Origin of the sequence: Cellulomonas fimi (assembly GCF_028527925.1) — a bacterium.
GTDB lineage: Bacteria > Actinomycetota > Actinomycetes > Actinomycetales > Cellulomonadaceae > Cellulomonas > Cellulomonas fimi_C.
The window spans coordinates 1-43,414 of record NZ_JAPESW010000031.1 but is presented as its reverse complement, the minus strand read 5'-3'; the positions used below and the strand labels follow the sequence as shown (position 1 = coordinate 43,414).

The window sequence follows — 43,414 nt, the reverse complement described above, 5'->3', positions numbered from 1 at the left end:
GGCGGTGAGGTTCCCGGACGGCACCTCGGGCAGGACGATCTTGTCCTCGTCGAACGTCTTCGCGGAGCGCGTCGGCAGGGCACCGCCGCCCGCGCCGGCCTGTTCTCCGGCTTCCGCGGCCGTGGCGACCTCGCGACCGGCACGCCCGCGTCGGGCATCGCGATCCCCGGTCTCGCGTCCGACGACGACCGTCCCGCCGACCCGGTGCGCGCGCCGTGGATGTCGCTGGGAGCGCACTCGGCGCAGCCCGAGCCCCTCGTCGTCCCGCAGCTCGCCGACGACGAGGACGAGTGGTCGCCGACCCCGGCCGAGCAGGTCGAGGACCACGCGCAGACCGACGACGTGGCCGTCGAGGCGGCTGCCGAGACGCACGAGCCCGCCTGGGCACCGGCGCCCGCGGCCGAGGTGGAGGAGCCCGTGTGGGCGCCTGCGGCCGAGGTCGAGGAGCCGGCATGGGCCCCGACGCCTGCGGCCGAGGTGGACGCCCCGGCGTGGTCGCCGACGCCTGCTGGTGAGGTGGAGGAGCCCGCGTGGGCGCCGACGCCTGCTGCTGAGGTGGAGGAGCCGGCGTGGTCGCCGACGCCTGCTGCTGAGGTGGAGGAGCCGGCGTGGTCGCCGACGCCCGCTGCTGAAGTCGAGGAGCCCGCGTGGGCGCCGACGCCCGCGGCCGAGGTCGACGCCCCGGCGTGGTCGCCGACGCCCGCCGCCGAGGTGGAGGAGCCCGTGTGGGCGCCGACGCCTGCGGCCGAGGTCGAGGAGCCGGCGTGGTCGGCGACCCCCGCCGCCGAGGCCGACACCGCCTGGGCGCCGACGTTCGCGGAGCCCGATGCGGCACCCGCCGCCGACGCTCCCGCCGAGCAGGGGTGGAGCGCCCCCGAGGTGCCCGCCGCCGCGTCGGGCCTGCCGACGCGCTCCGCCGCAGCGGCCGCGCCCGCCGCCGCGTGGGCCGCACCCGTCGAGGAGGCGCCGGCCGCGGCCGCCGCCCCCGCCACCGACGCCCCGGTGTGGACGTCGCGCCTGCAGGGCTTCACGTCCTACAGCGGGTACGCCGGCTGGGCCGGACGCTCCGCGACGCCGCAGACCGACGTCCCGTTCGAGAAGGCTCTCGACGAGGCGCGCGCCTGGCACACCGGTGCGGTCCCGGTCGTCCCCGAGCCCACCGCAGCCCCGGCGGCGCCCGCCGCGCCGCAGGAGCCCGCGGCCGAGGCCGACGCGTGGCCGACGCCCGCGTGGGAGGCACCCGCGTGGGAGCCGCCGACGTGGCAGGCGCCCGCCTGGGAGGCCGGCGAGACGGCGGCCGAGGCGACCGCCGAGCCCGTCGCGCCGGTCGTCGAGCCCGAGCCCGTCGCCGCGCCGACGTTCCAGCCCGTGCAGCTGGTGCCGGACGAGGAGCCGGAGCCCGCGTGGCAGGCGCCCGTCGCCGACCAGCCCGCCGAGCAGCAGCCCGCGTGGGAGGCGCCCGCCGCCGAGCAGGCGTGGCAGGCCCCCGCCGCTGAGCAGCAGCCCGCGTGGCAGCCGCCCACCGAGCAGGCGTGGCAGGCCGCACCGGTCGCCGAGCAGCAGCCGGCGTGGCAGCCGCCCGCCCCCGAGCAGCAGCCCGCGTGGCAGCAGCCGGTCGCGGAGGCCCCGGCGGCGCCGGTCGCCGAGCAGCCCGCGTGGCACGGTGCGACGCCGGCGTTCGCCCCGGTCGAGCAGCCCGCGCCGTCGGCCGCCCCGGCAGCCGCGCCGAGCGCCGGCTTCACCGAGCTGGTCCAGGGTGGCGAGCAGGACAAGCCCAAGCGTCGCTGGGGCCTGTTCGGTCGTCGCAAGGGTGAGGACGGCGCCGAGACGGCGTCCGCGCCGACGCCCGTGGCGCCCGCGCCGGCACCCGTCGCCGAGCAGGCCGCACCGCCGCGCACGTCCGCCTGGAACGCCGAGCAGCCGCCCGCGCCCGCCGCCACGCCCTCGTGGGCAGCGGCGACGTGGACCGCCCCGGCCGCCCCGGCGCCCGCGCCGGCCCCGGCTCCGGTGCCCGCCGCCGCCGCGACCGAGCAGCGCCCCGCCGCCGGCTGGACGCCGCCCGAGTGGGCCCCGCGCCCGCCCGCGGCTGCCGCACCGACCGCGACCGTGCCGCACCCGTCGCTCCCGCCGTCGGTCGCGCCCCGCATCGGGACGCTCGACGACGAGGTCGCCGCGATGCTCGCGATGCGGTCCGACATCCAGGAGCAGGCTCTGTCCGAGCTCAGCCAGCTGTCGGCCTACCGGCCCGCCTCGATGGGCATGACCGGTGAGACCCTGCAGCGGCGTGTTCCTTCAGCTGTGCCGTCGGCCGTCCCGGCCGCGGACGAGGGCAAGCCCGTCCAGCGCGACGCGGACCAGCTCCGCTCCCGCCTGTCGAGCTTCCAGTCCGGGACCAGCCGTGGCCGTCGCGCCGCGGACGGCCCCTCCGGCCCCAACGGCCAGGCCTCATGACGGCCTACGAATCCCGACCAGCCGTCTCCGCCCAGGTGACGTCTCACCCCGCAGTCGTCACCGACTGCACCAGCAAGGAGGAAGTGTGACCGCGCTCAGCACCGAGGCAGCCAACTTCGGCTGGCTCCTGGACAACTTCGTCCGGACCGTGCCCGGCACTCGCCACACGCTCGTGGTGTCGGCGGACGGTCTGCTCATGGCGATGTCGGAGCAGCTCGACCGCACCAGCGGCGACCAGCTCGCGGCGATCGTCTCCGGCATGTCGAGCCTGACCCGTGGCGCGTCGCGCCAGCTGCGTGCGGGGGAGGTGCGTCAGGCGATCATCGAGATGGACAACCTGTTCCTGTTCCTCATGAGCGTCTCGAACGGTTCCGTCCTCGCCGTGGTCGCCGAGTCGAGCTGCGACGTCGGCCTCATCGGCTACGAGATGGCGATGCTCGTCTCGCGCACCGAGGCGACCCTGACCCCGCAGCTCATCTCCGAGATGCGCGGCCAGCTCCCCGTCGACGGCGCGACCCGCGCCCCCGTGGCCTGACCCGAACGGAGACGGCTCGAACATGAGTGAGCACATCGAGTACGAGGCCAGGACGGTGCGGCCCTACGCCGTCACCGGTGGCCGCGTGCGCTCGGCGCGCTCCGACCTGCCTCTCGAGGCACTGGTCGAGGTGATGCCGGGCGCCGTGACGAGCGCGGGGCTGCCGCCCGAGAAGCGGGCGATCCTGCAGCACGCCGCGCACACCTACATCTCCGTCGCGGAGCTGTCCGCTCTGCTCCACCTTCCTCTCGGGGTGGTCCGGATCCTCGTGTCCGACCTCTCCGACCAGCAGTACGTGCGCGTGCACACCTCTCAGCCGGTCGAGGTCAACACCGGTGAGTCCCCCGCCCTGTCCCTGAGCGTGCTGGAGAGTGTTCTCAATGGCATTTCCGCCCTCTGACGCCGCCGTCGCCGCTCCGGCGGGGACCGCGGGGTCTGTCGCACCCACCGTCGTCAAGATCGTCGTCGCGGGCGGCTTCGCCGTCGGCAAGACGACCTTCATCGGGTCCATCTCGGACATCGAGCCCCTCAACACCGAGGCCGCGATGACCGAGCACTCCGTCGGCGTCGACGACGCCGGTGGCGTGTCGGACCGCAAGACCACCACGACCGTCGCCATGGACTTCGGCCGCATCGCGCTGCCGGGCCAGCTGTGGCTCTACCTGTTCGGCACGCCGGGCCAGGACCGCTTCCTCTTCATGTGGGACGACCTGGTCCGCGGCGCGATCGGTGCGGTCGTCCTGGTGGACACGGACCGTCTCGACCAGTGCTTCCCGGCGGTCGACTACTTCGAGAGCCGTGGCATCCCGTTCGTCGTGGGTGTCAACTGCTTCGACGGCGTCGCCAAGCACCAGCTCGACGACGTCCGTGAGGCCCTCGCCATCCCGGCGCACGTGCCCGTGCTCTACACGGACGCCCGCTCGCGTGCCGCCACCAAGCAGGCGCTCATCTCCCTCGTGCAGCTCGCGATGGAGCGTCTGCGCAACCGGTGAGCCGTCCCGCACCCCTCGACGGCCGGTCCCCGCACGGGGGCCGGCCGTCGGCGCGTGCGGACGCGTCGAGGATCCCGACGGGGGCGGGGGTCCCAGGCGCGGTGCGGGATCATGGAGGGGTGCCGCCGGTCGTCCCCCCGCCGCCACCCGAGCGCCGTCCGGAGCTCGGGCGCGGGGTGCTGCTCGACGGGCCGGTCCGCGACCGCGGGCCCGACGCAGTCGTCCGCGTCTCCGCCCTGCCGCAGCAGCGCACGCCGGCCGGCGACGGGACCACGCACCGCCCCGTGCCGTGGGCACCGACCGCGACACCGACGCCCGTCCGGGGCGTCCCGCACCCGTTCGGTCCGGTGCGGCCGCGGGTCGACCCACCCGCCGACGAGCCACCGCCCGACGAGCCGGGTGCGGACGAGCCGTCCGCCGACGACCCCGCTGCCGACGAGCCGGGTGCGGACGAGCCGTCGGCCGACGACCCGGCTGCGGACCAGCCGTCCGTCGACGACCCGACCTCCGACGAGCCCGGCGCCGACGACCCGACCGCCGTCGAGCCGGCCGCGGAACGGCCGACCCCCGCCGACGCTGCCCCGGCCGACCGGGCGCGGGCTGTCCCCTCCGCGCCGCCCGACCCGGTGCCCTGGTCGCTGGTCGCCCGCCGTGAGCGTCCGCGGGTGTACGTCGACGGCTCGGCGCTCAGCCGGTACCTCGTCGGCGCGCCGTCACGTGACCCATGGCTCGCGTGGGTCGCGGACCACGAGGACCGGCTCGTCACGACGTTCCTGGGTGTGAGCGAGCTGCGCCGCGTCGCACGCCCCCGCGGGGTCGAGGCGCACGGCGTGGCGCACGACGTGACCGGGCGCGTCGAGGTCGTGCGGTTCTCGGACCAGTCGCTGCACGCCGCCGCGCGGGTGGCGAACGTGCTGCCGTCTTTCGTCGCGCTGCACGTCGGCGCGGCGGTCGCGCACCCGCAGGTCGGGGCGGTCGCGACGTACGACGTCCAGCTCGCGCAGGTCGCGGCGCTGCACGGGTTGGGCGTCGTGAGCCCGGGCTGGCCGGCCGGCTGGTGGGAGCGGGCGCGGCCGCCCGCATGACGTCGGTCCCGGAGCGGATCCGGGCCCTCGGCAGGTACCGCTGTGGGAGACTCGACCGTGCGCGCGGGCATCGAGCAGAGGGACCCGGCCGCACCGGGAGGGCTGTCTGAGCGGCCGAAAGAGACGGTCTTGAAAACCGTTGGGGCGGGACACCCCCGTCCTCGTGGGTTCGAATCCCACGCCCTCCGCCGCCGCGAAGGCCGAGACCCGAGGTCGCTCGGCGCCGTACGGAAGGGCGATCATCGTCGTCGTTCGCGTGTCGAGTGCGACCGCGTGAGACGTCGACCCAGCCGGACCGACGAGTGTCCGATGAGCGGTACGACCTCGGTGGGCGTGGTCGTCCCCGACGACCCGAGCTGCAAGCCATGACGTTCCCGACGCCGGACGACCCCGGTCTGGCCCCTGTCTGGGAGAACTACGTGGTGGCCCAGGTCGTCCAGGCGTCGCTCGGCGTGATCCCGGAGCACGCGCTCGCCGTGGCCGTCGCGGTCGACGGCCTCCAGGTCGAGCTGAGGTTCTGGCTGTCGGAGCTCACCCAGGCCGACCGGGAGGACGTCGACGACATCGTCGACGAGCTCTCGGTGCTGGTCGGTGACGCTGTGGAGATCGGGACCGTTGTCCACATCACGCCCGACTTCATCATGCCGACGCCGGTTCCGGGAGTGCAGTGGACCTTCCTCGAGCGGCGCTGACCACGTGACCGAGTTCGTCGAGCTCCGGCTGAGACGCCATCGTGGGTGGCGGGGACGCGTGGGTCGACGAGGACGAGCTGCGTGCGGTGGCGGTCGCCGAGCACGGGACGGCGGGTGCGACCTGCCCCGTCTGCGGGACGTGGCGGTGGATGCCGCTCGACTTCGACGAGCTGCCGCCGCTGCGGATCGAGCCGCCCCTGGGTGACGTCGACATCGCCGCCAGTCCCGAGTGGTTCGGCGACGGCTGGAGTGCGTTCCGCCAGATCCTGGTCCGGCGCGAGCTGGCGGAGATCATCGCGCAGGTCAGCCCGCGCGACTTCCGCGTCCGTCCGGTGACCTGATCGCGAGCGCCTGCCAGCACCCCGGCGGCGCCGCCGAGTCCGGTGTCGACCTCGACGCGGCCGCGGAGTCAGGTCGGGTCACCCGCGGTGGGCGAGGGGCCGTGCGCGCGCCCGGCCTACCGTCGACGGATGACGGAGGACCGGGCGACAGGTCGGACGGCGGAGCGGTCGACGGCGACCCGCGCGTCGGCGGAGCGGACGGAGAGGGCTGCGGCGGGGCGCGCGGCGCGCAAGCGGGTCCCGCGGTCGAGGCTGGCGGACGTCGCGGGACGCGACGGGCGGCCGGGCGCGCTGGACCTGCTGGAGGCCCAGGCGACGACGCGGCTGCCCGACCTGGTGCCGGTGCGGTACGGGCGGATGGCGGAGTCGCCGTTCGCGTACCTGCGGGGGTCGGCGGTCGTCATGGCGGCGGATCTGGGCGCGTCGGCGGACACGGGCCTGCGGGTGCAGCTGTGCGGTGACGCGCACGTCGCGAACTTCGGCACGTACGGGTCGCCCGAGCGGAACCTCGTGTTCGACCTGAACGACTTCGACGAGACCCACCCGGGACCGTTCGAGTGGGACCTGAAGCGACTGCTCGCGAGCCTCGAGGTGGTCGCGCGCGCGCTCGACGTCGGGCGGCGGCGCCGCCGGGAGATCGTCGTGGGGGCGGCGCGCGCGTACCGGGAGGCGGTGCGCGACTTCGCGGCGCAGTCGGCGCTGGCCGTCTGGTACGCGCGGATCGACCTGGGCGACCTGGTGGACGCGGTGCCGCAGGACGAGCGGATGGTCCGGCGGGCGCGCGCGGCGCTCGACAAGGCGCGACGGCGTGACCACCTGCAGGCGGCGGCGCGGCTGACGCGGGTCGAGGGCGACGAGCGGAGGTTCGTCGCGGACCCGCCGCTGGTGTCGACGCTGGAGGACGTGCTGCCGGCGGACGCCGTGCCGGTCTTCCGTCGGGGGATCGCGGACCTGCTGGTCGACTACCGGGCGTCGCTCGCACCGGACCGGCGCCGCCTCGCGGAGCGGTACCGGGTCGTCGACATCGCCCGGAAGGTCGTCGGCGTGGGCAGCGTCGGGACGCGCGCGTTCGTCGTGCTGCTGCAGGGCGTCGACGCGGACGACGTGCTCGTGCTGCAGGCGAAGGAGGCGCAGGCGTCGGTGCTCGAGCCGTACACGGGTGGCGACGGGTACGCCATGCAGGGGCAGCGGGTGGTCGAGGGCCAGCGGCTCATGCAGGCCGTCAGCGACGTGATGCTCGGGTGGCAGCGGTCGGCGGGGCCGGACGGCGTCGCGCGCGACTACTACGTCCGGCAGCTGCGCGACTGGAAGGGCGGGCTCGACCTGACGGGCGCGCGCCCGGCGGGGCTCGCGGTCTACGCGCGGTTGTGCGCGTGGACGCTCGCGCGGGCGCACGCGAGGTCGGGCGACGCGATCGCGATCGGCGCGTACCTGGGTGGGTCGTCGGCCGCGGACGAGGCGCTCGCGGACTTCGCGGCGGCGTACGCGGACCGCACGGAGTCGGACCACGCGGACCTGGAGGAGGCGGTCGACGACGGTCGCCTGCCGGTGGTGCGCGGCGTCTGACGGTCGTCGTCGGAACCCTTGCGGTGCGGCGGCCCGGCGCGTAATGTACAACCACATGGTTGTAGGAATGGACACCGATCACGTCGACCGGGTGTTCGCCGCGCTCGCCGACCGCACGCGCCGCGACATCGTCCGGCGCGTCCTGCACGAGCAGGAGTCGGTGTCCGCGCTGGCCCGGCGGTACGACATGAGCTTCGCCGCCGTCCAGAAGCACGTCGCCGTGCTCGAGCGCGCCGCGCTCGTCACCAAGACCACGCAGGGCCGCGAGCGGCTCGTGCGCGGCAACGTCGAGGCGATCCGGGCCGCCGCCCGGCTGCTCGACGCCTACGAGGAGATCTGGCGCGGACGCATCGACCGCATCCACGCCCTGCTGGACGAAGGAGAGGACGCATGACCGTCGTCGAGACCCACAAGGACCCGCAGGCCCTGACCCTGACCATCAAGGCCGAGTTCACGGCCACGCCCGACAAGGTGTGGCAGGTCTGGGCCGACCCGCGCAAGCTCGAGCGGTGGTGGGGCCCGCCGACGTGGCCCGCCACGTTCACGTCGCACGACTTCGTGCCCGGCGGCCGCGCGCAGTACTACATGACCGGCCCCGAGGGCGAGAAGGCCCACGGCTGGTGGGAGTTCGTCACGATCGACGCGCCGACCGGCCTCGAGTTCGACGACGGGTTCGCCGACCAGTCCGGCGCGCCCCAGGACGACGGCCTCGTCACGCGCGCCGTCGTGAAGCTCGACGGTGCGTTCCCCGGCACGCTCATGACGATCACGTCGACGTTCCCGTCGGCGCAGGCCATGGAGCAGCTCGTCAGCATGGGCATGGAGGAGGGCATCGTCGGGGCGCTCGGCCAGGTCGACGCGATCCTCGCCGAGGACTGACCCGCGGCGGGTGCCGTCCGGCGCGCGCGACCGCCGGACGGCACCCACGATGGGGCGATGAGCGACGCGACCGGAACCCGCAGCCCCGACCGCCCGACCGACGACCACCTGCCGCCCCCGGGCGTCAGCGACGAGGTCGTCGAGGCCGTGGGCGGCGTGACCGCCGCGTTCGAGGTCATCGAGCACGCGCGCGGCATGCTCTACGCCTTCCACCGCCTGGTCGGCCGCGCCGACGCCGAGCTCGCCGAGGCGCTCGACCGGCTCGCCGAGGCGGGCCACCCCGACGTCGCCGACGAGCTGCGCGCCGAGGTCGTCGGGCGCAACGTGCTCGACGGCCGGTGGACGTTCCAGATCGTCGAGGAGTTCGACGACGGGTACTACCGGACGTTCGCGGACGCCGAGCGGCGCACGCGCGAGCGGCTCATGGACGGCCGGCGCCACGTCTACGAGGCACAGCTCAAGGAGCGCAACCGGACGCACGGCCGGCCCGGGCACGAGGCGCGGCCCGACTCCTGACCGGCCCGCCCGGCCCGCCTGCGGACGGCTCAGTCCGCCGCGACGAGCACGGCCCCCGAGCGCGCCGCGCGGTCGGTCCCGTGCGGGTCGTCGGCCGTCAGGGGTCGCGGCCGGTCGAGCCCGACGACCGGGTCGGGCGCTGTCCGCGGGAAGAGGGCCGTGAGGTAGCCGGCGTACCCACCCGGTGACCGGCCCTCGCGCCGCCCCGACGTGAGCACGTCGACCACGTCGGACGCCACGATCCGCGCGCCCGCCGCGTGCAGCGCGACGACCAGCCCGACGTCCTCGTGCTCCCGGCGCGGCGCGAAGCCCCCCGCGGTCACGTAGGAGCTCGCGCGGACGCCCAGGTTGGCGCCGTGCACGTGCCCGTTGGGGCGGCCGGGCACACGCGTGCCGCGCCACTGCTCGACCTCCTCGGGCAGCAGGTCGCGCGGGTCCGGGCGGACCGTCCCGACGACGACGTCGGCGCCCGCGTCGGCGAGCCGCAGCTGCTCGACGAGCCAGCCGTCGGGGACCTCGGAGTCCGCGTCGGTGCACGCGACCCACACGTCGGCGAGGTCGCCGCCCGCGCGCGCGAGGGCCGACCGCACCCCGGCGGCGCGGGCGCGGCCGACGTTCCCGCCGCGCGTCACGACCGTCCGGACGGCGGGGAAGCACGCGACGACGTCCGCGGTGCCGTCCTGGCAGCCGTCGAGGACGACGACCACGTCGACGGACACGTCGGCGGGCAGCCGGTGCGCGGCGGCCGACACCGACGCGAGGCACCGGCCGACCAGGTCCTCCTCGTCGCGTGCGGGGATGACGACGGCGATGTGACGAACGCTCATGCGAGCCCTTCCCGTCGGGCCACGGACCGGGGGTCGGCGGCGAGCACGTCGAGCATGAAGTCGGCCTCCTCGTGACGGACCAGCGGGGCGAGGTCGAGGGTGCGGTGCAGGACGCGGTGCACCTCGTCGCCGGTCAGGGGGTAGTCGGCGACGGGATGCCGCCAGTGCACGGCCACCACGGTGCCGCGCGGTGCGAGCGACGCGCGCACCGCGCGGGCCGTGCGGACGAGGTCCTCGCGGGCCAGGTAGTACCCGACCTCGGACAGCACGACGAGGTCCCACGGCCCGTCGGGCACGTGCGCCGCGACGTCGCCGACCTCGACGCGGACGTGCCGGGCGGAGGCCACGCGCTCGCGCGCCCGGGCGACCGCCGCGGGTGCGACGTCGAGCGCCAGGAGCTCGTCGCAGCGGGTGGCGAGGTCTGCGGTGAGGACGCCGATCGAGCAGCCGACCTCCAGCACGCGGCCGTAGCGGCGGTCGGGCAGCGCGGCGAGCGTCACGGCCCGCTTGCGCTCCTCGTACCAGCGGTCCTCGAAGCCCCACGGGTCGTCGCGGCGCGCGTACGTCGCGTCGAAGTAGTCGGACCGCAGCGTCGGGCGCGACGCGTCGTCCACGACGAGGAGGTCGACGTCGCGGTCGAGCGTCGCGATCAGGTCCGGGTGGACCACGGCTGCGTCACGCGGGTCCGCGGACAGCGGCTGCACCTGCGTGCGGTGCGTCGCGACGGCCCGGTGCCGCCGGACGACGGACGCGTCGGCGAGGTCGACGACCCGCAGCCGGTCCCACGGCACGCGCGGGTCGTCGGGCGTCGCCCAGTGCCACATCCACAGCGGGTACTCGACGAGCCGCGCGCCGGTCTCGGCGGCGAGGGTCGCCCCGATCTCCCCCGCGACCCGGTGGTCGCGGTGCCCGTCGCCACGCCAGGGGACGACGAGGGTGTCGACCGGCGCCGTCCCGAGCAGGCGGCGCAGGTCGTCCTCGACCTGCGTCCGCGACTCGGCGAGGCCGCCGTCGGGGTGCCCGAGCAGCGTCACGGACGACGCGGGCGACAGGATCGCGACGGCCTCGCGGACCTCCTCGGCACGGATCGTGGCGAGCCGCGCAGGGTCCACGGTCGGGGAGCCGGGGTGTGACGCCGCGCCGTCGGTGAGGACGACGACCTCCGGCGGGTTGCCGCGCGCGGCGAGCTCGGCGACGAGTCCGCCGACGCCGAGCGACTCGTCGTCAGGGTGCGCTGCCACGACGACGGTCCGGCCCGTCGGGAGCGCGAGCGCGGGGAGGTCGGTCCACCGCGGGTCGGCCGTCCACGTCTCGTCCGACGCGGCCGGGGCGTCGGCACGGTCGAACGCGACGCGCGTGCGACCGCTCGCCGGGACGGCGGTCGGTGCGTCGGTGACCCGCACGGCGGCGGTCGGCGCGTCGGTGGTCAGCGGGTCGGCGACGCGCACGGCGGCCGTCGGCGCGTCGGTGTCCGGCGCGGCAGCGGTCGGCGCGGCGTCGGCGCCGCCGGTCACCACGGTGACCCCGGGCTCGTGGCGAGCGCGGCGCCGAGGGACGCGTCGTCACGCTCGGCGTGGTGCTGGCGGACGTAGAGCTGGAGGTCCGCGACGCGCTTGGCGTGCTCGGGCTCGAGCGCGAGCGGCGCGGGACCGAGCGCGTGACCGGCTCGCAGGAGGACGTCCTCGCACACCCGTGCCACCGTCCCGCGGACGCGCTTCGCGAGCAGGCGGCCCGCGTCGGCGTCCAGCGACCCCCCGTCGACCAGCGCGGCGGCCTCGGCGAGCGCACGGCGGGCGGACTGCATCCCTTGGTCGACGGCGCCGAGGTGCACGTGGAGCAGGGGCGCGTCGCTGCCGCGGGCGGCGTCCGCCAGCCGTCGCGCGACGCCGACCGCGCCGCCGTACCAGCACGCGGCGACGCCGATGCCGCCCCACCAGAACCCGGGGCGCGTGAGGTACCAGCCCGGACCGCCGACCGGCTCGGCCGGTACGTCGTCGAACCGGACCGACGTGCTCGGGATCTCGACAAGCCCGCGCGCGGACCACGGCTCGTCGCCCAGCGCGACCCGCGGGGTACGCAGCGCCACCGCGAAGAGCCCGCGGCCGCCGTCGGGCAGGTGGGCCGTCACGAGCGCCGCGTCGAGCCGGTCCGCGAGCGAGCACCACGGCTTGACCCCGCGCAGCCGCCACCCGTCGCCGTCCTCGACCGCGTCGAGCCGCACGCCGGGCCCTTCGGCGGCGTAGACGCCCCAGGTCGCGCGGGCGTCGACGACGGTCGGCGCGGCACCGGCCTGGGCGAGGATCGCGCGCGCGTCGAGATGGGGTTCCACGGCCCGCGCGACGGCGAGGTCGGCGGCCGCGAGCGTCGCGAGCCGCTCCCACAGACGCGCGGTGCCGCCCGCGCCGGGGACCAGGTCGGCCGGCCAGTCGCGCGCGTCGTCGAGCGCGTCGTCGACCGACCGGGGGACGTCGACGACGAGGGTGCCCTCGGGCGGGGCGGGGTCGAGGCGCACAGGGATCGTCGGACGGCCCTCCGGTTCGCGTGGCTGCAACGGGGTGGGTGGCCACGTGATCGTGCGGTGCGGCGTCACCGCCTGCAACCGGAGAGCCCGACGTCGCCCGTCCGGGCGAGCCCTGGGTCGCACGCACCGTCGGACCGCCGCGGCCGCGGCGGGCGGCCGGAGGATCAGGCCGTACAGCGGCGCACGAAGCGCACGATCCGGTCGAGCGCCGCGGCCCCGTCGGCGGTGTCGGGCTCGAACTGGTACTCGTGCGGCAGCGCGGGCTCGTGGTCGGCGGGGAAGAACAGCGTCTCGACGTCGACACCGTGCCGCTCCAGCGTCGCCGCGAGCGCCTCCGACTGCGCGCGCAGAGGGTCGGCGTTGCCCACGGTCACGAACGTCGACGGGAACGCCGCGGTCACGTGCCGCCCGACGGACATCGAGGACAGGAACGCCTCGTCGTCGAGGAAGTGCCGGTCGCCGCTGTACGCCCAGCCGCACGCCCGCAGCACGTCGCGCAGCGGCGACCGGCGGTCGAGCCGGGCGAGGTCGAAGACGCCGCAGCACAGCACGACGCCCCGCAGCTGTGCGGGGTCGACGGTCGGCTCGACGCCGAGCGCCCGCGCGTACGCCGGCACGGTGGTGAGCGTCGCGACCTGCGCGCTGATCTGCGCACCCGCCGAGTCGCCGGCGAGGACGAGGCGCGCCGGTTCCACGTGGAACCGGGCGGCGTGCTCCTGCACGTGCCGCAGGGCGGCGGTCACCTGCCGGACGGGCGTCGGGTAGCGGGCCTCGGGCGCACGCGTGTACCGCAGGGCCACGACGGTGACGCCGTGGCTCGCGAGCAGGCGGAACCAGCCGCGCAGCTCGTCCTTCGTGCCGCCGACGAACGCACCGCCGTGCGTCCACACGACCGTCGGCAGCGGCTCGGTCGCGTCGGCGGGGTGGAACACGTCGAGGACCTCGTCGTCGCCCGGCCCGTACCGCTCGTCGAGGAGCGCGGTCACGCCCGTCGGTGCGAGCGCGTCGAGCCGCGCGGTCCGGTCGACGACGCCCCGGGCGAACTGGCGACGCACCAGCAGGACCGTCGGGCGCGGGCTCACCAGGAGCGACGCCCGCAGCGCCGCGAGCACGACGCGGCCGGCGAGCCCGCGCAGGCCGGCCGGGCGGGCGGTGGAGACCGGCGTGCGGGTCGTGCCGGTGCCCCGGGCCTCCGTCTCGTCCGGCGCCGTCATGCCGGGCAGCCTAGGACGGCCACCCCCACCGGGGTACCCCTCCGCGAGACCGGGTCGGGCGCCCCACGCACGATCGTCGTCGCAGGTCATGGCATGACGGCGCTGCGGGACCGACGGGACCGTCCTACGCTCGCGAGGTGCCCCGACGCCGCGTCCACCTCGCCCCGCCGCCACCCGCCGCGCGGTCCGCGGGTGCCGTCGACGCGGACGTCGAGCGCGGGCTGGCGGCCCTGCGCGACGAGCTCGGCGTCCCCGACGCGTTCCCGGCCGACGTCGTCGCCGAGGCGGAGTCGGCCGCGGCGGCACCGGCCAGGGACCTGCCCGACGCGACCGACGTGCCGTTCGTGACGATCGACCCGCCCGGCTCGCGCGACCTCGACCAGGCCGTGCACATCGAGCGGCGCGGCGACGGCTTCCGCGTCCGGTACGCGATCGCCGACGTCGCGACGTGGGTGCGTCCCGGAGGCGCCGTCGACGCCGAGGCGCGCCGCCGCGTCGTCACCCTGTACGCGCCCGACGGCCGCACGCCGCTGCACCCGCCCGCGCTCTCGGAGGGCGCGGCGAGCCTCCTGCCCGACCAGGACGTGCCCACGCTGCTGTGGACGATCGACCTCGACTCCGGTGGCGCCCCGACGGCCGTCGACGTGCGTCGGTCCCTGGTCCGCTCGCGCGCGCAGCTCACGTACGACGAGGTCCAGCACGCGTACGACGCGGGCACCGCCGACGGGACCCTCGCGCTGCTGCGGGACGTCGGCCGGCTCCGGCAGGACGCCGAACAGGCCCGCGGGGGGATCACGCTGCCGACGCCCGAGCAGGAGGTGCAGCGGGTCGACGGCCACTGGGCGCTCGCGAGCCGCTCGACGCTCGACGCCGAGGAGTGGAACGCGCAGATCTCGCTGCTCACCGGCCTGTGCGCCGCGCAGCTCATGTTGGACGGCCGCATCGGCGTCCTGCGCACGCTGCCCCCGGCCGACCCGCGCGACGTCGCCCGGCTGCGGCGCGCGGCGGACGCGCTCGACGTCCCGTGGCCCGACGGGGCCGCCGTGGGTGACGTCGTCCGCGGGCTCGACGCGGGGGTGCCCGCGCACGCCGCGCTGCTCACCGAGGCGACGACGCTCCTGCGCGGTGCGGCGTACGTCGCGTTCGACGGCGAGGTACCCGAGCAGGAGCAGCACGCCGCGCTCGCCGCCCCCTACGCGCACACGACCGCGCCGCTGCGGCGGCTCGTCGACCGGTTCGTCGGCGAGACGTGCGTCGCGCTCGTGGCCGGTCAGGACGTGCCCGACTGGGTGCGGTCCGCGCTGCCCGACCTGCCTGCGCTCATGGCGGGCGGGGACCGGCGGGCCAACGAGTACGAGCGCGGCTGCCTCGACCTGCTGGAGGCGGCGCTGCTCACGGGCCGCGTGGGCGACGTGTTCGACGGGGTCGTGGTCGACGCGCACGACGACCGCACGTCGGGCGTCGTGCAGCTGCGCGACCCCGTCGTGCGCGGGCGCGTCGAGGGCACCGACCTTCCCGTCGGGCAGCACGTGCGGGTGCGGCTGACCGAGGCGTCGGTGGGACGCCGGACGGTCCGCTTCGCGCTGGACGGACAGGGGACGGCGCCCGACGCCGACGCGGTCGAGCCGTCGCCCCACGCGGCCCGCACGGCCGAGCAGCCGTCGCGCGCCGCGGAAGGCTGACCCGTGGACCTCGACGACGTCGCCGACGACCTCTACGGCGCGCCGCCGGACCAGTTCGTCGCACGCCGCGACGCCGCCGCGAAGGACGCCCGCGCGGCGGGCGACCGCGACCTCGCCGCCGCGATCACGGCGCTGCGCAAGCCGACCGTCGCGGCGTGGCTCGTCAACGCGCTGCTGCGCGACGTCCCCGGGCTCGCCGACCAGCTCGTCGCGCTCGGCGACAGCCTCCGCGAGGCCGAGCGCTCGCTGGACGGCCTGGGCATGCGGGACCTGTCGCGCCAGCGCCGCGCGCTCGTGACGTCGCTGGTCGGCCGCGCGAAGGCGCTCGGGCGGCAGGCCGGGCACAAGGTCGGGGACGCGGTCGCGCAGGAGGTCGACGCGACGCTCACGGCCGCGCTCGCCGACCCCGACGTCGCGCGCGAGGTGACGTCGGGACGTCTCACGGCGGGGCGCGAGTTCGTGGGCTTCGGCGGGATCGCGTCGGGCGAGCCCGCCGAGCCGTCCGCCCGCCCGTCGCCGGCGGCGTCGACGCGCGCGTCCGGCACCGACGAGCGGGCACCGGGCTCGAAGGGGAGCACCTCGCGCAGCCGCGCGCACCTGCGCGTCGTCGAACCGCCCGAGCCCGAGCCCGAGCCCGAGCCGCGCGAGTCCGCCGTCGACCGCCGTCGCCGGCGCGAGCGCGAGGACGCCGTCGCGGCCGCGCGGCGCGCGCGCGAGGACGCCGCCGACGCGCTGCGCACCGCCCGCGAGCAGCTCGACGACGCGACGCGCGAGCGCGACGAGCAGGAGCAGGCCGCCGCGGCCGCCGAGACGGCGGCGGCCGACGCGCGTCAGGAGGTCGACGAGCTCAACGCCGCGCTCGTCGAGCTGCGGCACCGGCTCGCGGCCGCGCAGAAGGCGTCGACCCGTGCGGACGAGGCCGAGACCCGGGCGGCCTCGACGCTGCACACGCGCGAGAAGGCGGTCACGTCGGCCCAGCGCGACCTGCGGCATGCGGAACGCGCGGAGGCGGACGCGGCACGTGCGCTCGAGCGCGCCGAGGAGGCGCTCGCCGACCTGGGCACCGACTGACGCCGCCCGACGCCGCCCGACGCCCGTGAGCAGCGGCGACGCCTCCGTCGCCCGCCGCGGCGTGCCGGTCGCCGCAGCCGTGCCGGTGGCGGACGGGCAGGGGACAATCGGCCGCATGACGGGTCAGAAGGACGCGCCTCTGGTGCACGTCGAGACGGTCGAGGAGTGGCGCGACTGGCTCGTCGCGCACCACGCGGAGGCGACGGGCGTCTGGCTCGTGTCGTGGCGTCGGTCCACCGGCCGGCCCGCCGTCCCGTACGAGGCCGCGGTCGAGGAGGCGCTGACCGTCGGCTGGATCGACGCGACGCAGCGCTCGCTCGACGACGAGCGCACCGCGCAGTGGTTCTGCCCCCGCAAGCCGGGGTCGGGCTGGGCCCGCACCAACAAGGAGCGGCTGGTCCGGCTCGAGGCGGAGGGGCGGATGCTGCCCGCGGGCACGGCCGTCGTCGAGGCCGCGAAGGCCGACGGGTCGTGGACGCTGCTCGACGACGTCGAGGCGCTCATCGTCCCGCCCGACCTCGCCGCTGCGTTCGACGCGCACCCCGGCGCACGCGAGACCTGGGACGCGTACCCGCGGTCGGTCAAGCGGCTGCACCTCGTGTGGCTGGTCGACGCGAAGCGTCCCGCCACCCGGGCCGCGCGCGTCGAGGAGGTCGCGGTGAAGGCCGCGGCGGGCGAGCGCGCACGGTCGTGACGGCCCGCGGATGACGGACGACGGCGGGCCGGCGCCCGACGGGTCCGTGCCGCGCGACGGGTCCCTGCCGCGCGACGGGTCCCTGGCGCGCGACGCCGGCTCGTCCACGCCGCGCGCCGACCCGGTGCCGACGCGTGCCGAGGTCACGCGCCGCGCCCTCGCCGACGTGGGCCGGACCGTGCGGCGGTCGGACGTCGCGCTCGTCTACGGCGGGCTCGTCACCCTCGGCGCGCTGGTCATGGCGTTCCTGCCCGACGCGACCGCCGAGGCGGTCACGGCGCACGCGAGCGGCAACGTCGACAACCTGCGCGCACGGCCGGTCGAGGCGCTCGTCCTCAGCGCGTTCGTGCTGCCGCACCCGTCGAACCTCGTGCTCGTCGTCGCGCTCGTCGTGGCTGTCGCGTACCTGCAGCGCTGGCTCGGGCGGCTCGCGGCGGTCGTCGTGATGGTCGCGGGGCAGGTCGTCGCGTCGCTGGTCGTGGGGGCCGTGATCACGACGGGCATCGTGCGCGGCTGGTTCTCCCCGGCGCTCGCGGGTGCGGAGGACGTCGGGGTCAGCTACGTGCTGGCGTGCGTGACGGGGGTGCTCGTCGCGCGCGTCCCGTCGCGGTGGCGCTGGTGGTACCTGGGCGCGCTCGTGGCGGTGTGGGTGCTGCCGGGCGTGTGGCTGCGGTCGTTCACCGACGTCGGGCACGCGACCGCACTCACCGTCGGCCTCGCCGTCGCGTACGTCGTGAGCCGGGGTGTCGAGGCCGCGACGAGCCCCGACGGCTGGCGGCCGCCCGCACGACGGACGCGCGCCCGACAGGTCGACGAGCGTCCCGGTGCGCCCGCCGGTGACGAGCGGCACACCCCCGGAGCGAGCGTCCGGGACGACGGTCCCGGGCGACCTGGGGGGCCTGACCGGCCATGATGGGCCTCGTGCCGACCGAACCCGACGACGACGAGCTCGAGCTCATCCGCCGCTCGGGCGTCGCGCTGCGCGTGGGCCGGCTGAGCCTGTCTGCCGGGACGGGGTCGTACCGCGTGAAGGCGTCGATGGCCCGCATGGCGCGCGCGCTCGGCATCGACCGGCACGAGGCGCACGTGACCCTCACGGAGATCACGACGACGTCGCACCGGGGCCGGTCGTTCCGCACCGAGGTGACCGAGGTCCGGTCCGTCGGCATCAACGCCGACCGCCTCTCCCGGCTCGAGGCCCTCGTCACGCGCCTCGAGGGCCGCAAGCTGCGCGACGGCGTCGAGACGACCGTCGAGGAGGCGACCGCCGCGCTCGACGACATCGCCGCCCGCCCGCCGCTGTACCCGGCGCTGCTCAACGCCCTGTGGTCCGGGATCGCGTGCGCCGCGTTCGCGTTCCTCAACAACGGCGGCCCGGTCGAGGTCGTCGGCGTGTTCGTCGGCGCGTCGCTCGGGCAGGCCCTTCGTCGGGCGCTGCTGCACCGCGGCTACAACCAGTTCGGCGTCACGATGCTCGCCGCCGCGCTCGGCGCGTTCACGTACCTGGGGTTCGTCACGGTCCTGCACGGGGTCGGCGCGATCGGCGTCCGGCACGAGGCCGGGTACGTCTCCGCGGTCCTGTTCCTCATCCCCGGGTTCGCGCTGGTGACCGGTGCGCTCGACCTCGCCAAGCTCGACTTCTCGGCGGGGGTCGCGCGGCTCGTCTACGCGCTCATGATCCTCACGTCGGCCGCGCTCGCCGTGTGGGCGGTGTCGAGCGTGGTCGGCCTCCAGCCCGACCCGCCGCCGCCGCTCGGCCTCGACAGCGGCCTGCTGCTCGCGCTGCGGTTCGTCGCGTCGTTCCTCGGGGTGCTCGGGTTCGCGCTCATGTTCAACAGCCCGTGGCGCATGGCGGTCGGCGCCGCGACGGTCGGCATGGTCGCCAACGTGATCCGGCTCGAGCTCGTCGACGCGGGCGTCGTGGTCCAGGCCGCCGCCGCGCTCGTCGCGCTGCTCGTCGGTCTGCTCGCGGCGGTCGTCGCGCCGCGCCTGCAGGTCCCGCGCATCACGATCTCGGTGCCCGCGGTCGTCATCATGGTCCCCGGCGTCACCGCCTACCGCGCGGTGTTCCACCTGTCCGACGGGCAGACCACCGCCGCGCTCGCGTACGGCGTGCAGGCGGCGCTCGTCGTCGTCGCGCTGTCGATCGGCCTGGCCGTCGCGCGCATGCTCACCGACCGGGTCTGGGCCTTCGAGCGCTGACCGCCGCCCGTCCGCACGCGTCCACGTGCGGGTGACGAGCGACCCGGCGGTCAGGCTGTCGTCAGGGCGCCCCCGGAAGCCGCTCGCACGCCACCCCGTTGTCGTCGCCGTCGAGCTCCGCGACGTCGCCGTACAGCGGCAGGTACGTCTCGAACCACGCCTGCGCCTCCGCCCACGTCGCGAAGTCCGCGCAGTTCCGCGCGTTGCCCGGGCTCGCCGGCGCGCCCCCGTCGGGAGCGGGCGCGGGGCCCGGGTCGACAGGGGCCGGCTCGACGGGCGCCGGGTCGACGGGTGCCGGGGCCGCCTGCTCGGGCGGCAGCGGCGTGCCCGCGGGCAGCGGCTCGTCCGGGCACGACGCGAGCACCCCGGCGATCGCGTCCCGCTCGGCAGCCGTCACCCAGAGCCCGTACGCGTGCTTCACGGCCACCTGACGCGCCACGTACGCGCACCGGTAGGCGGTGTTCGGCGGCAGCCACGTCGCCGCGTCACCGTCGCCCTTCTGCGTGTTGAGCGGGCCGGACACCGCGAGCAGGTTGAGCGGGTCGTTGCCCAGCCGCTGCCGCGCGGCGTCGTCGAGGTGCTGCGCACCCTTCTGCCACGCGTCCGACAGCGCGACGACGTGGTCGATCTGCACGTCCGCCGACGTGGAGTCCCCGCGGACGAACGCGATCGACGTACCCGAGTACGGGTCGGCCAGCGTGCCCGACTGCACGACGCAGTCCTGTGTCCCGGGTTTGAGGACGACGCCCGTCAGGTCACGTCGGAGGACGTCGTTCCGGGTGTCGCACCCGTTGCCGTCGAGGTCGACCTGCCGGTACGCGAACAGGTCCCGGTCGTACCCGGTCCTCGGGGCGCGGCCCTTGACCGCGAGCAGCCCGAGCGTCGCGAGCGCCGTCTGCCCGGGCACGCCGTCGACGGGCGCCCCTGCCACGGGACCCTGCGCGGGCGCGGGAGCCGGCGCTCCCGCCTCGGCAGCGGCCCCTCCGGCGGGTGCGGTCGCGTCGAGCGGACCGCACGCGGAGAGGGCGACGACGAGGGCGCCGACGCAGGCCGCCAGGGCCCGGCGCCGACCCCGTGCTCTCGAGGTGGTGCTCACGGAGAGGAGTATCGGCACACCCGCCCACACGCGTGAGCGGCCGCCCGCGCACCGGTCCCGCCGCTGGTCAGCGCACGCTTTGCCGCCCGGTCGGCGCGCCAGGTACCCTGTGCTGCACTTGGAGACGTCGCATAGCCAGGTCTAGTGCGCGACCCTGCTAAGGTCGTGAAGGGGCAACCCTTCCGTGGGTTCAAATCCCACCGTCTCCGCTCCGGGTAGCTCGCGCAGCTATCGACAGTGAGCTGGTTGTGACGCCCGTCCGGGGCTTCCTCGGGCGGGCGTTGCTGTTCGCGGCCTGACCTGTGTCTCGACCGGCACGCTGCTGTGCACCCGGGTCTGCGGTCGCCGAGGGCTGTGCCCGGCCGCGGTCGATGAGCGCGTCGACGCCGTGGGTCGCCGCAACGAGCTCAGGCAGGTGCTGTCCGCGCTGACGTCGGACGAGCGGGACGTGCTGCTGCTCGTGGCGTGGGACGGCCTGTCACCAGCAGAGTCGGCCGCCGTCCTCGGGATCACCGCCGAGGCCGCGCGGGCCCGACTCTCGCGGGCGCGCCGCCGGGCCCAGGCCGTTCTCGATTCCCTCGTCGTGGAACCAAGGAGCTGATCATGGACCTGTCCACCCTCCTCGCGGAGACCGCTCCTCGGCCCTCTGTGCTGTCCGACGAGGCTCTCGCGCGCGCTGCCGCACGAGTCGACGCGGAGGTGCGAACCGCTTCTCAGCGGGTGCACGTGATCCGGCGGGCGAAGCGCCGCCGTCGCGTCGCTGCGGCCTCGTTCGTCTCGGTCGCCGCAGCAGCGGCGCTCGTCATCGCGCCCACCGTCGACCTCGGCGGTGGACGGCTCGAGAGCGCGGAGGCGGCGGCCGTGCTCGTCTCCGCCGCAGCTGCGGCAGGCGACCAGGCCGGTGGGTGGCCCGATGCCGCGTACTGGCACGTCGTCTCGACGCAGGAGTACGACGGCGTGACGTACCCGCGTCAGATGTGGCGAGGCCGGATCGCCGACAGTGCGATCCAGGACACCTTCGCGTTCGACGTCGGCCCCGAGCTCAGCGGAGCAGACGGCGTCTACACCGTTGGCGTCGGCCCCGCGATCTTCGCCTACGTCGACTGGGCTGGTCTCTACGCCCTCCCGACGGACCCGACCGAGCTCGAGCACGCCCTCCGCAACATGGGCGAGGGCCACGGTCCCGACCCGGACAGCCAGCTGTGGTCGGACATCGGCGAGCTGCAGCGAGAGACGCCCGCGCCGCCGGCGCTGCGCGCGGTCCTGTGGACGGTCGCGTCGCGGATCCCCGGCGTCGTGCTCGTCGGCGACGTCACGGACTCGACGGGACGCCCCGGCGTCGCGGTCGAGCGGGACATGACCGAGGACGGCTGGTCCCGGGAGCGCTACATCATCGACCGCGCGACCGGCGACCTGCTGGAGGAGGTGTCCTTCGACTCCGACGACACGGTCGTCTACCGGATGACGGTCCTGTCGCAGGGACCGGCCGACTCCGCTCCCCCGGCGGACCCGCCGGTCTGCGGGCCGGGATCGGTGCCCGAACGCAGCTGCTGATCTCGGTCGACGGAATCCGGCGCACGGCCGGCATGACCGCCGACGGGTCATGTGTCCCGGACGCGCACGGCGACCGGCGGACCGGTGCACCGTGCGCGGCCCGGGCGTCAGGGGACGGTGTGCCCCGCGGCGCGGAACATCTCGTACCACTCGGCGCGCGTGAGCGGGATGTCCGACCCGAGGGCCGCGCCGGTGACCCGCTCGGGCGTCGTGGTGCCGAGGACCACCTGCATCCCGGCGGGGTGGCGCGTGATCCACGCGGTCGCGATCGCGATCGGCGGCACGTCGTACCGGGCCGCGAGGCGGTCGATCACCGCGTCGAGCTCGGCGTACTCGGGCGAGCCGAGGAACGGGCCGGTGAAGAAGCCCGCCTGGAACGGCGACCACGCCTGCACGGTGATGTCGTTCAGCCGGCAGTAGTCGAGGACGCCGACGTCGCGGCTGATCGACTGGTCGAGCCCGACCATGTTCGCCGCGACGCCCTGCGCGACGAGCGACGCGTGCGTCACGGAGAGCTGGAGCTGGTTGGCCACGAGCGGCTGCCGGACGGATCGACGCAGCAGCTCGATCTGGCCGGGGGTGTGGTTCGAGACGCCGAACGCCCGCACCTTGCCGGCGTCCGCGAGCTCGTCGAACGCGCGGGCGACCTCGTCGGGCTCGACCAGGGCGTCCGGCCGGTGCAGCAGCAGGATGTCGAGGTAGTCGGTCCCGAGGGCCTCGAGCGACCCGTGCACCGACTCGACGATGTGCTCGTAGGAGAAGTCGAAGTACGGGCCGTCCGGGACGATGCCGCACTTCGTCTGGAGGACGAGCTCGGCGCGCTCGGACGGGGTCAGGCGCATCGCCTCGGCGAACCGGCGTTCGCAGCCGTGCAGGGACGACCCGTACACGTCGGCGTGGTCGAGGAACGTGATGCCGGCGTCGCGGGCCGTGCGCACGAGCGTGCGGACCTCGTCGTCGGTCTTGTCCTGGATGCGCATGAGCCCCAGGACGACGTTCGGGGCGACGATGTCGGTGCCCGGGAGCGTGAAGGTCTTCACCGCGGATCGACTCCCTGGGGCTCAGGCGCCGGCGGCGGACAGCCGCGCGACCTCGTCGGGCGTGAGGGTCAGGGAGGCCGCCTCGGCGGAGTCCCGGATCGACTCGGGCCGGGACGCCCCCGGGATCGGGATGACGACCGGCGCGAGCGCGAGCTCCCACGCCAGCGTGACCTGGAACGGGGAGACGCCGTGGTCGGCCGCGACCTCGAGGAAGGGCGCGAACTCGGCGCCGAGCTCGCCGGAGCGGGCGAGCGAGATGCCGCCGAGCGGGCTCCACGGGAGGAACGCGATGCCGAGCTCCGCGCACAGCTCGAGCTCGGGCAGCGACGAGCGGAAGCGCGGGGAGAACTGGTTCTGCACGCTGACCAGCCGGCCGCCGAGGATGTCGTCCGCCTCGCGGATCTGCTGCGGGTCGGCGTTGGAGATCCCGGCCATCTGGATGACGCCCGCGTCGAGCAGGTCGCGGATCGCGCCGACCGAGTCCGCGTACGGCACCGAAGGGTCGGGGCGGTGGAACTGGTAGAGGCCGATCGCGTCGACGCCGAGCCGCCGGACGGACTCCTTCGCGGCGGTCTTCAGGTAGTCGGGGTCGCCGTTCTGCGTCCACGAGCCGTCGCCGGGGCGGAGGTGACCGCCCTTGGTGGCGACGAGGACGTCCGACGTGTCGCCGCCGTAGGAGCGCAGGGCCTTCGCGATGAGCTCCTCGTTGTGCCCGACCTCGCCCGCGTCGCGGTGGTAGGAGTCCGCGGTGTCGATGAGCGTCACGCCCGCGTCGAGCGCCGCGTGGATGGTGGCGATCGAGCGGTCCTCGTCGGGCCGGCCCTCGATCGACATCGGCATGCCGCCGAGCCCGATCGCACTGACCTGGCGGTCGCCGATGCTGCGTGTCTGCATGAGTGCTGTCTTCCTCTGGTCCGACGTCTCGGTCGAGCGGTTCGCCCGGCTCCGAGCGTAGGTCGGGCGTGCCGCGCCCGCCGGTTCGTCGGGTGCGGCGGCTGTTGCCACGCGCGGCGGCCGGACGGACACTGACGGCATCCCGTCCGGTCGGAGGTGATCGACGTGCTCACGACGACCTCGTTCCCTGACGCGCTGCCGGTGCTGTCCACCGGGCGTCACCGGAACCCGCGCGACGGCGGTTGCGCCATGGAGTGGGCGAGCCTGCTCGCCGGTGAGCGGTGGAGCGACCACCCGGCGTGCACGCACCCGCTCCTCGCTCACGTGACCCGGTCGGTCAACGACCTCGTGGGCGACCGCGCGCGGGCTGCGCTCGCGCACCTCGTCCCGACGCTCGTCGGCCTGCGCAGCGACGACGGGCAGTGGTCGCTGGAGATCGCGTCCGTGACCGTGCGGCACGCGCTGCGGGTGACGGGTTCGCCCGACCGGCGCGACCTGGTCGTCGCGCTGCTCACGCTCGACCACCTGCTCGCGTCCTCGGACGGCCGGGCGCCGACGGAGCGTCGACCCGAGACCGCCGACCGGCTCGCGACGCTGCCTCACCGCGACGTCGTGTGGGCCGAGCGGTTCACGCGCGCCATGGGCGTGCCGCGGCACGTGCGCGGGCTGACGCGCCGGATCGTCGAGGTGTCGGTCGCGACGGTCGCGGCGGCGCCGGACGCGGACGACGCGCTCGTCGCGATGCTGACGGACGCCGTCGGCACGTGCGAGGCGCTGGCGCGCCGCGCGGGGCGGGACGCCGCGATGCCGGTGCCCGTGCCCCGGGTGGGCGGTGCGCGCGAGCCGGTGGCGGCACGCGCTGCCGCGTCGGGGTAGGGCGGCGTCGTCCGGACGCGACCCGTCGAATCCCGGCGGTGGGCGCAGCGCGACGAGTAGCGTCGCGCGCGTGACGATGCGCGACGTCGAGCTGGTCGAGACCGACGGCGCACCCGCGCCCGCGTCCGACGTCGAGCACACGCCGTCGTTCCTCGACCGCGTCCGGCGTCGGCCGCGCTGGCTCGCCGCGGGGGCAGCGGTGGTCGTCGCGCTCGTCGGCTACCAGCTCGTGAGCGACCAGCGCGTGCGGGCGCAGGACGACGCGCGCGCCGCCGCGCTCGCGGACGTCCCGTTCGTCCTGGACCCCGTCGACCCCGCGTTCCCGGTCTTCCTGGAGGGGAGCTGGTCGTGGGAGGAGGGTGCGCCGCCGGTCGTGGCCGCGTTCCTCGGCCGCGGCGTGTCCGTCTCCGGCCTCCTCGTGAGCGGCGGCGAGGGGGCCGGCACGGGGGAGGCTCGCCTCGCGGGGGTGGACCCGTCCACCGCGGAGGTCGTCTGGGAGACGACGCTGCCAACACCGCAGCCCGGAGCCGTCCACTCCGACGCCTGGTGCTCCGAACCGGAGAGCGCGGACGCGACGAGCGTGCGGTGCGTGCTGCGGTGGCAGGTCCCGCCGGCCGCCGACGCGACGCCGGACGCGCTGTGGACGGACCTGGCCGTCGTGGTCGAGGTCGACGGGGCCGACGGGAGCGTGCTCCGCCGTACCGACGTCCCGGCGGGTGCCTCGCTCGGGACCGGGCCGTGGGGGATGGTGGTCGGCACGCTGGACGGCACGCGCGTGACGCTGGACGCGACCGGATGGGACGGCACTCCGCGATGGACGCGCACGCTCGACCTGGTCGAGGTGGGCGAGGAGACGTACCTGTCCGTCCTGGTCGTCGACGACCGGGTGCTGGTCGCGGACGCCCCGGAGTACGCCGGCTGGGTGCTGTCCGCCGACGACGGGCGGACGCTCCTCACGCTCGAGGGGACGCGCGGCGGGTGGGGCGGCGCGACACTGCTGCCGGGCGGCGCCGTCCTCGTCGCGGACTCCGGTCGGCCGCAGGTCGGACCGGGCGGGCAGCGCGCCGAGATGCTCGTGCTGACCGACGGGACCGAGGTGTCGCTCGACGGCGACCACCGGGAGTGGGTGGGCGTCGACGACGGCACCCTCGGTGACGCGCTGCTGACCGGGACGGCCGCGTCGCCGACCGTGACGCGCACACGCGGCGGCGAGACCCTCCCGAGTGACGAGCCCGACGGCAGCGTCGCGCGGCTGCGCGAGCCCGACGGCTCGGTCCGCTGGGAGGTGCCCGGTCTGGACGTCCAGACGGCGATCGCCGTCGACGGCCTGGTCGTGGCGCGCACGTCCGACGAGGTCGTCGCCGTCGACGCGCGGACCGGGCGCGTGCGGTGGCGTCTGGCCGTGCCCAGCGACGACAGCTCGATGTACCAGCTGCTGACCGACGGGCGCGTGATCCTGGCCGCGCGCGGGGCGCAGCTCGACGCGATCTCCTTCCGCGGCGAGCCGGTGTGGTCGGCGCACGTGCAGCCGCAGGGTGACGGGCGCGTCGTCGTGCCGGGCCCGGCCCCGACGCCGGGACCGACGGAGACCGCCGCACCCGCCGTCGACCAGGTCATGTGGAACGCGTCGACGAGCGGCCGGCTCGTGCTCGGCGTCATGACCGACGACGGCGAGGGGCAGGAGTACGTCGTCTTCGGCCGCTGACCTGGTCATCCGCCACCGACGGGCACTTCATCTCGACCACGCCCGTGCCGATACCACCGGTGTGAACGACGTCGCGCTCCGTCCCGCCCGTGTGGCCCTCGCCCTGCTGCTCGCCTTCGCTGCCGGCGCCGGTCTGACTGCGTGCGGAGGCGATGACAGCAGCGCCGTCGTCCTGGGCGGTGTGGACGGTGACACCTTCGAGGCGAAGCGCGGCGGTGACGAGATCCGCGTGCGTCTCGCCGGGGTCGTCGCGCCGGACGGCGACGAGTGCCTCGCGGACGAGTCGGCGGACGCGCTGAGCGAGCTGCTCGGCGAGGACACGAAGGTCCGCCTGGAGGTGGTCGACGGGTCGGCTGCCGAGTCGCAGGAGGTCGTCGCTCGCGTCTTCGTCGAGGACGAGGACGTCGCTGCGGCGCTGGTCGGTCGAGGGCTCGCGCGCGTCGACCCGGAGGTTGCCGACGAGGAGTACCGGACGATTCTGCTCGACGCCCTGGAGCGGAGCCGGGCGGACGAAGAGGGAGCCTTCGACGAGTCCGTGGAGTGCACGCTTCCCGCTCAGCTGGCCGCCTTCGAGGAGGCCAGTGAGGACGCGGTGGCGGCGGCCGCCGCCGTCGGGGTCGGAGCCGGGGTGGACGCGGTTGACACCCGTGCGCGCGCGCTCGCGGCAGCGGCGGCGACCGGCGAGGCGCTCGCTGCTCTCCTCGACGGCACGAGCGGGAGCGGCGAGCTCGCGTGGTACGACGACGGGTTCCTCGACGACCTCCGCTCGCGCGCAGGCTCGCAGCGAGAGCGGGTGGGTCAGGCGATCGCGACGAACGACGCACTTCTCGTGTCCGAGAAGGCACGCGTCGAGGCCGAGCGGCTCGCGGCGGAGGAGGCGGCGCGCGCTGCCGCGGAGGCCGAGGCCGCGCGACTGGCGGAGGAGGCACGACAGGCGGAAGCCGCTCGTCTGGCTCAGGAGGCGGCTGACGCGGCGGCGGCCGCGGCGGAGTCGGAGCCGACCGGCGGCGGTGCCTCCGCGTACTACGGCAGCTGCGCCGATGCGCGCGCTGCGGGCGCCGCGCCCCTCTACGCGGGTGAGCCCGGGTACCGCTCGGGCCTCGACCGTGACAAGGACGGCGTCGCGTGCGAGTGACCCACCGGAGCTGACGGCAGGTTCGGCCATCCCGGACGGGACGGGGACGTTGAGCGCCGCTCAGCGGGTGCGCAGGCCGGCGAGGACGAGGTCGACGTAGGCGCCCGCGTCGCGGGTGGGGTCGGTGCCCAGGCGGGCGGCGTGGTCGAGGCCGCAGAGCAGGCGGCGCAGGTCGTCGGGCTGGACGGCCGCGACCTCCCCGCGGGCGTGCGCGCGGTCGAGGAGATCCTGGACGTCGCGGGTCATGCGCGCGAGCGTGTCGGCGACCTGGGGGTCGGTGCCCGGGCCGTCGCGCAGCACCTCGGCGACGGCGCGGTCGTCGAGCTGGGCCAGCATCACGTGCCGCATGACGGCCCCGATCGCGGCCAGCGGGTCGTCGCCGTCCTTGGCCTCGTGGATGCGCCCTGCGAGCGCGAGCACGCCCGGGGCGGCGAGCGCGGCGAGCAGGGTCTGACGGTCCGGGAAGTGGCGGTACGCGGTGCCGACGCCGACGCCCGCGTCGGCCGCGAGCGCGTTCATGCGGAGCTCGGCGTCGCCGGTGTCGAGGCGTCGGCGCGCGGCGTCGAGGAGCAGCTCGCGGTTGCGGGCGGCGTCGCGGCGGAGCTCGGGGGGCACGTGCGCAGCGTACCGCGCGATCCTGATCATCGATCCGATCGGATAGATGATCCGCTTTGCTGCTACCGTGGAGCGGATAGATCATCCGGATCGAGGGAGCGGACGATGAGCACCACGCAGCACGGCACGACCAGCGACATCACGGGCACGACGACCGGGTCGGCCGGGCACCCCGCCCCGCCCGACCTGCCCGCCACGGGCAGCGCCGCGACCGGACGAGCGCCGGCGCCACGCGGCCGCGGACGACTCGACCGTCGGCCCGTCGCGTGGACCGCCGACAACGTCCCGGACCTCGCCGGCCGCCGGGCCGTCGTCACGGGCGCGTCGGCCGGGCTCGGACGCGCGCTCGCGGGCCGGCTGGGCGCGGCCGGTGCCGACGTCGTGCTCGTCGTGCGGGACGAGGCTCGCGGTGCCGTGGTCCGCGACGCGCTCGTCGCCGCGGGCGCGCGGGGCCGCGTCACCGTCGAGCGGGCCGACGTCGCCGACCTCGACTCGGTGCGCGCGCTCGCGGACCGGCTGGACGCGTCCGGCGAGCCCGTCGACGGGCTCGTGCACAACGCGGGCACGGGCGCCGCGGAGCGACTGGTCACCGCGCAGGGCCACGAGGTCATGCTCGCGACGCACGCGCTCGGGCCGTTCCTGCTGTCGCAGCGGCTGCTCCCGCACCTGGAGCGCGGCTCGTCGCCCCGCGTCGTGACCGTCGGCACAGGGCTCCACCGCCTCGTCCGCGCCCGGCTCGACGTCGACGACCTCGAGGGTGAGCGCCGGTACTCGCCGGCCCGCGCGTACGTCCTCACCAAGCTCGCCGGGATGGTGCTCGCGCAGCAGCTCGACCGTCGCCTCGCCGCCACCGGCTCGCGCGTCCGCAGCGTCGTCGCGCACCCCGGCGTCGCACGCACCGCCCTGCAGTCGAGCGGGACGACCCGCGCGGAGCGCGTCGTCGCACGCGTGCTGTCGGCGGCCATGGGCCGTGACGTCGAGCAGTCCGTCCTGCCGATCCTGCACGCGGCCACGGCGGACGACGTCGAGCGCGACCGCCTGCTCGGCCCGGGTGGCCCGCGCGAGCGCACCCACGTCGTGTCCGAGCGGCACGTCGGCGACGTCGCGGACCCGGCCGTCGGCGCCGCGCTGTGGGACGCGCTCGACGTCCTGGCCCGTCGCTGACCGCACCCCGCCCGTGCGCCGCGACCGCCCGGCCGTGGCAGGCGTCACGGCCGGGCGGCGGAACCCCGGGGGCTGCGTCATCGTTGAGCCGAGGCGAACGTTCCCCTACCTGGAGAGAGATGGACGGCGGCTGTAGTCCCCACCCACCCCACCGACGACGACGACCGGTGAGGGTGGGTGAGCACTGAGATGTGGGTGCTGTCCCTGCTCGTCGGCGTGCTCGTGGTGCTCGCGATCACCGCGGCCACGGGCTGGTTCGTGGCGCAGGAGTTCGCGTACATGGCCGTCGACCGGTCGCGCCTCGGTGCGCGGACCGCGGCCGGCGACCCCGCCGCGCGTCGTGCGCTCGCGGTCACGAAGCGCACGTCGTTCATGCTGTCGGGCGCGCAGCTGGGCATCACCGTGACCGGCCTGCTCGTCGGGTACGTCGCCGAGCCCCTGATCGGTGAGTCCCTCGGCGAGGCCCTCGGGGGCGTCGGCGTCCCGACGGGTGTCGGCATCGCGGTCGGCACCGTCCTCGCGCTGCTGTTCTCGACGCTCGTGCAGATGGTGTTCGGCGAGCTGTTCCCGAAGAACCTCGCGATCGCCCGCCCCGAGCCCGTCGCGGTCGCGCTCGCCGCGTCGACCACCCTCTACCTGCGCGCCATGGGCTGGCTGATCCGCGTCTTCGACTCCGCGTCCAACGCGCTGCTGCGCGTGCTGCGGATCGAGCCCGTGCACGACGTCGAGCACTCCGCGACCGTCCGCGACCTCGAGCACATCGTCGCCGAGTCCGCGCAGTCCGGTGACCTGCCGACCGAGCTGTCGGTGCTGCTCGACCGCATCCTCGACTTCCCCGAGCGCGACGTGGAGCACGCGATGATCCCGCGCTCCCGGGTCGACGTCGTGCGCCCCGACGACACCGTCGGTGACCTCCGCCTGCGCATGAGCGCCGGCCACTCGCGCTACCCCGTCGTCTCCGACGACGAGGAGGTCCTGGGCGTCGTGCACCTGCAGGACGTGCTGGCGACGACCGAGCCCGACGACACCCCCGTCGCCGCGCTGCTGCGCCCGCCCGTCCTCGTGCCCACGTCGATGGCCCTGCCCGACGCGCTGCGCGCGCTGACCGGGACCAACCAGCTCGCGTGCGTGCTCGACGAGTACGGCGGCCTCGCGGGTGTCGTCACCGTCGAGGACCTGGCCGAGGAGCTCGTCGGCGAGATCACCGACGAGCACGACCCCGTCACGGGGGCTGCACCCGTCCTCGACGACGGCGCGTGGGTCATGCCCGGCGACGTGCACCTCGACGAGGTCGAGCGCGCCATCGGCCGCGACCTGCCGCGCGGCGACGTCGAGACCATCGCGGGCCTCGTCATCGACGCGCACGGCGCCCTGCCGCCCGTCGGCACGAGCGTCCTCGTGCTGCTGCCCGCCGACCCGGCCGAGCTCGCGCACGCCGACCACGCCGAGGAGGTGTGGATGCGCGTCGACGTGCTCGAGGTCGACCGCCACGTCCCCGCGACGGTCCGGGTCACCGTGCCCGCCGAGCCGCCGCCCACCGCCGCCGAGATCGCGGCCGCCACGTCGGAGGAGACCCGATGAGCCCGCTCGTCGTCGCCGTCGTGACCGTCGCGCTCATCGCGCTGTCGGCATTCTTCGTCGCGGTCGAGTTCGCGTCGCTCGCCGCCAAGCGGCACCGCCTCGAGGACGACGCCCCGACGAGCCGCTCGGCCCGCGCCGCGCTGCGCTCGTCCGGCGAGCTCACGGTCCTGCTCGCGGGTGCGCAGCTCGGCATCACCGCGTGCACCCTGGCGCTCGGTGCGATCACGAAGCCCGCGGTGCACCACTGGCTGACCCCGCTGTTCGAGTCGTGGGGCCTGGCCGCCTGGGTGTCGGACGTCGCCGGGTTCGTGCTCGCGCTCGTCGTCGTGACGTTCCTGCACCTCGTCGTCGGGGAGATGGCGCCGAAGTCGTGGGCCATCGCGCACCCCGAGTCGTCGGCCACGCTCCTCGCGCTGCCCATGCGCGGGTTCATGTGGCTCACGCGGCCGCTGCTGCGCGGGCTCAACGAGGCCGCGAACTGGTGCCTGCGTCGCGTGGGCGTGGAGCCGACCGACACCGTCGCGAGCGGGCAGAACCCCGACGACCTGCGGCACCTCGTCGAGCACTCGGCGAACGTCGGCGCGCTCGACGCGGCCTACTCCGCGCAGGTCACGGGCGCGCTCGACCTGCAGACGCTCACCGTCGGCGACCTCGCCCGCACCGACCGCGACCCCACCGCGGTGCCGTCGGGCGCGACCGCCGCGGACGTGCGCGCCGCGACCCGGGCGACCGGGCACCTGCGCGTGCTCGTCGGCGGGCGGGACGACCTCATCGGCGTCGTGCACGTCCGGGACACCCTCGTGCGCGGCGACGACGAGCCCGTCGACGACCTCGTCCGGCCCGTCCTCACGCTCGACGCGGGGACGCCCGTCTACGAGGCGCTCGCCCAGATGCGCGAGCAGCGTCAGCACCTCGCCGTGCTGCGGGACGACGCGCGGTTCGCGGGCGTCGTGACGCTCGACGACCTCGTGTCGCGCCTGTTCCCGAAGGTCGCCGACGCGGCGTGACGGTCGGGTTGTCGTCTGCGGTCAGGGGGTCGCGAGCGCGTTCTCGCCGCTCGTGACCGCCTCCGCGGCGGGGCGGCGGAGGTCACGCACCCCGAGGACGACGAGCAGGACCGCAGCCAGGCCCTAGACGACGAAGATCAGCAGGCTCGCGGTGGTCGTCGCGGGGCCGTGGACCGCGTGCGTGCTCGACAAGAACGTCGAGAAGTCCCACAGGCCGTGCAGCGCCATCGCGGCCACGATGGTCCCGGTGCCGCGGCGCACCAGGTAGAACCCGAGGCCCGACAGCGCTGCGAACACGACCTGGATGACGGCCCCGGGTTCGTCGAGCAGCAGGTTGGTCAGGTGGAACGCGCCGAACCAGAGCGTCGTCCACAGCGCGGCGGCCGCCTCCGAGCGTCGGCCCTGGCGCAGAGCGCGCAGGACGACGCCGCGGAACAGCGTCTCCTCGGCGAACCCGACGAGGACGCTCGCGAGCAGGACGGCGAGGACGTGCCCGGGGTCGAACGCGCCCCAGTCCACGCCGAGCAGGTGGAGCACCGCGGTCACCGTCATGACCACCGGGAGCGACCACAGCAACCAGCCGGTCGGCAGGCGTCGCGCGTCGCGCCAGACGTGGTCCCAGCGCGCCCAGACGACGAACACGGTGAGCCAGACGGCACCCGCGGCCAACGGCAGGACGGCGGACCGGAGAGTGGAGTCCGCCGAGTCGAAGAAGTGCTCGTACCCGACGCCCGACGCGCGCATCAGGCCGATGACGATCGCGACATAGACCACGAACACGAGGCCTGCGATCGGCACGGACGGCCGGACTCTCCAGCGGGGGGACACGGCCTCGGACGTCGTCATGTCGCCCCGATCTTCTGCAGGTGCGCGGACGTGCTCGTGGCCGCCACGCTAACCGGCGTCGAGCGAGCGCGCAGCGCGCCGCTACCCGGCCGAGGTGCCCGTGGTGCCTGTCGCGGCCGCGCTGTGGGCCAGGGGCGCGTCCGCCTCGCCGCGTGCGCGTCGCGCCCTGACCACGTCGCCCACGATCACGACGAGCAGGACGAGGTTCGCGAGCCACGACAGGGTGAGCGGCGTGACGACCGGCGCGAGCAGCACCAGCGCGAGCGCCGCGGCCACGCCGCCGAGGTGCCAGACGGACCAGCGGCCGCCCGTCGCGCGCCGGAACAGCGCGTTGCCGAGCAGGTAGACGGCCACCGCGCCGCACATGATCCACGCCGTCCACCCCTCGGTCGCGCCGTGGTGCCCCTCGGGGTGCATCAGCACGAGCTCGTCCGCGACAGCGGTCGCGACGATGCCCATGACCAGCAGGAACGGCACGTACGTGTACGCGGTCTGCGCGACCATCCCCGTCTCCTCGCGGGACACGAAGAACTCCGTCGCGCGCCGTTCCGACCGGTCGAAGAACAGCAGCCACATGAGCACGGTCGACGCGAACGCCGCGAGGAACGCCACGATCGTCACCGGCGTGACCGGGAGGTCCCCGAACGCGGTGCCCGTCACGATGATCGACTCGCCGAGGCTGATGATCATGAACAGCGCGACGCGTTCCGCCATGTGGTCGCCGCGCACCTCCCACGTCGACGCGTGCGTCCCGCGCATGCCCGGCACCCAGAACATCGACCGCGGCCCCGCGATGTCGATCACGGCCGCGACCGCCCACAGCAGCAGCCGCTGCTCCTCCAGCAGCGCACCGGCGACCCAGAACACGCCCGACACTGCCAGCCAGATCGTGATCCGCACGAAGTTCACCGCGTTGACCGGCCAGTGCCGGCCCATCGCCCACGCCGTGAACAGCGTCCGCCCGACCTGGATCGTCACGTACGGCACCGCGAACAGCAGCGCCTTGTCACCGAACGCCTCGGGGATCGCGCTCGACATCAGCAGACCCAGCAGCATCAGCATGATGAGCATCGCCCGCACCGGCAGCCGCTCCGGGTCCAGCCAGTTGGTCACCCACGTCGTGTCGATCCACAGCCACCAGATCGCCCAGCCGAGGATCAGCGTCTGGACCAGGTGCTCGCCGTCGGGGTGCGCGATCAGCAGGTGCGACAGCTGCGTCACCGCGAACACGAACACGAGGTCGAAGAACAGCTCGACGTACCCGACGCGGCTGCTGTCGTCGCCGTCCCCGTGCCGCAGCACGTCGGCCCGCATCCCGACGCGTCCGCCGCCCGTCCCCAGCCGTCCGGTGCTCGTCATGGCCGCGATCCTGCCAGGCACGACGCGGCGTGCCGAGGGTCACGTGATTCCGGTTTGGGGACTGGCCGGTCGTCCCTGTATCGTTCAGGACGGCCCGCGAGGGTCACGCGCCCGTAGCTCAATGGATAGAGCATCTGACTACGGATCAGAAGGTTGGGGGTTCGAGTCCCTCCGGGCGCACCGAGATCTCTCGAAGCACGCAGCGAGCCCGCTCCGCCGTCACGGTGGGGCGGGCTTCGTCGTTCCCGGCCCCGGTCCCGCCCGTGCGGCTCAGAGGTCGGCGTCGGACGGCGGCGTCCCCGGCAGCCCGCTGAGCGCCCACGGCAGCACGAAGCCGTACGACACCGCGCTCACCACCTCGTCGTCCGCGTCGTAGCCGAGGAACGTCGGGTAGCCGCCGTCGCCGTAGCCGGCGCTGAACACCACCGCGTCCACGCCGTTCTCCGTGGACCGCACGGCGCACACGTGCCCGGCGGACGCGTCGCCGTCCGGGAAGACCGCCTCGATCGCGTCGAACGCCGCGTCGTCCGAGGCCGCCGGTGCCCCGCGGTAGGCCGGTGCGTACACGCCGCCGTCGCCACCGTCGGTGCCGAACCCCAGGGCGGGCTCCTCCCTCCAGCGGACCGGTGTGCCGTCGGCGAGGTGCACCTCGACGAACGCCACGCGTCGCCCGACCGACGGGCTGTCGAGCACCGCGAGGGTCACGTCCGCCGTCGTCCCGGCCGGTGCGAGCTCCCGCAGGACGTCGTCGCGCAACGCTCCCGTCGACGCCTCGTAGCCGTTGCCGAACCCCAGGAGGCCGGCGGGCAGCGGCAGCGCGGCCGCGTGCTCGAGCACCAGCCGACCGTCGGGCACCGGGCCGCCCGCCCAGCCGGCGACCGCGGCGCGGTCGGCGTCGGTCAGCGCGGACGGGCGGAGGTTCGTCGACGACGCCGCGGGTGCCTCTCGTCCGCACGCGGTGAACGTCGCGACCGGTCCCGTCGACGACGGCGCGGCGCTCGGATCCACGACGGGCGGTCCGTCCGTCCACGAGCCGGACGGTGTCGGGGACGCGCACGCCGCCAGGAGGGCGACGACGGCGGACAGCGGCACGAGGCCTCGGCGTGCGGGCACGGGGACAGCGTGACGCACGCGACCGCCCGACGGGGCGCCCGCCGCCGTGTCCCTGCGGCCCCGTCGGCAGCATCCGCCGATCGGGTGCCGGCCGGCGGCGTCGGGGTACCCCGGGGGTCCTGGTGCGCGGGGTCGTGACCTGGGACGATCCCGCGCATGACCGTGCCCGTCCTGCTCCCGCCCGCGGTCGAGCTCGACCCGACGCCGCCGTACGCGAGCTGGTCGCGACGGGTCGTCGCGGCGCTGCTCGACAGTGCCGTCCTGGGCGCGGTCACGTGGTTCGCGGTCGGCGACGGGTACGCGTCGCCGACGCTGCAGCCGACGTTCGACCCGGGCGCGACGCCGCAGAGCACAGGCACGCCGTGGACGTCGTCGCTGGTCCTCGTGGGTGCGCTGCTCGCGATGCTCGTGCTCCAGGGCCTCACCGGGCAGACGCCCGGCCGACGCGCGATGGGCGTCGCAGTCGTGCGGGCGACCCCCGACGGACTCCCGCTCGACGAGCGGCCGGGCGTGCTGCGGTCGGTCGGGCGCTGGCTCGCCCACCTGCTCGACGCCATCCTGCTGATCGGCTACCTGCGGCCGCTGTGGCACCGGGAGCGGCAGACGTTCGCCGACGGCCTCGCCCGGACGGTCGTCGTGCGGCGACCGCGCTGGCCGACGGTGCACGACACCGCCGACGTGGGGCGGCGACGCCGTGGGCGCGCCGTCACCGTGGGCGCGTACGTGCTGGTCGTCGTCGGCGTGCTCGCAGGGGTGAGGTGGGGGGAGTCGGGCGGCACCGAGCGGCTCGCGCAGACCCCGTGCGTCCGGACGGCGCAGACGAGCGGACTGGCCGTGACGGTCGACAGCGCCGACCTCGTCGTGGACCGGGAGTGGACGCGGGACGCGCGGTTGTGGCCGCGGCCGGCCGGTGGTCGCGAGGACGGGCCCACGACCGTCGCGATCGAGCTGTCGTGGCAGGACCTCGCGTCGTCCGGGGATCCCTCGCGTCAGCTGCAGGTCCGCACGACGACGGCCGGCGGCACGTCGGAGACCAGCGTCGACGTGACCTCGGGCTGGACGAGGGTGCCCGTCGAGCGGGCGGGCGGCGGCACGGTCGACGTCGAGGTGCTGGTCGACGGCACCCCGCTGACCTCGTGCTCCGCGACCGTCCCGGCGGTCCCCGGCGACGCCGGCGGCGGGCAGGAGTAGGTTCCCGCCATGCACTGGTCGTCCCCGACCGACCTGCCCGGCCGCCTCGTGCCGTCGAGCGGTGGCCGCGTGCCCGTGCGGGTCCGCGGGTTCGTCGAGGAGCGGTCGCCGGGGCCGTCGCGCACCCCGGACCGCGGGTTCGCCGTCGTGCTGGCCCGCACCGAGCACGACGTCGTGAAGGTCGTGCGCGGGACGACGGTGCTCGGCTACCTGCCGCCCGCGTGGTCGCAGATCGTCGACTTCGACCTGTGGTCGTGCGAGCAGGCGGGCGAGCCGGCGCTCGCGCGGGCGCTGCTCGAGGGGCGGCCCGGCGAGCGGGACCTGTTCGTCATGCTCGACTGGCCGCGCCGACGCTCCTGACCGGGGCCGACGCGGGCGGGATACTGGACGCAGCGACGGCGGGGTCGGGAGGACGCCGCGACGACGGAGGGCGACGGGCATGGCCGGGCACCGGATCTTCGGGATGAGCTTCGCGAGCATCTACCCGCTGTACGTCGAGAAGGTCGAGCGCAAGGGCCGGTTCCGCGAGGACGTCGACCAGGTCATCACGTGGCTCACGGGGTACGACGACGCCGGGCTGCGGGAGGCCGTCGCCGACGAGCGGACGCTCGAGGAGTTCTTCGCGCGGGCGCCCGGGCTCAACCCGAACGCGTCGCTCATCACCGGGCTGATCTGCGGGTACCGGGTCGAGGAGATCGAGGACCCGCTCATGCAGAAGATCCGGTACATGGACAAGCTCGTGGACGAGGTCGCGCGCGGCAAGAAGATGACGTCGATCCTGCGCGGCAGCACCGCGGCGACGGTCCAGCCGGCCTAGGCCCGCGCGTCCGTCACGGGCGGCGGCGACGGGTGCCCGCGCACGTCAGGCCACGGCGCGCGTCGCCGAGAGGACGATCTGGCGTTGGGTCGTCGCGTGGCGGGCGAGGCGGTCGGCGAGGTCGGGGAGCCACGGGCTGTCGGCGGGTTCGGCGAGGTCGCCGGGCGGGAGGTCGAGGGCGCGGCGGACGTCGACGAGGTGCGTGGCGGCGAGGGCGGCGACGTGCGGCAGGAGCGCGTGCGGCGTGACGACGGTGCCGGACGTGCGGGCGAACCCGTCGAGGAACGCGTCGAGCAGGTCGGGGTGCGCGGGCGCGGTCGGGTCGGGCCCCAGCAGGTCGCGGACGGCCGAGGCGACGTCGGCGGCGGCGGGTCGTCGCGCGGCCTCGTCGAGGTCGAAGCACACCGGCCGCCAGCCGCGCCAGCGCAGGTTGTCGAGCTCGTGGTCGCCGTGGCCGACGACGAGCGAGCCGGGCGGCAGGTCCCGCAGGGTGCGGGTGAGGGCGGCCGCGGCGGTCGCGAGCTCCTCGTCGGGGTCGTCGAGCAGGGTCGCGAGCGGCGGTCCGGGGGCGGTGTCGACGACGTCGGCGTGCCGGGCGGCCGCGGTGTGGAAGCGGGCGAGCCCGCGGCCCCACGCGGCGGCGAGGTCGGGGGTGAGGTCGTCGACGCCGGTCTCGTCCCCGTCGACGCGGCGGACCGCGGCGGCGAGGACGTCGCCGAGCGGCGTCGCGACACGTTCGAGCAGGCGGCCCGACGACGACGGGACCAGTGCCGCCACGTCGGCGTGGTCGGCCGACAGCCGGGCGTGCAGCAGGGTCCCGCGCGCGAAGCCGCGGGCACCGTCGGCGGTCTCGGGGACGAACCGCAGGTAGACCGGCTTCTCGACGCCCCGCACGCCGTCCGGCACCACGACCACGTGCGACGCCGACGACCGCCAGAACAGGGCCGACCCGGCGGGCGCGCCCCACGCGGCCGCGACGTCGTCGGCGACGGGCGAGCGCCACGCGTCGTCGACGGTCCGGCGCAGCGCGCGGATCTGGGTCAGGGTCAGCACGTTCGCATCGTGGGCACGTCCCGGTCGCGCGGGCCAGCCGAATAGCCGTCGTCCCACGGCGTGACCGGACCGACGGGCCGTCCCGGCCCGGGTCCTGGGTCCTACGTCCCGGGTCGGGCGGGGGGTGAGCATGGCGGGGTGGCACGGACGACGGCGGGGACGCAGGGCGCGGGTGCGCCGCGGGGCACGGACGCGCATCCGGACGTCGGGTCGCCCGGCTCTGGCGTCGTCCGGCGGACGCCCGTCTACTACTACTCCTCGACGTCGGGGCTCGTGCGGACGTTCGCCGAGCGGCTCGCCCGGCCCGTGCGCAACCTCGCGGAGCGCGAGCACCGGCTGTCCGAGGTCGACGGGCCGTGGGTGCTGCTCACACCGTCGTACAAGACGGGCAACCCGGCGAACGACACGATTCCCGAGGCGGTCCGACGGTTCCTGCGCTCGCCCGTGAACCGCCGCGCACTGGTGGGCGTCATGGGCTCGGGGAACCGCAACTTCGGCGCGCACTACCAGATGGCGTGCCGCGAGATCGCGGCGCGGTCGGGGCGGCCGGTGCTGTTCGAGTTCGAGCTCGCGGGGACGCCGTGGGACGTCGCGCGGTGCCGGGAGATCCTCGACGACCTGGACCGGGCGCTCGCGGGGGCGCACGCGCGGGCCGCAGCCGGCTGACCCCGCCGCACCCAGCCGGTCGGACGCTGCCGCTCCTCGACGCGGCAAGGATGTCGCCGTCCGGCGGAGATGTCGCGGATCCGCCCACGCGGCGGCGGTGCCCGCCCTAGCATCGCGGCCGTGGCGAGGGTGCGGAGAGTGGTGACGCTGGGCGTGGGCGTGCTGGTCGCGGGCGTCCTCGGGACGTTCCTCGTCGTGCAGGGCCTCGGGCAGTCGGGGGTCCGGGCGTCGGTCGACGACGTCGAGGACGCCCCGGTCGTCATCGTCCCGGGCGCGGGGCTGCGGCCCGACGGCAGCCCGTCCACCTACCTGCGCCGGCGGCTCGACGCCGCGGCGGACCTGTACGCGCGGGGCACCGTCCGGGTGGTCCTCGTGAGCGGCGACAACAGCACACGCTGGCACGACGAGCCGACGGCGATGCGCGACTGGCTCGTCGACCGGGGCGTCCCCGCGGACCGCATCGTGCGGGACCACGCCGGGCTCGACACGCACGACACGTGCGTGCGCGCGCACGACGTGTTCGGCGTCGAGCAGGCGGTCGTCGTCACGCAGGGCTACCACCTGCGCCGGATGCTGTTCTCGTGCCGGGAGGCGGGGATCGACGTGACCGGCCTGGGCGTGTCGGCGGCGAGCGTCGAGCCCGCGAAGGCCGTGGTGTACCGGGTCCGCGAGGTTCCGGCGTCGCTGCGGGCGGCATGGGACGCGGTGACGGCGCGCCCGCCCGCGCTCGGAGGGCCGCGCGAGACGGGCGTCGACGACGCGCTGGCCCTGGCCGACGGCTGATCGCGGCCGACCCGCGGACGCGCGGCCCCGCGCAGCAGCAGCGCCCGGCGCACCGCGCGGACCGGGCCCCGACGGCACCGGAGCCCGGCCCCTGAACGGGGACCGGGCTCCGGTGGCGTCGCGTGGTCGATCAGGCCGGGGTGACCGTCCGGCGGCGTCGGACGACGAGCAGCGCCGCGCCGAGGGCCAGGAGCAGGAGCGCCGCCCCGACGACCCGGGCGACGTCCGCACCGGTCGTGGCGAGCGCCGCCGCCTGGCCGCCGAGCACCTCGACCGTGACGGTGCCCGTGGTGCGGGCGCCCTGGTCGTCGACCACCGTGTAGGTGAAGGTCACGGTGCCGGTGAAGCCCGGCGCCGGGGTGTAGACGAGCCGGCCGTCGACGATCGCCACGGTGCCCGACGAGGGCTGCGTGACGTCGACGATGGTGACGGTGCCGCCGTCCGGGTCGGTGACGTCGGCGAGGACGTCGATCATCACCGAGGTGCCCGGGCCGGTGCTGACCTTGGTGCCCCCGGCGGGGGCCTTCACGACGACCGGCGCGGCGTTCTCGACGACGACGGTCACCGTGGCGGTGGTCGTGTCGGTCCCGTCGTCGACGGTGTAGGTGAAGGTGACCGTGCCGGAGAAGCCGGCGGGCGGCGTGTAGGTCGCGACGCCGTTCGTCACGGTCACGGTGCCGCGCGTCGTGCCGTCGGCGTCGGTCGGCGTGCCGACCGTCACGGTGAGCGGGTCGCCGTTGGCGTCGGTGACGCCGTCCAGCAGGTCCAGCTCGACGGGCGTCGCGTACGGCGTCGTCCCGGTGACCGCGGGGGCGACGGGTGCCGCGTTGGCGACGGTGACGACGAGCGTGCCGGTGTCCGTGCCGCCCGCGCCGTCCGACACGGTGTACGTGACGGTGACGTCGCCCGCGAAGCCCGCGGCCGGCGTGACGGTGAGGCGGCCGTCGGTCCCGACGACGACGGTCGCGCCGTTGTCGGCGGTCGCGCCCGTGACGGCGAGCACCTGGTCGGAGCCGGGGATGTTCGCGTCGGTGTCGTCGCCGAGCACGTCCACGGTGACCGGGGTGCCGGCCGCGGTGGAGGCGGTGTCGTCGACCGCGACGGGCGCGGCGTTGGCGACGGTCACGGTGACCGTGCCGGTGGCCGTCACGTCGCCGTCGGTGACGTCGTACGTGAACGTCACGGTCCCGGCCCAGCCGGTCGGCGGTGTGTAGCGCACCTCGCCGTTCTCGACGACGGCGGTGCCGCGGGCGGTGCCGTCGGCGTCGCGCGGCGTCGTGACCGAGCCGGGGACGAGCGACAGGACGTCGGCCGTGTTCGGGTCGGTGTCGTTGTCGAGCACGTCCACGAGCACGGACACGCTCGTCGGGGTCGTGACCGGCCCGTCGGCGACCGCGGACGGCGAGCCGTTGGCGACCGTCACGCGCAGCTCGCCGACGTCCTGGCCGCCCGCGCCGTCGGTCACGGTGTAGGTGACGACGATCGTGCCCGAGTAGCCGGTCGGCGGCGTCACCGTGAGGGTGCCGTCCGTCTCGACGTCGACCGTGCCACGGTCGGCGGACGCGGAGACGATCGCCAGCGCCTGACCGGCCACGCCCGCCGTGACGTTCACGTCGGTGTCGTTGGCGAGGACGGCGACGTGGCTCGCGGCGGTGTTCGTCGCGGTGCTGGCCGTGTCGTCGACCGCGACCGGCGGGGTGTTCGCGACGGTCACGACGACCTCGGCGGTGTCCGTGAGCCCGCCCTCGTCGGTCACCGTGTAGGTGAACCGGTCGGTGCCGGCCCAGCCGGTGCTCGGCGTGTACCGGACGGTGCCGTCGGCCTGCACGGCGGTCGTGCCGTGCGCGGGGGCGCCGGTCACGGTGACCGTGAGGTCGCCCTCGGCGTCGGCGTCGTTGGTGAGGACGTCGACGTCGACCGACGCCTGGCCCGCCGCGACGGTCGCGGTGTCGTCGCCCGCCGTCGGGGCGCCGTTCACGGTGAAGGTGACCGCGACGACGGTCGACTGCGCGGTGCCGTCGGAGACCCGGTACGTGAACGAGTCCGTCCCGCGGTACGAGCCGCTCGACGTGTACGTGCCGGTGCCGTTCGGGTTGAGCGTCAGCGTGCCGTGCGCCGGACCGGTGACGAGGACCGCGGTCAGCGTGTCGCCGTCGGCGTCCGTGTCGTTGGCCAGCACCGAGATCGACCGCGAGGCGCCGGTGTTGACCGTGTAGGCGTCGGCGACAGCGACGGGCGCGTTGTTCGTGACCGTGACGGTGACGACGGCCGTGTCGGTCATGCCGCGCGAGTCCTCGACGACGTACTCGAACGTGTCGGTGCCCTTGAAGCCGGCGCGCGGCGTGTAGGTCACGGTGTCGCCGTCGAGGACGGTGACCGTGCCGCCGTTGGCGCTCGTCGGCCCCGCGGAGCGCAGGCGCAGCGTGTCGCCGTTCGGGTCGGAGTCGTTGACGAGGACGTCGACGTCCACGTGCGTCGCGCCGCGGGTCGTCGCGGTGTCGGCGACGGCGTTCGGCGCGGTGTCGAGAACCTCGATCTGCACGGACGTGGTCGCGCGGTAGCCGCCCGGGTCCTGGATCGTGTAGGTGAACACGTCACGACCCGCGAAGTCGTCGCGGGGGGTGTAGCGGATCTGCCCGCTCGGAAGGATCTCGGCGGTGCCGCCCGCGGTGTCCGTGACGGCGACGACGGTCAGGGTGTCGCCGTCGGGGTCGCTGTCGTTCGCGAGCACGTCGATGTCGAGCCGGCGCTGCGAGGGCGTGGGCGTGAACGTCAGGACGTGCGGCTGTGCGACCGGGGGCCGGTTGACGCCCGGCAGGGGCGTGGTCACGACCGGGTTGAGCAGCACGTTCGACGCGGACGCCGCCGCGGCGTAGGTGGTCGCACCGCGGTACGTCATGGCCGCCGAGTTGACGATCTTCTGGGTGTCGCGTGCGTCGAGGTTCACCCGCACGTCGAAGACGACGGTGTGCTGCGCGGTGGACCCGGACGGCGAGACGGGCACGTCGCCGCCGCCCGCCGAGGTCGCGCCGCTGCCGAGGTAGGCGACCACGTGGCCGTTGAGCGAGCCGTCGTAGTGGCCGACGTCGCCGTCGCCCGCCGCGTCGGTCTGCGTGGCGCCGTCGACGATGAGCGAGCCCGGCACGTAGGTCGTGCCCGTCGGGATCGCGTCGAAGAAGCGCGAGTCGGACGCGGTGTCGAGGCCGATGTTCTGCACGGGGACCGTGTAGCGCAGCACGTCACCGGGCTCGACGAGCCCGCCGTCGACGTCCTCGACGCTCTTCACGCCCAGCAGCTTGGGGTCGTAGAGCTCGGTCGCGAACGTGACGACGCCCGGGTAGAACGTCTCGCCGCCCGTGGTGAGCGTGAGGTTCGCGCTCGTCGCGCCGTTCGGCAGGATCCCGTCGGCCTTGAACAGGTCGGCGTCGAAGCCGAGCTGGTTGTCGTACGACGGCGACCGACCCGGCACGGCCACGCCGTGCCGGCTGATCGACGAGTTGAACGGGTTGGTCGCGGGGTTGAGCGCGTCGGAGATCGTCGTCGTGTTGAGGCGGAACGCGTCGCCCGTGAGGCCCATGTCGCCCTCGTAGGTGACGGCACCGAGCGTCGTCTTGACGGGACCGCTCGGTGGCGTGAGGAAGCCGCTCACGG

41 protein-coding genes, 3 tRNA genes and 1 pseudogene are annotated in these 43,414 nt (G+C 75.4%); 32 read left to right on the top strand and 13 right to left on the bottom strand.

Annotation, left to right across the window (positions count from 1 at the left end; genetic code table 11):
* The 12 genes and pseudogenes from OMK64_RS14240 to OMK64_RS14185 all read left to right on the top strand — a co-directional run.
* Positions 1-2,451: pseudogene (locus OMK64_RS14240) on the top strand (hypothetical protein); the annotation flags it as partial.
* Positions 2,452-2,536: 85 nt separating this feature from the next.
* A complete protein-coding gene (locus OMK64_RS14235) occupies positions 2,537-2,986 on the top strand; it encodes a roadblock/LC7 domain-containing protein (protein ID WP_168680195.1) in 450 nt (149 codons plus the stop codon).
* Positions 2,987-3,008: 22 nt separating this feature from the next.
* Positions 3,009-3,386: a DUF742 domain-containing protein gene (locus OMK64_RS14230; RefSeq protein WP_124342968.1), complete on the top strand. Its 378-nt coding sequence runs from the start codon at positions 3,009-3,011 to the stop codon at positions 3,384-3,386.
* The gene (locus OMK64_RS14225; protein ID WP_124342967.1) at positions 3,367-3,978 is read left to right on the top strand and encodes a GTP-binding protein; all 612 of its coding nucleotides are present in this window, start codon (positions 3,367-3,369) and stop codon (positions 3,976-3,978) included. Before OMK64_RS14230 ends, OMK64_RS14225 begins: the two co-directional genes overlap by 20 nt.
* A 119-nt stretch (positions 3,979-4,097) precedes the next feature.
* Positions 4,098-5,063 (top strand): PIN domain-containing protein, encoded by a 966-nt coding sequence (locus OMK64_RS14220; RefSeq protein ID WP_272729027.1) that lies wholly within the window; start codon positions 4,098-4,100, stop codon positions 5,061-5,063.
* Between the two features lie 96 nt (positions 5,064-5,159).
* Positions 5,160-5,251: transfer RNA gene (locus OMK64_RS14215), tRNA-Ser, on the top strand.
* 177 nt (positions 5,252-5,428) lie between these two features.
* Positions 5,429-5,755 (top strand): hypothetical protein, encoded by a 327-nt coding sequence (locus tag OMK64_RS14210; protein WP_272729026.1) that lies wholly within the window; start codon positions 5,429-5,431, stop codon positions 5,753-5,755.
* A gap of 41 nt (positions 5,756-5,796) precedes the next feature.
* Positions 5,797-6,096 (top strand): hypothetical protein, encoded by a 300-nt coding sequence (locus tag OMK64_RS14205; protein ID WP_272729025.1) that lies wholly within the window; start codon positions 5,797-5,799, stop codon positions 6,094-6,096.
* Positions 6,097-6,225: 129 nt separating this feature from the next.
* Positions 6,226-7,662, top strand: a complete 1,437-nt coding sequence (locus OMK64_RS14200; RefSeq protein WP_272729024.1) for a DUF2252 domain-containing protein — start codon at positions 6,226-6,228, stop codon at positions 7,660-7,662.
* A 67-nt stretch (positions 7,663-7,729) separates the two neighbouring features.
* Positions 7,730-8,056, top strand: a complete 327-nt coding sequence (locus tag OMK64_RS14195) for an ArsR/SmtB family transcription factor (protein WP_272729023.1) — start codon at positions 7,730-7,732, stop codon at positions 8,054-8,056.
* The gene (locus tag OMK64_RS14190) at positions 8,053-8,541 is read left to right on the top strand and encodes an SRPBCC family protein (protein WP_272729022.1); all 489 of its coding nucleotides are present in this window, start codon (positions 8,053-8,055) and stop codon (positions 8,539-8,541) included. Before OMK64_RS14195 ends, OMK64_RS14190 begins: the two co-directional genes overlap by 4 nt.
* Positions 8,542-8,598: 57 nt before the next feature.
* A complete protein-coding gene (locus OMK64_RS14185) occupies positions 8,599-9,057 on the top strand; it encodes a hypothetical protein (protein ID WP_272729021.1) in 459 nt (152 codons plus the stop codon).
* A 29-nt stretch (positions 9,058-9,086) separates the two neighbouring features.
* Here OMK64_RS14185 and OMK64_RS14180 read toward each other — a convergent pair whose 3' ends face one another.
* From OMK64_RS14180 to OMK64_RS14165, 4 genes are all read right to left on the bottom strand, one after another.
* Positions 9,087-9,884, bottom strand: a complete 798-nt coding sequence (locus OMK64_RS14180; protein WP_272729020.1) for a glycosyltransferase family 2 protein — start codon at positions 9,882-9,884, stop codon at positions 9,087-9,089.
* Complete coding sequence (locus OMK64_RS14175) at positions 9,881-11,398, bottom strand: bifunctional PIG-L family deacetylase/class I SAM-dependent methyltransferase (protein WP_272729019.1); 1,518 nt, start codon at positions 11,396-11,398, stop codon at positions 9,881-9,883. The genes OMK64_RS14180 and OMK64_RS14175 overlap by 4 nt, the downstream gene beginning before the upstream one ends.
* Positions 11,395-12,396, bottom strand: coding sequence for an acyl-CoA dehydrogenase family protein (locus OMK64_RS14170; RefSeq protein WP_272729018.1), 1,002 nt, complete (start codon positions 12,394-12,396; stop codon positions 11,395-11,397). Before OMK64_RS14170 ends, OMK64_RS14175 begins: the two co-directional genes overlap by 4 nt.
* A gap of 173 nt (positions 12,397-12,569) precedes the next feature.
* A complete protein-coding gene (locus tag OMK64_RS14165; protein ID WP_272729017.1) occupies positions 12,570-13,619 on the bottom strand; it encodes an alpha/beta hydrolase in 1,050 nt (349 codons plus the stop codon).
* 137 nt (positions 13,620-13,756) lie between these two features.
* Here OMK64_RS14165 and OMK64_RS14160 point away from each other — a divergent pair, with 137 nt between their 5' ends.
* The 5 genes from OMK64_RS14160 to OMK64_RS14140 all read left to right on the top strand — a co-directional run bounded on the left by OMK64_RS14160 (position 13,757) and on the right by OMK64_RS14140 (position 19,268).
* Positions 13,757-15,301 carry an RNB domain-containing ribonuclease gene (locus OMK64_RS14160; protein ID WP_272729016.1) on the top strand — a complete coding sequence of 515 codons (1,545 nt, stop codon included), beginning with the start codon at positions 13,757-13,759 and terminating at the stop codon, positions 15,299-15,301.
* 3 nt (positions 15,302-15,304) lie between these two features.
* Positions 15,305-16,372 carry a hypothetical protein gene (locus tag OMK64_RS14155; RefSeq protein ID WP_272729015.1) on the top strand — a complete coding sequence of 356 codons (1,068 nt, stop codon included), beginning with the start codon at positions 15,305-15,307 and terminating at the stop codon, positions 16,370-16,372.
* A gap of 115 nt (positions 16,373-16,487) precedes the next feature.
* On the top strand, positions 16,488-17,066 hold the full coding sequence (locus OMK64_RS14150; protein ID WP_272729014.1) for a YdeI/OmpD-associated family protein: 579 nt from the start codon (positions 16,488-16,490) through the stop codon (positions 17,064-17,066).
* Positions 17,067-17,076: 10 nt separating this feature from the next.
* Complete coding sequence (locus OMK64_RS14145) at positions 17,077-17,979, top strand: rhomboid-like protein (protein WP_272729013.1); 903 nt, start codon at positions 17,077-17,079, stop codon at positions 17,977-17,979.
* A complete protein-coding gene (locus OMK64_RS14140) occupies positions 17,979-19,268 on the top strand; it encodes a threonine/serine exporter family protein (RefSeq protein WP_272729030.1) in 1,290 nt (429 codons plus the stop codon). Before OMK64_RS14145 ends, OMK64_RS14140 begins: the two co-directional genes overlap by 1 nt.
* Before the next feature lie 61 nt (positions 19,269-19,329).
* Here the strand turns inward: OMK64_RS14140 and OMK64_RS14135 are convergent, their stop codons facing one another.
* Positions 19,330-20,364 carry a GmrSD restriction endonuclease domain-containing protein gene (locus OMK64_RS14135; RefSeq protein WP_272729012.1) on the bottom strand — a complete coding sequence of 345 codons (1,035 nt, stop codon included), beginning with the start codon at positions 20,362-20,364 and terminating at the stop codon, positions 19,330-19,332.
* A gap of 120 nt (positions 20,365-20,484) precedes the next feature.
* Here OMK64_RS14135 and OMK64_RS14130 point away from each other — a divergent pair.
* From OMK64_RS14130 to OMK64_RS14120, 3 genes are all read left to right on the top strand, one after another.
* Positions 20,485-20,573 (top strand) — tRNA-Ser (locus OMK64_RS14130).
* Between the two features lie 179 nt (positions 20,574-20,752).
* A complete protein-coding gene (locus OMK64_RS14125) occupies positions 20,753-20,965 on the top strand; it encodes a sigma factor-like helix-turn-helix DNA-binding protein (protein WP_272729011.1) in 213 nt (70 codons plus the stop codon).
* Between the two features lie 2 nt (positions 20,966-20,967).
* The gene (locus OMK64_RS14120; protein WP_272729010.1) at positions 20,968-21,918 is read left to right on the top strand and encodes a CU044_5270 family protein; all 951 of its coding nucleotides are present in this window, start codon (positions 20,968-20,970) and stop codon (positions 21,916-21,918) included.
* 107 nt (positions 21,919-22,025) lie between these two features.
* Here the strand turns inward: OMK64_RS14120 and OMK64_RS14115 are convergent, their stop codons facing one another.
* Positions 22,026-22,958, bottom strand: coding sequence for an aldo/keto reductase (locus OMK64_RS14115; protein ID WP_272729009.1), 933 nt, complete (start codon positions 22,956-22,958; stop codon positions 22,026-22,028).
* A 21-nt stretch (positions 22,959-22,979) separates the two neighbouring features.
* A complete protein-coding gene (locus OMK64_RS14110) occupies positions 22,980-23,852 on the bottom strand; it encodes an aldo/keto reductase (RefSeq protein WP_272729008.1) in 873 nt (290 codons plus the stop codon).
* Between the two features lie 165 nt (positions 23,853-24,017).
* Between OMK64_RS14110 and OMK64_RS14105 the strand changes: the two genes are divergently transcribed.
* From OMK64_RS14105 to OMK64_RS14095, 3 genes are all read left to right on the top strand, one after another.
* Positions 24,018-24,728 carry a hypothetical protein gene (locus OMK64_RS14105; protein ID WP_272729007.1) on the top strand — a complete coding sequence of 237 codons (711 nt, stop codon included), beginning with the start codon at positions 24,018-24,020 and terminating at the stop codon, positions 24,726-24,728.
* A 76-nt stretch (positions 24,729-24,804) separates the two neighbouring features.
* On the top strand, positions 24,805-26,433 hold the full coding sequence (locus OMK64_RS14100) for a BamB-related PQQ repeat family beta-propellar protein (RefSeq protein ID WP_272729029.1): 1,629 nt from the start codon (positions 24,805-24,807) through the stop codon (positions 26,431-26,433).
* Between the two features lie 181 nt (positions 26,434-26,614).
* Positions 26,615-27,568 carry an excalibur calcium-binding domain-containing protein gene (locus OMK64_RS14095; RefSeq protein ID WP_272729006.1) on the top strand — a complete coding sequence of 318 codons (954 nt, stop codon included), beginning with the start codon at positions 26,615-26,617 and terminating at the stop codon, positions 27,566-27,568.
* A 60-nt stretch (positions 27,569-27,628) separates the two neighbouring features.
* On the opposite strand, the gene OMK64_RS14090 is transcribed toward OMK64_RS14095, so the two are convergent.
* A complete protein-coding gene (locus OMK64_RS14090; RefSeq protein ID WP_272729005.1) occupies positions 27,629-28,183 on the bottom strand; it encodes a TetR/AcrR family transcriptional regulator in 555 nt (184 codons plus the stop codon).
* Between the two features lie 105 nt (positions 28,184-28,288).
* On the opposite strand from OMK64_RS14090, the gene OMK64_RS14085 reads away from it, so the two are divergent.
* From OMK64_RS14085 to OMK64_RS14075, 3 genes are all read left to right on the top strand, one after another.
* Positions 28,289-29,347: an SDR family NAD(P)-dependent oxidoreductase gene (locus OMK64_RS14085; protein WP_272729004.1), complete on the top strand. Its 1,059-nt coding sequence runs from the start codon at positions 28,289-28,291 to the stop codon at positions 29,345-29,347.
* 189 nt (positions 29,348-29,536) lie between these two features.
* On the top strand, positions 29,537-30,928 hold the full coding sequence (locus OMK64_RS14080; RefSeq protein ID WP_272729028.1) for a hemolysin family protein: 1,392 nt from the start codon (positions 29,537-29,539) through the stop codon (positions 30,926-30,928).
* A complete protein-coding gene (locus OMK64_RS14075; protein ID WP_272729003.1) occupies positions 30,925-31,935 on the top strand; it encodes a hemolysin family protein in 1,011 nt (336 codons plus the stop codon). Before OMK64_RS14080 ends, OMK64_RS14075 begins: the two co-directional genes overlap by 4 nt.
* Before the next feature lie 123 nt (positions 31,936-32,058).
* Here the strand turns inward: OMK64_RS14075 and OMK64_RS21120 are convergent, their stop codons facing one another.
* Both OMK64_RS21120 and OMK64_RS14065 read right to left on the bottom strand, forming a co-directional pair.
* Positions 32,059-32,733 carry a CPBP family intramembrane glutamic endopeptidase gene (locus tag OMK64_RS21120; RefSeq protein WP_272729002.1) on the bottom strand — a complete coding sequence of 225 codons (675 nt, stop codon included), beginning with the start codon at positions 32,731-32,733 and terminating at the stop codon, positions 32,059-32,061.
* 129 nt (positions 32,734-32,862) lie between these two features.
* Positions 32,863-34,140 carry a low temperature requirement protein A gene (locus OMK64_RS14065; RefSeq protein WP_272729001.1) on the bottom strand — a complete coding sequence of 426 codons (1,278 nt, stop codon included), beginning with the start codon at positions 34,138-34,140 and terminating at the stop codon, positions 32,863-32,865.
* A 107-nt stretch (positions 34,141-34,247) separates the two neighbouring features.
* Between OMK64_RS14065 and OMK64_RS14060 the strand changes: the two genes are divergently transcribed.
* Positions 34,248-34,320, top strand: a tRNA-Arg gene (locus OMK64_RS14060).
* 90 nt (positions 34,321-34,410) lie between these two features.
* Here the strand turns inward: OMK64_RS14060 and OMK64_RS21115 are convergent.
* Positions 34,411-35,253, bottom strand: a complete 843-nt coding sequence (locus OMK64_RS21115; RefSeq protein ID WP_272729000.1) for a DUF4241 domain-containing protein — start codon at positions 35,251-35,253, stop codon at positions 34,411-34,413.
* Positions 35,254-35,409: 156 nt separating this feature from the next.
* Here OMK64_RS21115 and OMK64_RS14050 point away from each other — a divergent pair, with 156 nt between their 5' ends.
* From OMK64_RS14050 to OMK64_RS14040, 3 genes are all read left to right on the top strand, one after another.
* Positions 35,410-36,444 carry an RDD family protein gene (locus OMK64_RS14050; RefSeq protein WP_272728999.1) on the top strand — a complete coding sequence of 345 codons (1,035 nt, stop codon included), beginning with the start codon at positions 35,410-35,412 and terminating at the stop codon, positions 36,442-36,444.
* 9 nt (positions 36,445-36,453) lie between these two features.
* The gene (locus tag OMK64_RS14045; RefSeq protein ID WP_272728998.1) at positions 36,454-36,804 is read left to right on the top strand and encodes a hypothetical protein; all 351 of its coding nucleotides are present in this window, start codon (positions 36,454-36,456) and stop codon (positions 36,802-36,804) included.
* Positions 36,805-36,883: 79 nt separating this feature from the next.
* Positions 36,884-37,261: a DUF2200 domain-containing protein gene (locus tag OMK64_RS14040; RefSeq protein WP_272728997.1), complete on the top strand. Its 378-nt coding sequence runs from the start codon at positions 36,884-36,886 to the stop codon at positions 37,259-37,261.
* Positions 37,262-37,306: 45 nt separating this feature from the next.
* Here OMK64_RS14040 and OMK64_RS14035 read toward each other — a convergent pair whose 3' ends face one another.
* A complete protein-coding gene (locus OMK64_RS14035; RefSeq protein WP_272728996.1) occupies positions 37,307-38,314 on the bottom strand; it encodes an aminoglycoside phosphotransferase/kinase family protein in 1,008 nt (335 codons plus the stop codon).
* A 138-nt stretch (positions 38,315-38,452) separates the two neighbouring features.
* Here OMK64_RS14035 and nrdI point away from each other — a divergent pair, with 138 nt between their 5' ends.
* Together nrdI and OMK64_RS14025 are read left to right on the top strand one after the other, a co-directional pair.
* Positions 38,453-38,980, top strand: coding sequence for a class Ib ribonucleoside-diphosphate reductase assembly flavoprotein NrdI (gene nrdI, locus OMK64_RS14030; protein ID WP_272728995.1), 528 nt, complete (start codon positions 38,453-38,455; stop codon positions 38,978-38,980).
* A 138-nt stretch (positions 38,981-39,118) separates the two neighbouring features.
* Positions 39,119-39,763, top strand: coding sequence for a SanA/YdcF family protein (locus tag OMK64_RS14025; protein ID WP_272728994.1), 645 nt, complete (start codon positions 39,119-39,121; stop codon positions 39,761-39,763).
* Between the two features lie 130 nt (positions 39,764-39,893).
* On the opposite strand, the gene OMK64_RS14020 is transcribed toward OMK64_RS14025, so the two are convergent.
* Positions 39,894-43,414, bottom strand: a 3,521-nt coding sequence (locus OMK64_RS14020; RefSeq protein WP_272728993.1) for an Ig-like domain-containing protein, incomplete at its 5' end; no start/stop codon positions are given.

Coding starts and splice junctions, on each gene's coding strand:
- OMK64_RS14200 (WP_272729024.1), top strand. CDS start 6,226: ATGACGGAGGACCGGGCGACAGGTCGGACGGCGGAGCGGTCGACGGCG.
- OMK64_RS14110 (WP_272729008.1), bottom strand. CDS start 23,852: ATGCAGACACGCAGCATCGGCGACCGCCAGGTCAGTGCGATCGGGCTC.
- OMK64_RS14140 (WP_272729030.1), top strand. CDS start 17,979: ATGGGCCTCGTGCCGACCGAACCCGACGACGACGAGCTCGAGCTCATC.
- OMK64_RS14230 (WP_124342968.1), top strand. CDS start 3,009: ATGAGTGAGCACATCGAGTACGAGGCCAGGACGGTGCGGCCCTACGCC.
- OMK64_RS14210 (WP_272729026.1), top strand. CDS start 5,429: ATGACGTTCCCGACGCCGGACGACCCCGGTCTGGCCCCTGTCTGGGAG.
- OMK64_RS14180 (WP_272729020.1), bottom strand. CDS start 9,884: ATGAGCGTTCGTCACATCGCCGTCGTCATCCCCGCACGCGACGAGGAG.
- OMK64_RS14185 (WP_272729021.1), top strand. CDS start 8,599: ATGAGCGACGCGACCGGAACCCGCAGCCCCGACCGCCCGACCGACGAC.
- OMK64_RS14190 (WP_272729022.1), top strand. CDS start 8,053: ATGACCGTCGTCGAGACCCACAAGGACCCGCAGGCCCTGACCCTGACC.
- OMK64_RS14085 (WP_272729004.1), top strand. CDS start 28,289: ATGAGCACCACGCAGCACGGCACGACCAGCGACATCACGGGCACGACG.
- OMK64_RS14195 (WP_272729023.1), top strand. CDS start 7,730: ATGGACACCGATCACGTCGACCGGGTGTTCGCCGCGCTCGCCGACCGC.
- OMK64_RS14050 (WP_272728999.1), top strand. CDS start 35,410: ATGACCGTGCCCGTCCTGCTCCCGCCCGCGGTCGAGCTCGACCCGACG.
- OMK64_RS14150 (WP_272729014.1), top strand. CDS start 16,488: ATGACGGGTCAGAAGGACGCGCCTCTGGTGCACGTCGAGACGGTCGAG.
- OMK64_RS14120 (WP_272729010.1), top strand. CDS start 20,968: ATGGACCTGTCCACCCTCCTCGCGGAGACCGCTCCTCGGCCCTCTGTG.
- OMK64_RS14165 (WP_272729017.1), bottom strand. CDS start 13,619: ATGACGGCGCCGGACGAGACGGAGGCCCGGGGCACCGGCACGACCCGC.
- OMK64_RS14225 (WP_124342967.1), top strand. CDS start 3,367: ATGGCATTTCCGCCCTCTGACGCCGCCGTCGCCGCTCCGGCGGGGACC.
- OMK64_RS14100 (WP_272729029.1), top strand. CDS start 24,805: ATGCGCGACGTCGAGCTGGTCGAGACCGACGGCGCACCCGCGCCCGCG.
- OMK64_RS14075 (WP_272729003.1), top strand. CDS start 30,925: ATGAGCCCGCTCGTCGTCGCCGTCGTGACCGTCGCGCTCATCGCGCTG.
- OMK64_RS14065 (WP_272729001.1), bottom strand. CDS start 34,140: ATGACGAGCACCGGACGGCTGGGGACGGGCGGCGGACGCGTCGGGATG.
- OMK64_RS14040 (WP_272728997.1), top strand. CDS start 36,884: ATGGCCGGGCACCGGATCTTCGGGATGAGCTTCGCGAGCATCTACCCG.
- OMK64_RS14045 (WP_272728998.1), top strand. CDS start 36,454: ATGCACTGGTCGTCCCCGACCGACCTGCCCGGCCGCCTCGTGCCGTCG.
- OMK64_RS14080 (WP_272729028.1), top strand. CDS start 29,537: ATGTGGGTGCTGTCCCTGCTCGTCGGCGTGCTCGTGGTGCTCGCGATC.
- OMK64_RS14145 (WP_272729013.1), top strand. CDS start 17,077: ATGACGGACGACGGCGGGCCGGCGCCCGACGGGTCCGTGCCGCGCGAC.